Raw genomic sequence first — 44,503 nt, 5'->3', positions numbered from 1 at the left:
GTTCTACACTAAGAACATTCTGCTTAACGAAGGCATTCGTGCTTGGATGGCTCCGACCGACCAACCCCACGAAAACTTCATCTTCCCTGAAGAAGTTCTGCCTCGCGGTAACGCACTTTAAAAAAATCAGGATTTGGATTTCAGCTTAATTTATGTTTTTTAAATTCAAACTAGAAATCCAAATTCCTATTCACCGGGTGGACGCAGTGCTCCTGCGGTCACCCGGAGAACAAAAAAACCGAAATCCAAAAACTAACATCGTTGGAGGTTCTACCGCGTGGTAACGCTCTCTAATTCCTATGCAAGCGGTCGCGACCAAGAATCCTCCGGATTCGCTTGGTGGTCAGGCAACGCTCGTTTGATCAATCTCTCAGGCAAACTGCTGGGCGCCCACGTCGCTCACGCTGGTTTGATCGTGTTCTGGGCTGGAGCAATGACTTTGTTTGAAGTCGCTCACTTTATCCCAGAAAAACCAATGTACGAACAGGGCTTAATCTTGATGCCCCACGTCGCTACTTTGGGTTGGGGCGTCGGCCCCGGCGGTGAAGTTACAGATATCTTCCCGTTCTTCGTAGTCGGCGTTCTGCACTTGATTTCCTCTGCGGTTCTCGGTTTGGGCGGCATTTATCACGCCGTTCGCGGCCCAGAAGTTCTCGAAGAATACTCGAACTTCTTCGGCTACGACTGGAAAGACAAGAACCAGATGACCAACATCATCGGCTATCACCTGATTTTATTGGGTGGCGGTTGCTTGCTGCTGGTTGCTAAGGCCATGTTCTTCGGCGGTGTCTATGACACTTGGGCTCCGGGCGGCGGCGACGTGCGTATTATCACGAACCCAACCCTCAACCCCGCTGTGATTTTTGGGTACTTGGTTCGCGCTCCTTTTGGTGGCGAAGGCTGGCTGCTCAGCGTTAACAACATGGAAGACATCATCGGCGGTCACATCTGGCTTGGCCTGATTTGTATCTCTGGCGGTGTTTGGCACATTTTGACCAAGCCTTTCGGCTGGGCTCGTCGCGCCTTAATCTGGTCTGGCGAAGCTTACCTGTCCTACAGCTTGGGCGCTTTGTCCCTCATGGGCTTCATCGCTTGCTGCTTTGTCTGGTTCAACAATACTGCTTACCCTAGCGAATTCTACGGCCCGACGGGCCCGGAAGCTTCTCAAGCACAAGCTTTGACCTTCCTGATCCGCGACCAACGCTTGGGTGCTAACGTCGGTTCTGCACAAGGCCCTACCGGTCTGGGTAAATACCTGATGCGCTCTCCTACTGGCGAAATCATTTTCGGTGGTGAAACGATGCGTTTCTGGGATTTCCAAGGCCCTTGGTTGGAACCTTTGCGTGGTACTAACGGTTTGGACTTGAACAAAATCAAGAATGATATTCAGCCTTGGCAAGCTCGCCGCGCTGCTGAGTACATGACTCACGCTCCTTTGGGTTCTTTGAACTCTGTGGGCGGCTTGGCAACTGAAGTTAACGCCTTTAACTATACTTCTCCCCGTTCTTGGTTGGCCTGTTTCCACTTTGTGATGGGTTTCTTCTTCTTGATCGGCCACTTGTGGCACGCTGGTCGCGCTCGCGCGGCTGTCGCTGGCTTTGAAAAAGGTATCAATCGCGAAAATGAAGCGGTTCTTTCTATGCCTGATTTGGACTAATCATCGGCCTTGTGCTGATGTGATTGTCTAATCAAAAAAAGCTCCTGCTTAACGGCAGGAGCTTTTTTTTAAGCCAATATCTCGAAAAAGTGGCGTTGCGATCGATGTTAAGCCTTTCTCTGAATTACTCCACAATTCTTGAGACTTGACTATTTTGATGAGTTCGGGTAAAGAACTTGCAGGCCGGCTCTACAAAGTTTATATTTAATTAAGGTACAAAAGTTTTAATCACACAAAATTGACAATAGCAATAGGAAGTTGCAGTTTGAAGGTAGATCCTTAGCTGTGCAAAACTAATCTACTTTTATTAAATGCCTGTGCTTTCAAAAATTGATAACACGCACAAAACTTTTTAGCCAATTACTATTATTGCTGGGAAAGCAAAAAATTAAGAATGGACTCATTAAAGCTCGAAAATGTCCAGGTGATTTACGATCGAGCAAATTTACTCGATCGCATCGCCAACCGCATTCGCCGCTCTCTAGAATTGCCAGAAATTCTCAGCGCCACAGCAGCGGAACTTCAATCGTTCTTGGGAACAGACAGGGTAAAAATCTATAAATTTCATAGCGATGGCAGCGGTGAAGTGATTGCTGAATCAATTAACGGCAAACGCTTGCCATCATTATTGGGGCTGCATTTTCCAGCAGACGATATTCCCCCTCACGCCCGCGAACTGTTCGCCCAAGTACAGGTGCGATCGATCGTCGATATCGATTCCGGGTTGCTAGGCCAAAGTCCCCGCCGCGACGAGGTTTCCGATCAAATGCTGCCCGATGAAGTGCGCTTTCGGGCGATCGACCCCTGCCACGCTGAATACTTAACTGCACTCGGCGTTAAAGCTTCCTTGGTAGTACCAATTTTTCACGACCAAGAATTGTGGGGGTTGTTGGTATCTCACCACTCCCAGTCCCGGAGTGTCGCAGAGGAGGAACTGCAAGACGTTCAGATGGTGGCAGATCACCTCGCCGTCGCGATCGCCCAATCAACCCTCCTCTCCCGAACCAAGGCCAAAGCTGAGCGTGAAGCTGCCGTCAACCGCGTCGCCGCAGCCCTGCACTCCCAGCCCGCGATCGAACTGCAAGCAGCTTTGGCAGAATGTGTAGCTGCACTAGAGGCCGTAGGTGGCAGGCTTTGCATTTTCCACAGCAACAATCTCACGAGTTTACTACCCTACTCGGACAATTCCACAGAGGCACTCAAAGTCTACACTTGTGGCTCAGGCCCGAGAATGCCTATTTCTGCCAAATACCAGCAGATAGAGCTATACAGCGTCTGGCACGAATATTTTAACTCCAGCGAGCAACAGGTTTGGGCAATTCCCGACTTGTACAAAATTAGCAGTTTGAGAAGCCTGCAACCTGCATTTCGATCGACAAAAATCCGCAGCATTTTAATCGCACCACTCAGAACCAGGCAGCAAATATTCGGTTACTTGAGCATTTTTAGAGAAGAATTTGACACCGAAACTCTCTGGGCAGGACAATTAGATGCCGACGGGCGACTCGCTCAATCTCGGATATCTTTTGAAGCGTGGAAAGAGTCAAAAACAGCCCAGATTCGCGAATGGAATGCTGAAGAAATTGAATTATTACAAGCTTTTGCTAGCCATTTTTCTCAGGTAATTAACCAATACCAACTATACCAAGAAATAGAGGCACTTAACGCTAATTTAGAAAATAAAGTTCAAAAACGTACCGATCAAATGCAACAGTTGACCCAACAGCAGCTAGTGCTGTTTGAAGTGGTGGCTAAAATGCGGAAATCTCTCGACTTGAACGATATTTTTACCACGATGTCCCAGGAAGTGCGAGCGGCTTTAAATGCCGATCGCGTTGGGGTTTACCGTTTCGATCCCGCATCGGAATTTAACGACGGGGAATTCGTTGCCGAAGATGTTTTTCCAGATTTTAGATCGGCAATGGCAGTCCGAGTAAACGATCACTGTTTTGGAGAAAACTACGCCAATCTTTACTCTCAGGGGCGAGTACACGCATTGGCAGACATCAGACAAGCCGGATTACAAGATTGCTTTCGGAAAGTATTGGAGCAATTTCAGATCAAAGCGACTTTAGTTGCACCGGTGATGAAAGGCAGCGAGCTTTGGGGGCTGCTATGCGTGCATCAGTGTTCGGATCCCCGCAACTGGGAATCTTCCGAAATTCAGTTTCTCACTCAAGTTTCTGCCCAGTTAAGTATCGCACTAGAACAAGCGGATTTGCTCGCTCAAACTCAGCAGCAAGCTGTTGATTTGCAGCAAGCTACTGAACAGCAGCGGATACTATTTGAAGTGGTAGTAAAGATTCGAGAATCTCTCGATATTAATGCAATTTTTAAGACGGCAACTCAAGAAGTTTGTCAGTTTATACAAGTTGATAGAATTGCTGTATATCGCTTTAATTCTGATTGGAGCGGAAAATATGTTGCCGAGTTTGTGAAAGACGGTTGGATCAGATTGGTAGGGGAAGATATCAATACGGTTTGGGAAAATAGTTATTTGCAGGAACACCGAGGCGGCCGGTATCTCAATAATGAGATTCTAGTCGTTGACGATATCTATCAAGCTTGTCACTCGGAGTGTAACTTCACTATTTTAGAGCATTTTCAGGTGCAGGCATATGCGATAGCGCCGATTTTTGTAGGACAAGAACTTTGGGGTTTGTTGGTAGCCTATGAACATTCTGGGCCGCGCTGTTGGGAAAGTTCAGAAGTTAAGTTTTTAGCTCAGATTGCCAATCAGTTAGGCGTAGCTATCCAACAAGCCGATTTGCTGGAGGAAACGAGAGGTCAATCAGCACAAATAGCTCAAAATTTCAAAGACTTGCAGCAAACTCAAGCTCAATTGATTCAGACTGAAAAAATGTCTGGTTTGGGGCAACTGGTGGCGGGTATTGCTCACGAAATTAACAATCCAGTTAATTTTATTTACGGCAATCTCAATCACGCTACTGATTATACTAAAAATTTGCTGAGTTTGCTGGAACTTTACCAGCAGCAATATCCCGATTCTAGTCCTGAGATTGGCGAGTTGGCAGAAGATATTGACTTGGAATTTCTGCGGTCAGATTTGCCGAAGTTGCTATTGTCTATGCAGGTGGGAGCCGATCGCATTCGTCAAATAGTTTTGTCTTTGAGGACTTTCTCTCGCTTGGATGAAAGTCAAATGAAGGATGTCGATATTCACGAGGGCATTGACAGCACGCTGTTAATTTTGCAGCACAGGCTGAAATCTAATGGGGACAGTGCCAACATTCTGCTAGTTAAGGAGTACGGCAATTTGCCTCTGGTTGAGTGTTATGCTGGACAGTTGAATCAGGTGTTTATGAATGTGATCGGAAATGCGATCGATGCTTTGCAATCGAACCAGTTGAGCGATCGCAATTCAGTGAGTCCTCAAATTAAAATCTCTACTGCTGTCGGTCAACTTAATGGCAATGTTCCGAGCGCGGTGATTCGGATTGCTGACAACGGTTCTGGAATTTCGGAATCGATGAGAGAACGCATATTTGACCCTTTTTTCACGACTAAGCCGGTGGGCAAAGGTACTGGATTGGGACTGTCAATTAGTTACCAAATTGTGGTAGAGAAACACGGCGGTGTTTTAAAGTGCTGTTCAGAATCTGGTAAGGGTACTGAATTTGCGATCGAGATTCCGATCCGACATCAGCCAGCAGTCAGCAGTCAGTAGTCATTAGGATCGGAAATTAAATAATTTACACAAGCTTGTGGAATGGGCGTCCCGCCCGTTCAGAAAGGACGGGCGGGATGTCCATCCCACAATAACAATAAAGATTGTAAGTTATTTAATTCTCATTCCTTAGTTATTGTAGGGTGCGTCAGCGGGCTAAATGTTTTCGTCACCTGCTCAAGGATTCCGGCCCCGTGACGCACCCTAAGGTTAGCTTTGTTGATGTAGAGTCTGCGTTTCAACCGCCGAGTTGAAGAGAGTTCGATCGCCCGCAAGCGTTGCTCGCAGAATAGGTTTGCCCCAAAACATGGTAAATTGAATAGCCAGACAGACTTTTGTCAAAGTACAGAACTGAGCGCTTGCAGTCGATCGCCCGATACGCCATGCCAGATTCCGAATTCTCAGATGATTTAAAATGGACGGCCCAAGCTAAGGCCAAGCTAAAAAATATTCCCTATTTTGTCCGGGGACAAGCCCGCGTGCGGATCGAGCAATTGGCCCGCGAAGCCGAAACAGAAGTCGTCACCATTGACTTAGTTGAGCAAGCTCGCATCGAGTTTGGACAATGAGGGATCGAAATGTACCCTAAAGCTTTAGACTATAAAATGCGTTGTAAGGACAAGGATTTAAAAAAGTAGTGCGGAAAATAGTTATAGCTGGCAACTGGAAAATGTACAAAACTAGGGCAGAATCCCTAGAGTTTCTTCAAGGATTCATGTCCTGCCTGACGGAAACCCCAGAAGAACGGGAAGTCGTGCTTTGCGTTCCCTTCACAGATTTGAGTGTCCTCTCGAAAAACCTGCACGGAAGCCGGATTAGACTCGGTGCTCAGAATGTCCACTGGCAAGAGTCTGGAGCTTATACGGGTGAAATTTCCGGGCAGATGCTGACAGAACTTGGGGTGCGCTACGTCATCATCGGCCACAGCGAGCGCCGTCAATATTTTGGGGAAAGCGACGAAACGGTGAATTGGCGGCTGACAACTGCTCAGAAATCCGGTTTAATTCCGATTCTGTGCGTGGGAGAGACGAAGCAACAACGGGATGCCGGGGAAACGGAAGCTCATATTTTTTCTCAGTTAGCGCAGGATTTGGTTGGTGTTGACCAAGATAACTTAGTAATAGCTTACGAACCGATTTGGGCGATCGGCACTGGCGACACTTGCGAAACGAAGGAAGCTAACCGAGTTATTGGTTTGATTCGCTCTAAATTGACTAATCCTGACGTGCCGATTCAGTACGGCGGCTCTGTGAAAGGAGAGAATATTGATGAAGTTATGGCGATGCCTGAAATTGACGGGGTTTTGGTTGGCGGTGCTAGTTTGGAAGCTGCCAGTTTCGCTAGAATTGTCAATTATCAATAACTGGTAAGTGGAACAAGGGCAGCGGGAAGGAGAAAGCGATCGCCTACAATTGTGATATGCCCTTGAGATACTTTAAGTGTTTGTCCGATCGGGAGAATTGACTTATGATTGCGATGGTTAAACCCAAACCCGCTTTAGAAGATTTCCTCAAACTTCCTGAAACTGAACCGGCCTCAGAATTTATTGACGGAGATATCCTTCAGAAGCCCATGCCTCAAGGCGAACATAGCGTACTTCAATTTGAACTCTGCAAAAATATCGATCGAGTAGCGCAAACTCAAAAAATTGCCAAGGCTTTTCCTGAATTGCGCTGCACTTTTGGCGGTAAGTCGATCGTACCAGATATAGCAGTATTCCGCTGGGAAAGAATTCCTTTTTTGCCTTCGGGTAGAATTGCCAACATCTTTGAAATTAATCCAGACTGGTCGATCGAAATTTTATCCCCAAACCAAAGCCAAACAAAAGTCCTTGGTAAATTGCTGCACTGTTCGCGACACGGTACTGAGTTGGGTTGGTTGCTAGATCCTGAGGAAGAAAGTATTTTAGCAGTATTTCCCGGACAAAAAGTAGAATTTTACCGAGGTACAGATCGGTTGCCAATTATTAATGGAATTGAATTAGAATTGACGGTCGATCGTGTTTTTAGCTGGTTGAGTTTTGGTTGAAGAATCTTGGACGCATCAGACTCTAAGAAACCGGGGCTTTTTAAGATTGGTTTTTAGTGTGGAATGCAAGTCGGCTCTCAGGCTGCGGACTTGCATTCCACACTACAAACCGTTTTTTTCGTAGTGTGCTATGCAAGTCGGCTCTCAGGCTGCTGCGGACTTGCATTCCACACTACGAACCGTTTTTTTCATGGTAATTGACCGGACAGGATATCAAACCTAAAATCTTGAATCTAAAATCTCACTCGCCATGACAGATAACCCAGCCAAAATTATCATTAGAAATAAAACTTTCGAGTGGGGAAAACGCACTTATTTGATGGGTGTTTTGAACGTAACTCCTGACAGTTTTAGCGACGGTGGCGATTTCAATACCATAGAATCAGCTTTAGCGCAAGCTGAAAATATGGTAAAATCGGGGGTAGATATTATTGATATTGGCGGTCAATCTACCCGGCCCGGTGCAGCGGAAATATCCTTAGAAGAAGAGATCGATCGCGTTATACCTGTGATAGAAATGCTGAGGCAAAAAGCCGATATTTTTAGCTCAGTTCCGATTTCTGTCGATACTACCAGAGCGCAGGTTGCTAAAGCTGCGATTGAGGCGGGAGCTGATATTGTCAACGATATTTCGGGAGCAACTTTTGACTCGGAAATGCTGTCAACGGTTGCTCAGTTGCAAGTGCCGATAATTTTGATGCACATTCGGGGAACTCCCCAGACGATGCAAAAACTCACAGATTATCAGGATTTAATTGGGGAAATTCGGGATTTTTTGGAGAGTCGAATTGTGGCCGCTGTGGCTGCGGGAATTGATAAATCTCAGATAATTATCGACCCCGGTATTGGCTTTGCTAAGACTTACAGTCAAAACTTGGAAATTCTGCGACAGTTGACAAAATTCCGGGGTTTGGACTGTCCGATTTTAGTAGGAGTATCGCGGAAAAGCTTCATCGGTCAGATTTTGAATCAGCCGGAAGCTAAACAAAGAATTTGGGGGACAGCGGCGGCTTGTACAAGTGCGATCGCAAATTCGGCAGATATTTTGCGAATTCACGATGTCAGAGAAATGCACGATGTTTGTTTGGTTGCCGACGCTATCTTCAGAAATCAATCTTGAGCGGTTGATTGGTCGATTAGTTTGAGTTCTCGCTCTCCACCGTGAGCGTGCGGCTGGATATCCGGCATGGAACCCATCAACTCGTTGAGGGCTTCTGTCATGTTTCTTGGATCCATAAACAGAATTTTGGCGTTGTCGCTTTCGCCTAGTTTTTGTTGAGCGTCTAAGTATTTTTCAGTTACTAAGTAATTCAAAACTTGCTTGCTGTTCGGATGGGAGTCTAAAGCTTCAACTAAGAGCCTCATGTACTCCTTAGTGCCGATCGCCTTATTGACCATTGCTTGCCATTCGCTCTTGGTGGCGCGCTCCAATTCCATAGCTTCTTGCACCCTTTTCGGAGGTGTAATGCTTTGAATTTCTACGCGAATTACTTTGACGCCCCAAGTTTCGGTAGCTTCGTCCAACTTCTTGAGTAACTTTTTATTCATGTCATCTCGGGAACCCAAGATGTCTTGCATGGGCAATCGACCAATTTCAGCGCGAAACGTCGTTAAAACTAAGTTGGCGATCGCATTTTCAATTTGATCGATTCCATAATAAGCTTTCTGCAAATTCACAACCCGCCAATACACAACGGCATCGACTTCTAGGGCCACATTATCGCCCGTAATTGCTGATTGAGGTTTAATATCTAAAACTCGTTCGCGGCTGGTGTCCACGCAGACGACTTTTTCGATCAGGGGACTGATAAAGTGGAATCCGGGCTTGAGGGTGCGCTTGTATTGGCCCAAACGTTCGACTAAAGCTTCGTCGCCACCGCTGACTATTTTCACGCTTGAGTTAACAGCGTAGCCGAGGATGAGCGCAAACAGCATGGTGAGAATAGACTGCCCCATTTCTACTTTCCTGCTAAGGTTGACTGAGAATCGATCGGGAATATACTCTAATTTAACTCAAAGTCTGCCGCACAGTGCTAAAATATCTCGACTGTTAATAACAGTATCAATGGTGGGCCGCCATGTGTTCGGACTCTGACGAAGCAGTCAGTAACTCAGGGAATCAACGCCACTGAGCTTGTAAGAGAAATCAAGCAAGCTGCACTGACCAGCCTAAGCCTTAACTGGCTACGTTATTTAGGTCATGACACCCACCGGATGCGAAGCTAGTCCCTTGCTCTGTCGCTAGTAGTTAAACAGCCTTAAAGTCACGCTCGACAGTGCTGCTAGCCTGACAAGCCTTTATAACATTGGCGAAGCTAACTTTACCCCGAAAGGGAGATTGAGGACAACCATCCTCGCCAGAGGGGCAACCATACCCCTCTACCCCGCAAGGGGATTCAATGCGATTGAAATCGCCTGGTCGTTTTCCTAGGAAGGACTAAAGTCTCTGAGCTTCCCACTTACCGAGCTTTTTTGTGAAACCCAGGATATCAACAACACATTTCCACAAAAGACATGAAAAACGATCGAGAGTTTCGCCCTTTCAAACCTTTTACCTGGATTGGCCCAAGCATTGTGGTGGCTGGAATGTGGGCATTGGGAGTTGTCCCACCCGTACAAGCTGAATCAACCACGGTGCAAATTGCCCCAAACTTGCAGTCGCAGAACTTGCAGCCACCGCGCCGGGGGCCCGCAGTTCGCGAAGTTCTATCCTACGAGATGAAGGGAGACGAACTTAAGATTTGTAAACAGGAAGGCAACTCTGAGAAAAAGTGCCAAGTTGTAGGCAAAGGTTACACGGTGGGTTTGAGAACGGCCAACGACCTCTACGGTCAAGGAAATATTGTCAATGCCGAAGTTTTGTACCGACAACTAATCGCTCGCTATCCCAAACAAGCCGATGCTTATTATAAGTTGGGAAGTCTGCTGTCGGGGCAAGGTAAAATGAGCGATGCGATCGTCCAATACCAGAAAGCAATTGAAGTCAACCCGCAGCACGCCAAAGCTCACAACGATTTGGGCGTGGCGATGGCAAGTCAAGGAAAGTTGCCCGAGGCGATCGTGCTGTGGAGACAAGCCGTTAAAATTAACAGCCAGTATCCCGATGCTTTAAACAATTTAGGAGTCGGTTTATACCAGCAAGGGGCGAAGGAAGACCAAGCAGAGGCCCTAGCCAGTCTCAAAAAAGCTAAGGAGTTATTTATCAAGCAGGGCAGAACTCAAGCAGCTACGAGAGTAGATAAACTTTTGGAGGAAATCAATTCGCAGTCGAGCGGCTCTTAAAATCATTATGTTCGATATAGCTGAAATAAAAAAGGTTTGATCGTTCGGACTTTAGTCCGCATCTTCTAAGGACTAAAGTCCGAACGATCAAACCAATCTTAATTATGGTCATCCAAGCAGATATGAGATCGATAGTCGATCGCTCGAACATAGAGATAAAAAACAGAGGGGGCGATCGGAATCAATTAGCCTTCAACGGCGGTTAAACACGCCGATAAGCCTCAACCTAAAGCATTTCCTTCAAAACTTGTAAAATTACATCTCCATCCACGCGATCGCTCACAGCGGCCTCACCCAAGCGCACCGGTAGCACAAAGCGCACCTTGCCATCCTGCACCTTCTTATCCAGTTGCAAAGTCTTCAAAATCTCCTCAATATCGACACCTGCGGGCAACTTAGCAGGTAAAGCAGCTTTGGCAATTAAAGCAGATTGGCGGCGATCGCACTCAGCATCCCACATTCCCAACTCCACAGCCAAGCGGCTGGACGCAGCCATACCAATTGCCACACCTTCGCCGTGATTAATTACCTTGTAATTAGTCAAACTTTCTACAGCATGACCGATCGTGTGACCGTAATTCAAAATCGCCCGCAAACCAGACTCCTTCTCATCCTTGCTTACCACCTCAGCCTTAGCTTGGCAAGACCTGCTCAAAATTTCAGCCAACAAATCCGCCTTCACATAGCGCATTTGATCCAAGCGCTTGCAGTTTTCCAACTTCCGGAACAATTCAGCATCCCAAATCACCCCGTACTTAATAACTTCCGCCATCGCCGAACGAAACTCGCGCGCCGGCAGAGTTTTGAGAACATCCGGGTCAATCAAAACCAAACGCGGCTGATGAAAAGCCCCAATTAAATTCTTCCCCGAAGGATGATTGACCCCCGTTTTGCCGCCAATAGAAGCATCAACCATCGCCAGCAGCGAAGTCGGAACCTGCACCACATTAATTCCGCGCAGCCAAGTCGCCGCCGCAAAACCCGTCATATCCCCAACCACTCCGCCGCCCAAAGCCACCATTGTCGAGGAACGTTCCAACCGGTTAGCCAAAGCCGCATTGTAAATCTTCTGGATGGAATTTAAAGTTTTGTACTGTTCGCCCGGTGGTAAAATGCAGGTACTGACTTCTAGACCGGCCGATTCGAGGGCTGCGGTTGCTCTTTCGCCGTAGTGCCGAAAAATCGACTGATTTGAGACCAAAAGAACTTTTTTGCCCAAACTTAGATCGCCCATCAGGGTACCGAGCTCGTCTAAGCCGCCCGTTGGCGTAGCCCCCGTAGGGGATCGCACGCAAATATTGTAAGATTGTGGGCCCAAGTCAACTTTAATTATCGATTGCATATTTATCTAATTTAGATTATAGATTTTAGATTATAGTTCTTAATAGGTCTTTTTATTGATTATTTTGGAGAAATTGCAATGAGTCTTACCGGAGCAATAGCTTATTTTGGAATTTTCGGTGGCATGGTTGGCTTGGCGACAGTGCTGATGTTTGGTCTCCGGGCTGTCAAACTCATCTAGTTTGTTAATTTAGATGTCTGAACCAGAGAATTTTATCTCTGGTAAAAGTAACATCGGGCCGATCGCATTTTTGCAAAAAATCTCTAGTCCGATCTATAGATTTATGTCGTAAGTGCGATCGACCTTATTTAAATAATAAATTTAAAATTTAAATATAATAAATTTAAATCAAACTACACTTCGCAGTCATGAAAGTTATCTCAATCATCAATATGTTGAGGATTTCCTGGAAGCAAAAATCGAAGTTAAATATCAAGCCAGGTTTCAGTTTATTTGCGATCGCCCTTTGCCTCACCTTTCTCACCAATGCCTGTGGCTTTGGATTTAACCGATCGCTCCAACCGCTGCGAATTGGAACTATCAGCTTTCCGGGATATGATATTGCCCGCTATGCCCAAACCTCAGAAATATTCAAGCAACGGGGACTAAAGGTTGAGTTTGTGCTATTTGATAACTCGCAGGATACCAGTCGGGCAGTAATCCGTGGTAGGTTAGATGCCGCATTTACTACCTTTTGGGAAGTGATGCAGGTAGATCCGGGTGATGGCAAACCTGTGGTTTTAATGACTATCGACATTTCTGCCGGGGCAGATGGAATTTTTGCCAAGCCAGAAATTAAATCCGTAGCAGATTTGCGAGGAAAGAAAGTAGCAGCAAAGTTAGGAACCATCAGCCATTTAACTTTGTTAGAAGCTTTAAAACTTCATCATCAAATTAAGCCCTCTGATGTGCCGATTTTGGATTACTCCAATGAAGTAGCAGCCCAGAAAATCAAAGAGGGTGAGATTGATGCTGCGGTGTTATGGGAACCGGTGCTGGGGGAGACAGCGAATAGCATCAAAGGCAATATAATTCACACCACAAAGCAAGTAGACAGTCTGGTAATTGATACCTTAATGTCCAGTGATAAGATAGTGAAAGCAAAAAAAGCCGAACTAAAGCAATTTATGCTGGCATGGTTTGATGTAATGCACGCAGTTAAAACTCAGCCGAAAAAAGTGTTTAAGGCGGTTGGAAAGCAATTGGGACAAAGTGGTGAGTCTTTTGCCAATGATTATGCTGGATTAAAAAAAGGTGATATGACCTTAAATCGGCGAATGTTTGCCCCAGAAGGTAGGCTCAAATCTGCCAAGGCAGAAATTGTCGAATTACTCAAATCCGATCCGCGTCATAATCGAGTAATTCGGCAAGATGTGGAGATTGATTCCACCCTTGTCAATGAAGCAATAGCGGAATGGAAACCATGAGCCAACAAGCTAGAAAGAACTTATCTCGCCAACTATTATTGGGCTTTAGTGTTTCTCTGGCAACTGTTGGCTTAATCACCTTGGGATTCAACTACTTTTTGATGCAATCACAATTACAGAAAGAACTAGAACAACGCGCCCGATCGATTACCCAGGGAGTGGGGTTTTCCACGGAAGGATTAATCGAATTGGGGAATAGGAGCATTGTCAAGCGCGTGGTGCAAAACTATGCTACCTTGCCGACAGTGGTGGAAGTGGCGATCGTCAGTCCCGATGGCCAAACCCTCGCCCGGAGTGGATCGGCACTCAAAAATCCGGCCTATGCTACTATTCATCCAGAATTAGAGCAAATATTAGAGCGATCGGCCGAAACAGGTTTAGAAACAAGTTTCAGAACCAACATAGATGGTGAGTCAGCTTTAGTCGCAATTTTGCCCTTTAGCAGTACCTTGTTTCGTCAGGGAAATCGGCGCGGGTTGGCGATCGCGATTCTGAATGCCGAAGAAATGCGCCAGCAAGTATGGCAAACTTTCTATACTTCCACCGTCACCCTGCTGATTGGGATGACTGCAATTTTAGGACTGATGACGATATTAATTCAGCATATTGTATTACACCCACTCGAACGTTTGAACAAAGCAGTTATCGACAGGAATGGAATTGATAACTTTGTCATACCCAGTGGATTACCAAATAATGAAATCCAATTTCTAGCCCAGACAATTCAATCCGCAGCTATACGAGTAGAAACATATCAACAAGAACTCCGACTGCAAGCCCAAGATTTAGAAAAAGCAATCAGCGAATTGCAAAAGGCTAAAGAAATCGCCGAAATTGCCAACCGCACCAAAAGTGAATTTCTGGCTAATATGAACCACGAACTCCGAACGCCACTCAATGGCATTTTGGGTTATGCCCAAATCCTCCAACACGATCCGACGACTACTCCCAAACAGATGAAAGGATTAGGAGTAATTCACCAGTGTGGTTCCCATTTACTCACTCTGATTAATGATATTTTGGATTTGTCAAAGTTGGAAGTACACAAGATGGAACTTGATCCCCAAGATTTCCATCTAGAAAAATTCCTATCCTCCACTGTGGATATGTGCCGGATCAAGGCAGAACAAAAAGGCGTGGATTTTCGCTATCAGCCGGCTAGCAACCTGCCCATTGCAGTCCATGCTGATGACAAACGACTGCGACAAGTGTTGTTGAATTTGCTCAGCAATGCTATTAAATTTACTGATGTTGGCAGTGTCAGTTTCCGAGTTGAACCTGTGGTAAAATCAAGCGATTTTGGTGCAGCCCAAAGAATTCGATTCAAGATTAAAGATACTGGTATTGGCATTGTTTCGGAAAAATTATCGAAGATTTTTTTACCTTTCGAGCAAGCTGGAAAAGGCGATCGCAACAGCGAAGGAACTGGCTTGGGGCTTGCCATCGGCCAACAAATTATCCTGAAAATGGGCAGCGAAATTCATGTCGAGAGTGTACTTGGTGAGGGTAGTAGCTTCTGGTTTGAGGTAGATTTGTTGCCAGCATCGGATTGGATGACAGAAGATGCGATCGCCGATCGCAAAGTCATCGGCTATCAGGGCGAAAGACGCAAAATTCTGGTGATTGACGATCGCCCTGAAAATCGCCTCATTATCATAAATATGCTGGAACCCCTAGGCTTCCAAGTGGCAGAAGCTGACAACGGACAAACGGGCTTAGACATGGCCATTCAAATGCTACCAGACTCGATCGTTACCGATATCCATATGCCAATAATGGATGGGTTAGAAATGACTCGCCGCCTGCGACAACTGCCAAACTTTGCGACTACGCCGATTATTGCTTCTCCAGCCACTCTGTCTCAGGTAGACATACAGGAAAGTCTGGATGCTGGTTGCAATAGTTTTTTCCCGAAGCCCATCGAGTTTACTGGATTGTTGAACCAATTACAGAAACACCTGGAATTGCAGTGGATTTATGAAGAAATGAAACTAGATGCCATGAAAATTACTGAGAATAAAGTCCATGAGGTTAATATGGTAATGCCACCAGTTAAAGAACTGACAGCCCTCTATACCGCCGCCCAGGGTGGTTTTATGAGTGATATTCACCAGGAAGCCGATCGCCTGAAAAAATTAGCACCCGAATATATAGTCTTTGCTAACCGAGTTTTAGCACTAAGTCAACAGTTTGATGAGGAAGCCATTATTCGCCTAATCGAACCACTACTTTAGCTACTTTATTTTTGAATGTATAAACCTGTTTATTATCAATAAAAAATTTGAATCAAATTACTATATAATTGAAAAAAAACTATTTATTCTGTTTTCCTTCCTTTTAACCTCTTACATCCATCCCTTATATCCGTTACATCCGTTAGACAATCCGTTGCCGAACTTCGTGCTTCCTGCTGTTTATATATTGGAGTTTCTAATGTCAGTCAATTCCATGTCCGCAGACAAGACTATTTTAGTTGTAGACGATACTCCCAGTAATCTGCAAGTATTATTTGATGTATTGAGCGAACATGACTACCGGGTGGCGATCGCCAAAAATGGTGAAACCGCTCTACAACGAATTCAATTATCTCAGCCCGATTTGATTTTGCTAGATGTCATGATGCCTGGAATCGATGGCTTTGAGACCTGCAAACAGCTCAAAGCCAATCCTGATACTCGCGATATTCCGGTTGTTTTTATGACAGCCCTTTCCGACTCAGTAGATAAAATTAAGGGGCTAAGTTTGGGTGCAGTGGACTACATCACAAAGCCGATTCAGTGCGAAGAAGTATTGGCCCGGATTCAGGTGCATTTACAACTACGAAATGCCACACGCATCATGGAACAACGTACCAAGGAACTCAACGAAGCATTAGAAAATCTAAAACAAGCCAAAACTCATTTAGTGCAAGGCGAAAAAATGTCTGCCCTCGGCCACTTGGTGGCGGGAGTAGCCCACGAAATTAACAACCCGGTGAATTTCATTCATGCTAACCTAAACCCCGTCAAAGAATACACTGAATATTTGTTAGACTTTGTGCAACTTTACCAGAAACATTATCCAAATCCGGTTCCAGAAATCCAGACACGGGCAGAAGAAATTGATTTAAAATTTTTGCAATCAGATTTGGTTAAAATACTCAATTCGATGAAAATAGGTACGGATCGCATTCGCGAATTGGTGCTTTCTCTCCGCAATTTCTCCCGCTTGGATGAAGGCTACTGCAAAGCGGTTGATATTCATGTAGGTATTGACAGCACTCTGTTGATTTTGCAACACCGTCTAAAAGGTGGACAAAATTGTCCTGAAATTCAAGTCATCAAAAATTATGGGCAGTTACCACAAGTCCAATGTTATCCTAGTCAACTAAACCAGGTGTTTATGAATATCCTGAGTAATGCGATCGATGCTTTGGAATCATCGGGTGTCAGCAATAACCAAGAACCTAGGATTACGATTCGTACTTTCATTAGTAGTGATGATGCGATCGCAATTAGTATTGCCGATAATGGAGTCGGGATCCCGGAACCCATTCTTTGTCTATTATTCGATCCGTTTTTCACTACCAAACCTCTTGGGAAAGGCACTGGTTTGGGGCTGTCAATCAGTCATCAGATTATTACTGAAAAACATGGTGGTAAGATTGAATGTTCTTCGATTCTGGGGCAGAGTACGGAGTTTGTTGTGAAAATTCCAGTAAAATAACTTCTACTCCGCTTCTCAAAACCATCGATATGTCCCATTCCACCGATATCATTACCCTCGCCCGCTGGATGGCGGCCGACTTCAGCAACCAAGCGCAAGCCTTTGAAAATCCGCCATTCTTCGCGCACATCCGCGTCTGCATGAGACCCCTACCCACAGAACTTCTGGGCGGGATGAGCTTGTACCTAGAACAAGCCTATGATATTGAACTCAAAACTCCGTACCGAGTCCGAGTGTTAAAATTAGTCCCGATGGGCGATCGCATCGACATCGAAAATTACGCGATCGTCAACGAAGAGCAATTTTACGGCGCCTCCCGCGATCTCCAAAAGCTCCAAGAACTCAACAAAGCCGAATTTAAACTAATGCCGGGGTGCACCTTTATTACACACTGGACGGGCAGCAGCTTCAAAGGGTGTGTCGAACCCGGAAAAGGCTGCATGGTGGTCAGAAAGGGCAAAAATACCTATCTAGATAGCGAATTCGAGATCGATGGAGACAAATTCACCAGTCACGATCGCGGACGCGACCCAGAAACCGACGCCCACGTCTGGGGAGCCCAGGCCGGCCCCTTTGAATTTACCCGCTGGGCTAGCTTCGCCGACGAAATTCCGGTTTGATGCCGAAAAACCAAGTCCAGACTTGGCCAACACGCTTGATTAAAGGTTCACAATGCACCAATACCTGGTACATTAACCCAGTATTGGCAAGCAAGATTCACCGTTGATTTATGAAAGTCCTGGTTATTGGTGGCGATGGCTATTGCGGTTGGGCAACCGCACTCTACCTTTCTAACAAAGGTCACGAAGTTGGCATCCTCGACAGCTTCGTGCGGCGGCATTGGGATCTGGAACTGTGCAGCGACACCCTCACTCCCATTGCACCGATTCAGCAACGACTCCAGCGATGGCAAGATTTAACGGGTAAGTCGATCGACTTGTTCGTCGGTGACATCACCAACTACGATTTTCTCAGCAAAAGTATGAGAAAATTTGCACCAGAGGCGATCGTCCATTTCGGCGAACAGCGATCGGCGCCCTTCTCGATGATCGATCGCGAACACGCAGTCCTCACCCAAGTCAATAACGTCGTCGGGACACTGAACCTGCTGTACGCCATCCGCGAAGATTTCCCCGACTGTCACCTAGTGAAATTGGGGACAATGGGCGAATACGGCACGCCGAATATTGACATTGAAGAAGGCTACATTACGATCGAACACAACGGCCGCAAAGATACACTACCCTATCCCAAACAGCCTGGCAGTTTTTATCACTTAAGTAAAGTCCACGATTCCCACAATATCCATTTTGCCTGCAAAATCTGGGGTTTAAGAGCCACCGACTTAAATCAGGGAGTCGTCTACGGCGTACTCACCGAAGAAACTGGCATGGACGAACTGTTAATTAACCGTTTGGACTACGACGGAGTATTCGGAACAGCCTTGAACAGATTTTGCATCCAAGCTGCGATCGGGCATCCTTTGACAGTTTATGGAACTGGCGGACAAACCCGCACCTTCTTAGACATTCGGGATACCGTGCGATGCGTCGAATTGGCGATCGCCAACCCCGCCGCCGCCGGAGAATTCCGCGTCTTCAACCAATTCACCGAACAATTTAGCGTCGGCGACTTAGCCTCATTGGTGCAAAAAGCAGGCATGGCAATGGGATTAAAAGTAGAAATCAACAACCTCGAAAATCCCAGAGTCGAGAAAGAAGAACATTATTTCAATGCCAAAAACACCAGTTTGTTAGGCCTCGGCTTGCAGCCGCACTACCTCTCAGATTCCCTGCTCGATTCTCTGCTGAATTTTGCTACAAAATATCAGCACCGCGTCGATAAAAACCAAATTTTGCCGAAGGTTTCTTGGCGACGGTAAATTCGGGCACAAGCTGCGGGAGAGAGTTTTGGCATTACATAATTCTGGCATGAATCTTGTGGGGTGGGCTTCTAGCCCGCCCCAAAAATAATGATTTTCAGCTTTGATAAAATTCCAAATCATCCCGCAAATATGCAACGCTATTTTTTTAACGAACCGCGAAGGCGCGAAGGGCGCGAAGTAAGAGATGAGAAGGGAAGAGAAGAACTGCTAGCTTGGTTGGGAATAAATATGGCAACCGCGCCCGATGGTTATGACGTTCTTAATTGCTGAAACATCAGGCTCGATTCCTTCTTCCTTCTTCCTTATATACCGTGAAAAGTCGAATTCTCATCTTGTTGCTTTTAGTTGTTCTGCCGGGATTTTCTGCCAGTGCAGTTTGTGCTTATTATTTAATACCGGAATGGGCTGCACTAACGGCGAGTTATCAAAATTACCGCCTCAAAAGCGAATCGCCTTCGGCTACGGAAAAGGAAATCTTAATTGCCAAAACTGCACAGGAAATTCACCGAATTAACTGCTTTGCTGAAGGTGTGGGATTGCTTTTAGGTGGGATAATTTTATCAATTGGCATTCAGGGAATTTGTATCTTGCCGGAACAACCTCTCGATCGCAAATAACTTCAGATGAAGCTGCTGACAGAATCTTACTTAAACCAAAAAATGCGGTGGCCGAATACAGGTCGCCACATTTTAGCACAATTTGACGATGATACTGTTGTTGTCTATCAAGCTTACCGTCCGGCGATCGGTCACTTTGCAGCGGAACGCGGTTATTTCGGCGGCGAGTTCAGTCTTAACCGCATGAGTTGGATTAAGCCAAACTTTCTCTGGATGATGTATCGTTCGGAATGGGGTACAAAACCCGGACAAGAAGTAATTTTGGCGGTTTCGTTAAAGCGATCGGCTTTTGACGAAATTTTAGCATCTGTCGTCCATTCCAATTTCGTTTCAGTAGTGTACGGAAGCGAAAAAGAATGGAAACAAGCTGTTAAAAATTCATCCGTGCGGCTGCAATGGGATCCAGACCACCATCCCAGTGGCGCGAAACTGGAACGGCGGGCAATTCAACTCGGCTTGCGTGGCAGTTATCTTGCCAGTTATGCCCAAGAATGGATTGTTAACATTGAGGATATTTCAGAATTTGTGCAGCAACAGCATCAATATAATACGGGCGATCTTGCCCAATTACTTACTCCTCGCGAGGCAGTGTATCCTGTTACTAACCCCGACATTTGCCAAAGACTGGGAGTATCGATTTCCTAAACAATATATCAAAGAATATAGCCTTTCTCAAAAAGATGAGGTATGTCTGGTAATGGGGAATTGGTAATTGGTAATTGGTAATTGGCAATTGGTAATCGATAGTTTCTCTAAGCTTTCTGAGGTTTCTGGGAGTAAAGACGCTCGCCCGCAGTGTGTGTTCTCTCTACTGAGAGTAGCAGAATTTGGCATACCTCATCTTTATGAAAACCTGTATAACTACAGCTTTCTTCCTTCTTCCCTCTTCCTTCTTCCTTCTTCCCTCTTCCTTCTTCCTTCTTCCCTCTTCCTTCTTCCTTCTTCCCTCTTCCTTCTTCCTTCTTCCCTCTTCCTTCTTCCTTCTTCCTTCGTTTTATGAAAATTGCTCTGTTCACTGAAACATTTTGGCCAAAAATAGACGGCATTGTGACGCGCCTGATTCACACTGTAGATCACTTGCAGCGATCGGGCGAACAAGTTCTGATATTTTCTCCAGATTACGGAATTACAGAATACAAAGGTGCCCGAGTTTACGGTGTTGAGGGTTTGCCTTTACCGATGTACCCGGAACTGAAAATGGCACTGCCCAGTCCGGCGATCGGTCAACAATTACAGAAGTTTCAACCGGATCTTATTCATGTTGTCAATCCCGCTATTTTGGGATTGGGCGGGATCTATTACGGCAAAAAGTTCAATATTCCGATTTTGGCTTCTTACCACACGCATTTACCCAAATACTTGCACCATTACGGTTTTGGAATGCTCGAACCATTGCTGTGGGAATTGCTCAAAGGGGCGCACAATCAAGCTGAATTAAATCTGTGCACTTCTACAGCAATGGTGGATGAGTTGAGAACTCATGGCATTGAGCGAGTAGACTTGTGGCAGCGCGGTGTAGATACGGAAATGTTTGTCCCCGAATTGGCAAGTCGAGAAATGCGATCGCGCCTTTCTGAAAATAACCCAGATAGCCCCTTACTCCTCTACGTCGGCCGCCTCGGTGCCGAAAAAGAAATCGAATCCATCAAACCAGTCCTCGCCGCCATTCCCGGCGCCCGCCTCGCCCTAGTGGGAGACGGCCCGCACCGCCAAACCCTCGAACAATATTTTGCCGGCACCCCCACAAATTTTGTTGGCTACCTCAAGGGGCAAGAATTGGCTTCTGCTTACGCATCTGCTGATGCCTTCATTTTTCCCTCCCGTACCGAAACCCTGGGCTTAGTGCTCCTCGAAGCTATGGCTGCGGGGACTCCCGTAGTGGCGGCTCGCAGTGGCGGAATTCCCGATATTGTCACAGACGGTGTTAACGGCTATTTATTTGACCCCGCCGATGAAGCCGGAGCTCTGACTGCTACCCAGCGCCTGTTTGCGAATCCCGAAGAACGAGAAACCCTCCGCCAAAACGCTCGCTCTGAAGCCGAACGCTGGGGTTGGGCTGCGGCGACTAACCAACTACGAGGCTACTATCGATCGGTGGTATTTTCCCAGTCCATGGCCTCTGCTGCTTAAATTTGACAAGATGTCGCGATGTTAAACATCACCGACAGCTTAGCTTCCATCCCGAGGCAGTTTCTAGCGAGGAGGAATGTCCTCAAAGATCGATCGAACTTTTTTGAGGCTTTGATTGCGGTAGCTATCCTGCTGTTGCGTTTACCATTAAACTATGAATAGCTTTGGAATGCTTCGCGGGCGGCAAAACTGGGGCGCGGCGGCAGCCGACCGGATACGGTCGCCGAGTGCGCTAAAACAGTCACACCGCCCAGCAGCCGAGCACAGAGGGTAAAATATACATCGCCCGCGATCGATCGAACAAAAGCCTAGAAGCTCGTTTTCAGGCTGCCAGCGTTCCGAAGTCAAGTTCAGCTCATGCCTGGCGAACTCTCATCAGTATCGATGTTGTAACAAAAAAAAGATCGAGCATCTCTAACAAGCAAACTGAAGTTTCATCCGCCAAAGAATGAACCCATTATTCATCAAACCGACAATCGAATGCTGAGTTGAAAAGCAAACAACTTAAACAGTTTGCACCGCAGAATCTAGCACCGCGATCGACCAGCCGGTCAATCTACCCCTCTGAGCAAGCAGTTAATCATGACATTCTCCAATGCTGGTAGCGTTCTGGCTACACTGACTCAAGTCAATTTTATGGGGGCATTGACCTCTCGTGTTAAGAGCTTGCCAGTTACTGAATTAGTGTGCCTGCTGGACTTTGTAACGGCTGAATTTCAGCAATTTATCCGGGCAATGGACCTGATTAACAATGAAGCACTCGAAACTCTCTTAGAGCAACTGTTAGATGCCTTCACTGTCAAAATTGGTCAAATTTTGCAAGCAGACCGGACAACAATTTTTTTGGTAGATGCCAACAAAAATCAACTGTGGCACAAAACAGTGGATGGGCTCACGGGCGAAGATATAGAAATTCGCTTGCCGATGGATGCAGGCATTTTAGGCTACGTAGCAACTACTGGAAAATCGCTCAATGTCTTGCATGGTAGAGAACACGAGCATTTTAATGCCGAAGTAGACGAACCGCCGAACTACCGGGTTGAGACTATCCTCTGTATGCCGATTTTTAGCAGTAAGAGCCAGCACGAACCCGTAGCGGTGGTGAGACTGTTAAACAAAGCTGGCAATGCCCCCTTTACCGAGGAAGACGAACAGCAGTTTCAGGCTTTTGCAGATTCGATCGGGATTATTCTCGAAAGCTGTCAATCTTTCTACGTCGTGGCCCGCAACCAGCGAGGGGTGGCCGCACTTTTGAGAGCTACCACGACGTTGGGTCAAAGCCTTGACTTGGAAACAACTTTGCGCTCTGTCATGGATCAAGCTCGGGACTTGATGCAAGCCGATCGCAGCACGCTATTTTTATTAAATCCCGAAACCAACGAACTTTGGACAAAACTCGCCAAGGCCGACGGCAAAACGATGATGGAAGTCCGCATTCCTGCTAACAAAGGAATTGCAGGCTACGTGGCTTCGACCGGTCAAACTCTAAATATTACAGATGCTTACGACGATCCCCGCTTTGACCCATCTACAGACCAGCAAACGGGATATCGCACTCGCACTGTCTTGTGTATGCCGGTTCATAACGCCAAAGGTGAGCTGATTGGGGTGACTCAACTAATTAATAAGACTCAAGGCACTTTCACAACTTCCGACGAAGAGTTTTTGCGAGCATTTAATTCCCAAGCCGGAATGGCGCTGCAAAATTCTCAACTGTTTCAGAACGTGATGGTGGAAAAGCAGTATCAAAAAGATATGCTGCAAAGTCTTTCAGATGCAGTCATTTCCACCGATTTGCAGGGGCGAATTGTCACAATTAACGAAGCCGCGCTGGAATTGTTGGGCTGTCCGGTAAATCAAGATAAAAGCAAACACAATCTCGTGATTTGGGAAGATAAACTGATCGATCGCTATGTTTGGGAAGTTGTGCCGATCGATAATTTGCAATTTCGACTCGAAGACAGTCTCCTGAATGCTGCCAGACATTACGTTCCCGAACAAAGTTTAACTGTGGGACTGTTGGTGGAAACAACACTGGGTAGCGCAGCAGCAGATACAGAAGCAGAAAGTTACATTTTGGCCGTGCCCGATCGCAATGACCCCACCTTATATTACGCTTGGGGCGAAAACAGCGCCTGGACTGAGGAAGTAGCGCAGGCAGAATTAGCTAATTCCCAATCTCTATTTTCGCTGCGGAATGCTGACCTCTATCACCCTTATTGTCCCCTACCCATCTCCGGCTCTCGAATTAAAGTAATTGAACGCAGTTTGAATTTAACTGTCAACCCGCTGATCAATCCAGAAGGTGGCGCGCGCGGCGGTTTAGTGGTACTCGAAGACATCAGCCGCGAAAAGCGGATGAAAACCACAATGTCTCGCTACATGACTCCCGGAGTCGTAGATAAAATCATGGCCTTGGGCGAAGGCTCCCTGATGGTGGGCGAACGCAAAGAAGTTACTATTTTATTTTCCGACATTCGCGGCTACACCACTCTGACCGAAAATTTGGGAGCCTCGGAAGTTGTGGCCCTATTGAACCAGTATTTTGAGACGATGGTGGAGGCCGTTTTCCACTACGAAGGCACTTTAGACAAGTTTATCGGCGATGCTTTAATGGCGGTGTTCGGTGCGCCCCTGCCGCTCAATCCCCCGGAAAGTCACGGTTGGATGGCGGTGCAGTCGGCTTTAGATATGCGCCGGCGCTTGAAAGAGTTTAATGATTCTCGCCCAGGCGCCGATCCGTTTCGCTTCGGAATTGGGATTAGTTCTGGAGAGGTGGTTTCGGGAAATATTGGTTCGGAAAAGCGGATGGATTACACCGTAATCGGGGATGCGGTGAATTTGAGTTCCCGCTTGGAACAGCTTACAAAGGAGTACGGCTGCGATATAATTTTGAGCGAATTTACCTACAATTTGTGCCGCGAACGGATTTGGGTGCGAGAGTTGGACAAGGTGCGGGTTAAGGGCAAAAATCAGCCGGTCGGCATTTACGAGTTGCTGCAAATTAATTCCGATCCCCTCGATGGGGAAACCGAAAGGTTTTTGGAACTTTACAACAACGGCCGCCATGCTTATATTGCTAGAAATTTTCAGCAAGCTATTAATTATTTTGAGGCGGCTTTAGCTATGCGACCGAGCGATCGACCTGTGGAAGTTCAGATCGAGCGATCCCTCAGCTATTTGGAAATACCCCCGCCCGACGAATGGGACGGCGTGCATACTATGACAAAAAAGTAGCATATTTTATCATATCCGAGAGCCTAAATGTAAAAAAATTGGATAAAGTTTTGAGATCTTCCTTATGACAGAGTTAAGAAGTGGAAAAATGTGAAAACATGAATCGGATGCCACATTAAAGTTAGTATTTATTTTCATACCGACAATTAAATGAACTATTTATCTGTTCCGAATGCCACAAAAGCCGATCGCATTCTGGTTGTAGATGACGCACCAGATAATGTTTTGTTGGTGCAGACAATCCTGGAAGAAGAAGGTTACGAAATTAGCACGGCCGAGAACGGCTTTTCGGCCTTAAGCCAAATTGACAAGTCAACCCCCGATTTGGTATTGCTAGACGTAATGATGCCGGGAATGGACGGTTACGAAGTCACCCAGCGAATGCGACAAAATAAGGAATTGCCCTTTATCCCGATTTTGCTGATCACAGCTCACGACAGCGCCAGTGTAGTCCAGGGACTCGACATGGGCGCAGACGATTTTATCCGCAAACCCGTGGAAATGGACGAACTGCTGGCGAGGGTGCGATCGCTCTTGCGGCTCAAACACAGCGTAGACGAACGAAATTCGATCGCCCTCCAGCGCGAAGATTTTGTCTCCCGACTCGCTCACGACTTGCGGACGCCCCTCGTAGCAGCCGATCGAATGCTAACTTTAATGCAGCAGGGAGCTTTGGGAGAAATCTCGCTCCCCATGTGCGACGCTTTCGGGACAATGGTTCGCAGTAACAAAAACCTGATCGCGATGGTAAATATGCTGCTAGAAGTCTACCGCTACGAAGCAGGGCGCAAATCCCTCAGTTTCGCTCCGGTTGACTTGCGCCAGCTTATTACCGAAGTAGCCGAAGAACTCGCTCCCCTAGCCGATGCTAAAAATTTGTCGGTGAATTTAGACTTGAGTGAAAGTGCAGAAAGTGCTCCGATTGCCAAGTATCCGGGCGATCGTCTGGAGTTGCACCGCTTGCTGACTAATTTAATCGGAAATGCGATAAAATTCACCGACAGCGGCTCTATAGATATCCGCTTAAAAGCTGCCAATTCACCTGTTTATACGAGCTTCAAAAACCAACCGCTGGCATGGGTAATTATGGAAATCCAAGACACCGGCGCCGGAATTTCTCCCGCCGAACAAGCGAAGTTATTTGAAAGGTTTGGCTCGGGAACTCACAAGAAATCCAGCACAGGTTTGGGACTGCACCTCTGCCGCCAAATAGTCGAAGCTCACCGCGGCACGATCGTGGTCAAATCCGAGTTGGGTAAAGGCAGCTTGTTTACTATTCGCTTGCCTTGTTAGAGCGATTTAATTAACTGTAGATGACTTATTTCATAAATGTTTGATGGCTAGAGCAACCGCAGATTTAAGGCAGATAAACACAGATAAACGCAGATAAATAAATTCAAGATGATTTGCGAAGAAATGCAGGAAGTAAAATTAGGGTGCATCCGCTCAAGATATTTGCTGGGACAATTGATAATCTCAAAACTGATGCACACCCTGAATAGATGGTGCGTCAGAATGAGATTTTTGGCGATCGTTAAAAATGACTAAACTGACGAACCCTATCGCTGACTTTGGCTCGGACTCGCATTCCGCACTACAAACCAGTCAATCACGAATCAGAAAAATAGCTTCGTAGTCAGGACTTTAGTCCTTCTTTGGCTCGGACTCGCATTCCGCACTACAAACCAGTTCGAGACTGAATGATATCACTCGTGCGATGTCTGGGCCAGCAATACAATCAGAAAATTATTAGGCAGATGTCATATAATTACTTGGCAACTGAATTTACTTCAACTAAAACAACAGGAGTCCCGCACCAAACACGGTACGAACTTGAGTGACGGGAGGAATGCGCGTGAGGCTTGCATAGCTGAACAAATTATTGATAAACGCAGACAGACTTTCTTCAATACATGATAGAATCTTGTCATGAAACAAGTCCTGACAGTATCTTGCAAACTCCAAGTAATGCCTGAGCAGTCCATCAAAATTGATGCAACACTTCAGGCGTTCGCGAATGCTTGCGAATATGTGAATCAAACTGTATCGCCAACTCTGACAAACGAATTGGCGATGCAATCCTTGATATATCACGATGTCAGAGATATGTTTGGACTTTCGGCGCAGTTGGCAATCCATGCTATCAGACGGGTTTCTGGTAACAGAAAAACAGCCAAAAAAGATGGGAAGTCGGTCAATAAATTTACTCCTACTAGCGTCACTTACGATGCTCGTATCTTTTCTTTCAGGGAAAAAGATTGGACGGTAAGTTTGACTACTACTGGTGGTAGGGAACGGTTTGTACTGGCTATCGGAAACTACCAACTTGGATTGTTGAAAGGTCAAAACCCAAAGACTGCTACTTTGTGCAAACGCAATGATGGTAGTTACTATCTTAATATTCAGCTTGAATCTATGCCCGTCGAACCTCCACCAAGCGATCGAGTTTTGGGCTGTGATTTGGGTAGGACTGACATTGCAGTTACTTCCGATGGAGATACATTTAGCGGTAAACAAATTACCCAAGTTAGAAATCATTATGCCAAGTTGAGAGCAAACCTCCAACAAAAAGCCACGAAGGGCACGCGCAGTTCTCGGCGTAGATGTCGAGAATTGTTGAAACGGTTGTCGGGCTCTTGAAAGCGCTTTCAGACATTGGTAAATCACACTATCAGTCACCGTATCGTAACTAAGGCTCAAAACAAAAATCAAGCGATCGCTTTGGAAGATTTGACTGGAATTAGGGAGCGCACAAATCAGCAGCCACGCTCGAAAAAAGAGCGGAGACTTAGCAATAGCTGGGCATTTTTTCAGTTGCGCCAATTCCTAATATACAAAGCCATAAAGCATAGCGTCAAGATTTTGTTTGTCGAGCCTAGATACACTAGCCAAATGTGCCACAAGTGCAACCATATTCATCCTGTAAAGGGTGAGTCTTATAGGAATGGCAAAAAGTTTGCTTGTGGTCATTGTGGATGGAAAGGTGATGCCGACTTAAACGGCAGTAAGAATATTGCTGTTATTGGGGCTTCCGTAAATAAGCCTGAAGGTTCGAGATTATTTTGCAATTTGCAAGATCATTTCAGGGCTATTGAAAGCCCACACTGTACCTGTACTCAGGTCAGTGCTGGGTAATTTACTATGTCTGACTGTCCAGTGTGCGGTGCTGAGTACCTAGAAAAAAAAGCAGAGTTTTGCTCGATTTGTGGCTGGAATTTGACTCCCTACCCGCAGCGTGCTAAACCTTCCAAAATTTATTTAAAACAAGAACAAGTTAGATTGCAGTGGGCAAAACAAATGTGGGAATCGGCCCGCAATCAACAAAATTGGTCAGCCAGATTTGACGAGTTGCAAGAGGAATTACAGCAAGGTGCGATCGCCCGCGCGTACCTGCAATCTCAGTTAGAATGGGTTCTGTACCGCCTCGAACAACTCAATCCCGAATCCATTACCAGCACTTTACTGCGACTGGAAGAGAAAATCGGCGCCTTACCTGACCAAACTCCGGCTATCTCTGAAGTGGGGATGGATTACCGACAACTGACAAAGCTGTTAGAAACTGGAAAATGGCGCAAAGCAGACGAACATACTTGGGAAATTTTGCTGCAAATCTCTGTCAGGGAAGACGAAGGCTGGCTGAGTGCAGCCGATATTGACGGGTTTCCTCTTACAGACCTTCGCACGATCGACAAACTTTGGCAACAACACAGCAGCGGGCGGTTTGGATTCACCGTACAACAACAGATTTGGGAAAGTACCGCCGGAAATTATACCCAATTGTGCGATCGACTCGGCTGGCGAGTCAAAGAAAATTGGAAATATTACAGCGAGCTCTCATTCAGCGAAAATGCTCCCCCCGGACACCTCCCCGTTACCGCCTGGAGACATCGCGCTTGTTACGGTGCTGGTAAACTCACCGCAGCAGAAAACTTTGCCCGCATTGTCGGGAGAGTTGCTACGGGCGATCGCTAATCATCCAAAATAAAAAATTCAAAATCGCCATTACCTGCTATAATCAAAACGGTTCAGCAACTGGGGCTGTGGCTCAGATGGATAGAGCAAGCGCCTCCTGAAGAATCGGGCACCCTGCGAGGAAACTCTGGGAGTGAATGTGGTCAAACTCAAGGAAGCCTAAGTCTGACAGCAGATACGGTAATCTTGAGCCAAGCTTTATCTAAATTTTGTTTAGGTAAGGAAGGTGCAGAGACTGGCTTTAGGAAGTAAACACCATAAAACCTCCTAAACATACGGCCACCACCTAAAGGCCGCAAGCCTACGGTGAAGGAATAGTCCGGAGAGTGGGGAAACTCACACAAATCTGAAGCGCTAGGTCGCCGGTTCGAACCCGGCCAGTCCCGTTAAAAATCAAGAACAATTAAAAGCAGAAGGGTAAACCCTAAGTTTTATCCTTCTGCTTTGCATATGCGTTAACCTGTATATTCAATCCAAAATCTAAAATCTAAAATCTAAAATCCTCTGACCATTGTTTAAATTTTAATTTTTAATTCCTGTTAGTGGGTTGTACGTGCGGTATTTTTTGTTATGGTTCCTGTGTCAGCTAAATAAAGTTTTTATAGGTTTAGATGTGGTTGAGAATAAATTTAAACAGGCGGCGTTACCCGCGTTTGAGGAATTCACCCAATTTTTGGTTCCTACTAGGGCTTTTGATGGCGTTTTGGTTTGGCTATCAGCAGCTTAAGAGCGAATTTCAGAGACCCCAAGCTTTGTTGGTTCTAGGTGGGGCTACGGAGCGAGAGGTGTTTGCCGCCAAATTTGCTCGATCGCACCCTCAATTGCCGATTTGGGTGTCTTCTGGGAGCAATCCTGAGTTCGCCGAATGGGTGTTTTCAGAAGCGGGAATTAAGTCCGATCGCCTGCACTTAGACTACAGAGCAGTGGATACGGTAACAAATTTTACCACCCTGGTAGATGAATTGAAAGCTCAAGGGATTGAGAGCGTGTATCTGATCACTTCTGACGATCATATGCGGCGAGCTCAGATTATTGGCGAAATCGTGCTCGGCAGTCGAGGGATTAGTTTTAAGCCTGTAGCAGTTCCGTCTGGGCGAACCCCCGAACCCGTGCAAAAAGCTCTCCGCGACGGCGCTAGAGCCATTATGTGGCTGACTACGGGTTATACAGGCGCTAACTTCAGCCAAGCCAGAATTGAATAGACAAAGAAAGGACGGCGGTTGAAACCGCTTTTGACCTCTTACTCGTAGGCGAAGCCAGCGCGAAGCGCTTATGTGGCGAAGCGCCCGTCATCAGAGTAAGAGGTCAAACTACAAAAACGAATTCCGCCGGACGCCGAATGAAGAAAATAACGTAACTTTAACCGCCCGTTCTTCAACCCGCTTGGAGTGGGTTTTGTTTGTCTGGCGTGCGAATTCTATTCGCCCGGTTCAGCGACCCAAATCGTGCATCGCATTAATCTCAGTTGCACATCTTTGAGTCAGCGCTTCCAATTCCGCGCGATCCGACGAAGCGGGCGCCTCAATTAGCTTGCCAATTCGCACCGTCAGCGGCACCGGACGCGGCACTATTGAACCTTTGGATGCGATCGCATGAGTTCCCCACAAACTAACGGGTAATAGCGGTGCTTTTGCCTTAGCAGCTATCAGCGCAGCCCCCAATTTCGGGTCAGTAATTCTACCGTCTGGCGTCCGAGTTCCCTGCAAAAATACACCCGTAGCCCATCCATTTTCTAAAGACTGGATAGCCGATCGAATTGCACTGCGATCGGCACTTTCCCGCTTGACTGGATAGGCACCATAAAGCGTAATTGCCTGCTTCAAAATAGGAACTTTAAATAACTCTTCCTTTGCCATAAATGCCACTGGCCGCCTCATGGAACTAGATAAAATCGGCGGATCGAAATCGCTGGCGTGATTGCTGACTACCACAAATGGGCCTTCTGCTGGCACATTTTCTGCACCGTAGATGCGCCCCCGAAAGTAAAGGTGCAGCATCGGGCTGACAATTGACCACTTGAATAAATAGTAAAGAAGTAAACTTTCGACTGGTTCGCGACTTTTGCTCACGGAAAACCTTAGATTTTAAATTACACTGAATTTTAGCCTATCAGTTCCGCTCTGTAAAATTAACTAGGACTTGCAAAAAAACGCAGGACGTAATGATGCGCGGGTGCATCGCGATCGCATAACTTGAAATAGAGGCGAGAATTCCCGCAGCGACGCACCCGCGCGAGTTGATGGCTAACTCAGGCCTGTTAATTTCCGGCTAGCATCGCTTTTTTTCCTTCCTCGGAAGTCGCGTAACCCAAGAAATCCTTAACCGCTTGGCTGGGGGGATTTTTGTAAGCGTAGTACAACTGGCGCTGATAGCGATAATTGGGGGCTTCCGGCGTCGCACCGTCTACGGGTACAACCCTCACCGTTTTCTGATTGACAACTTGAGCGAAAGTGGCATAGCCGATGCCGTTGTTGCCTAAAGCTTGCAGCAGCGGAGTTGTCGCATCTCGATCGAGCGTAGCAAAATTTCGCCCAGTACCAAAACTACCGCCTCCGAGCACTTGTTCTTTAAAAGTTTGGTGAGTTCCGCTAATTTCGGGCCTGTTAATTACCTTAATCGGGCCTGCTGAACCGCCGACTTTTGACCAGTCTTGAGCATTTCCCTTGAAAATGTCTTGAACTTGAGCAGCAGTTAAGCCTCCCTGAAACGGGTTGTTAGTGCCGACTACGATCGCAATTCTATCTAAAGCAACCGGCACAACTGCCAAACCCCTAGCTTGGTCTTGGGCATTCAAAGGGGTCGATATCGCAGCAATATCGGCTGTTCCCGCCACCAAATCCTGAATTCCTTTTGCAGAACCATTTGCTTTGGCATCGACTGTAGTGCTGGGAAACTTGGCTTGAAAGCCATTCTTAAGGTTGAGATTGATTGTCACCATGCTGGTAGAACCGTCAATTCTCACCGCCGTGCCCGCAGGTACGGCAACTGGTAGTGCAAAGGAACTAGCAGCAACAGGCGATGCTAAGCCGGCTGCGGGCGCAACGGGAAGCGGGTTGGAACTGCCACCGCCTGCGGGTGTTGGGGGATTGGAGGAATTGTTAGCATCCTGTGCCGCTGGTTTGTTCAGAAAAAACCAGCCACCGGCTGCGAGGAACAGGAATAAAAAAATAAAAACTATGGGGGGAGGCCCGCTCTTAGCCATAAAATTCTCCTTAGTTCGGAAGTTGTTTATCGTCGGAATCGTCTAACATTTGCAGCCTGCGACTGACTTCATCATCTTCGGTCATGTTTTCTAATTCTGCCTGAAGTCTTTCTTGGGGGTTCTCAGATATTTCTGCTAAAGCTTGCTGTTCGAGGTTATGCTTTTCGACGGCATTTTTGGCTTGTTCAAATTGCGATCGAGCTGAATCAATATTAAGATCGTTGTTGACTTTGGATATGGCGCCGAGAGCTTCGTTAATCTCGACCATATCTTTCATGTTTTGCATATCGGTTTTGTAGGCTTCCAGCTTCGTGCGCTCTCGATTCAGCTTGTCTTTGGAAGCGTTCACAAACTGTTCGGCTTGTTTTACTGCATCTTCGTACTGCGGCAGGATTTTTTCTATCTGAATTACCTTAGATATGGCTAAGCGGGCTGCTTCTTCGTTGCCGTTGCGGTTGGCTGTCTTGGCTTGGCGCTCTAAAGTTTGCATCTCTCTAACTTTTTCTTCATATTTTGTTTTGGTGCGCTGGTAGGCTGCAACTTGTTTAGAAACTGCTTCTGCGAGCTTTTGGACGGATTCTTGCATCGATCGCAGCGACTCTTCGGCTACGGCGACTGAAATTTTACCACCGGATTCTACGGGAAGTCCCCACAGCCAGTTCCACCCGCCTACTATGGTTCTGCCGGCTTTTTCGCCCATCAGCCAGTAAATAGCTTTTTTCATATAAGTACCGGATTAGCTTGATTTTTATTCCTAGTTTAAATCAGAATTTGCCGATCGACCTCAAGCGCGATCGATATCTACATTATATTTAATCGAGATTTTCTAGCTGTCTGAATCGTCCATCGCCAATTTGCACAACAGGTCGTAGTAAAATTTTCCTGTTGTGCTATTTATTTTTCGGCAATTTTCTGACCAATTAACTCAATTTTACCAGAAAGAATTGGTTGAAAGCCGGAACCCCGATCGGGAGAAATTAAAATCAGACTATTCATTACTCCAATCCTCTTCCTTCTAGGTAGAGGTCGCTCTTAAACTGTCAACTGTCAACTGTCAACTGTCAACTGTTGAAAGCCTGCGGCTGAATCATCGGTTAACAATAGATTAAGCGGGCAAATCTGCAAAACTGCTGACATTTACCAGCGATAAATTGGGACAAGTCCGTTTGATCAAACCTGTGAGAACTTTGCCGGGGCCAATTTCCACTACGCGATCGATTCCTTGTTGTGGCAATTGCAGAGAAATTTCTCGCCAGCGCACGCCTTTAGTCATTTGATAATTCAACCGCTGTTTTAGAGTAGCTGCGCTAGTAGTCGCTGTCGGTTCTGAGTTCGAGAGTACCAGCATTTTAGCATCGGAAAACCTTGCCGACTTTAACGCTAGTTGAAACTCTGCCGCCACCCCGGCCATCAGGGGAGAGTGAAACGCGCCGGAAACATTCAATTTAACCGCGCGTTTGACTTTTATTTTGGCTAGCAAATCTTCTACTGCTGTCGGCGTGCCAGAAATCACTACTTGTGCTTCGCTGTTATCGTTGGCGAGCACCACATCTCGGCTGTATTGAATTTGCAGTTCTAATTCCTGCCTGTCGAAGCCGATCAACGCCACCATTTGCCCGCCGGAGGCAGTCTCCATCAGTTCGGCGCGGCGTTTGACTAAGCGCAATCCCGTTTCAAAGTCAAAGACGCCTGCTGCGTACAGGGCAACATATTCTCCTAAACTGTGACCGGCAACTACTGCGGGTCGATCGCTCTTTTCTCGCATTAAGTCTGCCAAAATGCTTTCTACTACGAACAAGCAAGGCTGAGTGTAGAGAGTCCGAGATAGTTTTGCTTCTTCTTTTTGGCAAACTTCAGGGACAGACCAGCCTAAAATTTCTTTAGCCAGCTCAAATTTAGCTTTGGCTGCTGGCAAGTTTAATAAGTCTGCACCCATCCCGATCGCCTGGGAACCTTGTCCGGGAAATACCCATGCTGTTTTAGTCATTTTTCCGGTAATCTGCTAATTGGTGGTTGCTAAGAAAGTGATTGCAAAAATTCTTTGTTTCCCGCTTCTGAGTTCGCTGACTGGTATCCGCTATCTTTCGGTTCACGAACTATCTACTCGCGACTCACAACTATAACATAATAACTGCGCTTTTTTCGAGGTTTATATTTTTTTTGCTACTTTAATTCAGGTCGATCGCCGTAGTAAAATTTTCAACCTTCGACGGGGGGAAAGTCCATCGAAAAATAGAGGATTTTCAATTGCAGCACACTCTTGTCCAGAATTCCTGTCGAAGGATGCACGGCTTGGTGCAGGCTTTACCCTATGCTATGACCTGTGTATGGCGTGTTAAAAGATTTTTCTTTTTTAATGGTCGCACGCCCGATGTCAGCAGGGCAAGTTTAGAGCAAAATATTGTACCAGTTCCCTAAAATCATGAAACTGCTAGCCTGCGCTTCCAACCCATAGTTCATCAGTGATTCCCCAATCTAAAATCTAAAATCTAAAATCTAAAATCGTATTACCTTCCCCATTGAAAAATCGCCGCCCCCCAGCTCAAACCTGCACCGAAACCAGCCGCAGCAATAGTCTCACCAGATTTAACTTTACCCAGACGCACCGATTCGTCTAAAGCAAGGGGAATTGAAGCTGCTGAGGTATTGCCGTAATTTGCTAAATTGCTGATTACTTTTTCCGGGGGAATCTTGAGCCTTTGGGCAACTGCATCGAGAATCCGTTGATTGGCTTGGTGCAACAGCAGCCAGTCAATTTTTTCGGCGCTGATATTTGCCCGAAACATCGCTTTTTCTATGACTTCCGGCACTTTTTTGACGGCAAACCGATAGATTTCTTGACCGTTCATGGCGATCGGCTCAAATCCACCTTGTCCGATATTCACGCCCTCAATTAATGATTTTGACTCGGCTTTGTAGGCTAAATTGAGAGACGAATTTTGCGTGCCGTCGCTGCGAATTTCAAATCCCAAAAATCGATCGACCTCTGAAGCCTGCAATACCACCGCACCTGCACCGTCTCCAAATAAAATGCAAGTACCCCGATCCGACCAATTCACCCAGCGAGATAAAATATCTGCTCCGATCAGCAAAACATTTTGATAAACGCCTGTCCGAATGAACTGCGAGGCTGTAACTAAACCAAACACAAATCCCGAACAAGCTGCTGTCAAATCGAAAGCCACAGCTTTTGTAGCGCCCAACTGATATTGAATTTTGCCCGCAGTGCCGAACAAATCGTCAGGGCTTGATGTGGCCAAAATAATCAAATCGATATCTGTCGGCGAAATTTCTGCCATGGCGATCGCCCTGCGGGATGCCTCCGATGCCAAATCGCACAAAGAAGTGCGATCGTCCGCCAGCCTGCGCGATCGAATGCCCGTTCGCGCCGCAATCCACTCGTCAGACGTTTCTACTATCTGACTCAAGCCGTTATTATCAAGCGAAACCTGCGGTGTACAAGAACCGCTACCCGTAACGGCAATGCCGAACCCTGATTGCTGCAACATTCCTCTCCATTTACTCGCTTTTCGGTCGAGAAATTAAAAATTAAAAACTTCAAATTTAAACTATTTTTTAAACTGCTGAAATTACCTTTTTCAAGCAAAACAGTTGGTTTAATCTGACATTTTTAATTTGACTTTTTTAATTTTTAATTTCTACTTACTAGAAAGAATTGGTTTAAAGCCCCAAGCCCGGGAGAAATTAAAAGAAGACTATTCATTACTCCAATCCTCTTCCTTCCAGGTCGAGGTTGCACTCAACTGTCAACTGTCAACTGCCAACTGTCAACTGTCAACTGCCAACTGTCAACTGTTAACTGTCAACTGCCAACTGTCAACTGTCAACTGTCAACTGTCAACTGTTCAAAGCTTCTTGTTCCACAGCGCTTTCGCGATTGGACGATTTAATTCGCTCCAGCACTTGGTTGTCAATAGCCCCTTTTGCCAAACGAATGGCATTAAAAATCGAGGCAGCTTGAGACGAACCGTGGCTGATAATGCAAACTCCAGCAACGCCCAACAGCAAACCGCCACCATGTTCAACGTGGTCTACTCGCTGCTTGAATCCTTGCAAGCTTTTTTGCAGCATAGGATCGTTAATTTGATGTTGGAGCCCTTTGACCAGCTCTTCCTTGAGCACCTGGACTACGACTTCGCCCACCGCTTCGGCAAACTTCAACAACACGTTGCCGACAAACCCGTCGCAGACAATCACGTCAAAGTTCCCCGACAGCACGTCGCGGCCTTCGGCATTGCCCACAAAAGGAATGTTCGGATTGTCCGCCAATAACTGATGGGTGCGTACCGCAGCGTCGTTGCCTTTAGAAGGTTCTTCGCCAATGTTTAGCAGGCCGATTTTTGGTTCGGCGACGCCGAGCACGCACTGGCTGTAAATAGTTCCCATCAGAGCAAACTGCTCCAAAAATTTTGGGCGGCAGTCCACATTAGCGCCGACATCGAGAATGAGTACAGAGGTACCCGGTACCATTGTCGGCAAAACCGCACCGATCGCGGGGCGATCGATTCCAGGTAGCCGCCCCAACCTCAGTAGGGCAGCCGCCATTGCCGCACCGGAGTGACCGGCGGACACCACAGCATCAGCCTGCTGCTGCTTCACCAAGTTCATGGCTACGTTAATCGAAGCTTTGGGCTTGCGTTTGAGGGCACTTAGAGGTTCTTCGTGCATTTCCACCGTTCCTTCTGAAGGAACGATTTCTAGCTGACCTGTAGAGACGCGGCCGATCGCGTCTTGAAGACGTAGCGAGTCTTCTATTTGCTGCGGGTCGCCCACCAGCAAAATCTCTACGCCTAACTCTTCTTGTGCCTTAAGCGCTCCAGCTACAACTTCGGCGGGGGCGTGATCCCCACCCATAGCGTCTATTGCAATTCTTGCGCGTGTCGATCCCATTGACCAATGTTTGAGAAACACTAAAAATTCTACCAGGAAGTCAGCCGATTTTCGATTTTCGATTTTCGATTTTCGATTGAGTTACAGCCTGAAATCTGGCAGCAGAAACTAGGGTCGAAAATTTTGGGAGCATCCACGAATGGCGTCGGGGCGTTGTACCCGTTTCTTGCGGATCTGGAGTCTGAATCCAGAAGTGCGAATAAATAACTAAAATCTGCTCGCACTCGATCGGACAATTGTCATTTGCGACTACTCTGATAGAGTTTGTGCCTACTTTACTATTTTTGACTGCAAATTGAAAAACTCAATAGAATAATTTACCTGACCCCGCCCAAAAACGGATAAAAGTTTCCGACACTCGTCGTGACTCGGGCCCAAAATTTTAGACCCGAGTTCAAGCCCCCAGATTGATTCTGTGGAGTAAATCTAAAATCTAAAATCTAAAATCGACTGACTGAACTATAGGTGTAAAAAATGCTGGATTTATTATTTAGCTCGGGAATCATGTCTCTGTGGCTCGACATGGCTGGGGTACACAGTGTCGCGCCCAACGCTGTGTCGCTACTGGCTTGGCGGGGAGGGATACCCGGGTTAGTGGTGGCCGAAGAGCTGGCTTTTGGAGGAGTAGATGCAGCAAATCGAGACTTGCCGACATCCGTCGCGGTGGAGGAATATTTAAAAGATTTGAAGGCAAAACATCTGATAGACGGCAATCAGGGAGTTTGGGTACAAGCCGGAATGGTGCCACTGGTAAGTCAGCAGGGAAAGGTACTGATGCCAGGGGCTTCGCTGACTAAGATTGCCACTTCTCTGGCTTCGCTGGAAACTTGGGGCACCGAGCATCAGTTTGAAACACGGTTCCGGGGAACCGGGCCGATTAGGAATGGGGTGTTGCAAGGAGATTTGGTTGTCAGTGGTGGTGGCGATCCGTTGTTTGTGTGGGAAGAGGCGATCGCCGTGGGTAATGCTCTCAATCAAATGGGTATCGATCGCGTGGCCGGCAACTTAGTGGTGACAGGCAATTTCCGCATGAATTACCAGTCCGATCCTTTGGCTGCGGGGGAGGGTCTGCGGCAGGCTCTCAATGGGCGCAGTTGGCCTTCTGACGTGCTGGCAATATATTCTAAGATGGCTCGGGGAACGAGAAAGCCGCAAGTAACGATCGCCGGCACGGTGATTGCTGAAAAATTTGTGAGCTCGGGACATTTGCTGCTGAAGCGCCGATCGCTCCCTTTACCCGAAATTCTCAAGCAGATGAACGTCCACAGCGACAATGACATTGCCCAAATACTGGCAGACAATTTGGGCGGACACAAAATAGTCCAGCAGCAAGCGACTTGGGCGGCGGGGGTGCCGGCGGCGGAACTTCAATTAATTAACGGTTCGGGATTGGGAGTGGAAAATCGGATGTCTCCGAGGGCGGCTTGTGGGATGATGCAGGCGATCGCGCGCAACCTTCAGACTACGGGGCTGACTATTGCTGACTTGTTTCCGGTGTCCGGGCGCGATAAAGGAACTTTGGAACACCGACACATTCCGCCGTCGGCTGTGGTGAAAACCGGTACCTTAGATACGGTGATTGCTTTGGCTGGAGCCATACCCACGCGCGATCGGGGTTTAGTTTGGTTTGCAATTATTAATCGCGGCACCGATTGGGACTCTTTGAGAGCGCAGCAAGATATATTTCTGCAAAAATTGGTGCAGCAGTGGGGCACTGCACCGGCCCTGCCACTAGCAATTACACCGCACATTGACGGCGCTAGACCAGCTTTGGGGGCAGCAAATCGCAGCGATATTTTGCTGGGAGGTTAACGTCAGTTGACAGTTGACAGTTGACAGTTGACAGTTGTCAGTTGGCAGATTAATGCTTTTAGGCTCGATGCCCGATGCCCGATGCCCGATGCCCGATGCCCAATTCCCCACAGCATAATGTGAGATTTCGCGCGTGGAGTATGTCACAATTGATCGAGGACTATTCTGCAAGAAGATGATCAAACTGCGATTGAAGAGATACGGGAAAAAACGCGAGACCAGCTACCGGATTGTAGCTATGAACAGCTCTACCCGCCGCGACGGCCGTCCCCTAGAAGAACTCGGCTTCTACAACCCCAGAAATAATGAAACCAGGCTGGATGTTCCAGCGATTGTCAAGCGCCTGCAAGAAGGCGCTCAGCCAACTGACACCGTGCGTGACATCCTGAGAAAAGCGAATGTATTTGAACAAGTCGGAGCCGGAGCCAACGTTGAATCCAGCACAGCAGCAGTCAGCTAGTCCCAACTATTCTGGACTGGTTAAGTTTTTAATTGGGCCTTTTTTAGAGTCGCCCGCGTCTTTGCGAGTTGATTGCGAACTGCACCCGCGCCAATCCCGGGTCTGGGTTCGGCTCGCTTTTGAAGATCCCGATAAAGGGCGGGTTTACGGTAGGGGCGGACGCAATATTCAGGCAATAAGAACTACCCTCGAAGCGGTGGCGCAAACGGCGGGTCAGTCGCTGTACTTAGATATATACGATGGTGAAGCGGGCGATCGCAACTCCGGGCCACCTAGGGGCGATCGCGATCGTCCGGATCGAGATCGTTCCGATCGCGCTAGGCGCGATGGGGGAGACTTCCGACCCCGGAGTGGGCCTCCGTCGCCGACTCCCTTACCTAGCAGAACCCCGAGAGAACAACCTCGCCGTACTAACACACCTACGTTTAGAACGAGCAGAAATACTCCCGGTTATTAACTGTTCTGCTGAATGAGAGACAATTTTAGATTTTAGATTGCCTGTTGTAGACTTTGTGTTACAAACCCCGTTGGATTTGAGATTGCCAGTTTTGCGATCAAACAAAAATGTAAAATTTTAAATCTAAAATCTCAGCGGGATCGGGTAAATCTAAAATCTAAAATCTAAAGTTGTCTGACTTCATCAAAGCAACACGGGATGCGGGAAACTCAGACACAAAGCGTGCTCAGAGGGAAGCGACCCGAGGGACTTCAGTCAAGAGTGTTCTTGAAAATGTGATATAATTTGAGTTGGGAGTAAGAACAAAAAACATCTACGTGTTGAAGCATCCTAGTATCGGAGAAATCCCGGCTCCTATGAAACAACGGTTAGGTTTAAGTCCTGATGTCAGTATGACAGGAAAGAGCAAATAATGGCAGGTTGTGGAGCGTACCGCGTCTTGGCAAGTGTGATGGATTCTGAAAGCATTGAAACAATAAAAGTAAACGCGATTACAACATTGGCAATGTCGGTAGTTGTTTTGAGTGTTTAGGCGGCGTTTGACGGTCGCAGCGAGAGTTTACTCGCGATCGCAGAATCGAGCGTGTCTTTAGACCTGAGAGTGTCAAAGAAGGGAGATTTGATTTGTGCCTCAAGCACCAAATTTATTTGCGATTTAAACAGAAAAGACGCCTGAGATACTAGGTAAAATCTAGTACCGGGCGTCTTTTTGTTCGTAAAACAAAGCTGATTGTTAACTTTTAATTACTTACTTGGAGGAGCTCATGCTGGCATGACTGAAAAACTAACAATAGAGTTACCGAGCAATCAAAGCGCCATGTCGCTGGCCGGAAATCAAGAAGAAAACTTGAAAATTATCTCTAAGCAAACCGGCGCCAACCTGGTAATGCGAGGCCAAGAACTGCTGATTTCCGGCACAAAAACTCAAGTAGAATTGTGTCATAAATTAGTGCGATCGCTCTCCGACTATTGGAAATCCGGCAAAACCATCACCGGAGTAGAAATCCAAACAGCGCGCTACGCATTGGATACCAACCGCCAAGAAGATTTGCAAGACTTGCAACGAGACGTATTCGCCAAAACCCGCCGCGGCGAAGAAATAAGAGCCAAAACCTTCAAGCAGCGGCAGTACGTCCAAGCAGTACGCACCCACGACCTAACATTTTGCATCGGCCCCGCTGGTACTGGAAAAACATTTCTAGCAGCTATTTTGGCAGTGCAAGCACTGTTAAGCAAGCAGTACGAAAAGCTAATTTTAACCAGGCCCGCCGTAGAAGCAGGCGAAAAATTAGGATTTTTGCCTGGAGATTTGCAGCAAAAAGTCGATCCCTATTTGCGCCCGCTTTACGACGCCCTCCAAGAAATAATCGACCCCGAAAAAATGGCCGATTTAATGGAAAGAGGCTTGATCGAAGTAGCTCCTTTAGCTTATATGCGAGGGCGTACTCTCAGCAATGCTTTCGTCATTTTGGACGAAGCTCAAAATACAACACCTGCTCAGATGAAAATGGTGTTGACTCGTCTGGGCTTTCGATCGAAAATGGTAGTGACGGGCGATATCACTCAAACAGATTTGCCACCAAACCAACAGTCGGGACTGTCAGTTGCTCAAAAAATTCTGGGTAACGTTGAAGGCATTGCTTTTTGCGAATTCAATCAGTCAGATGTGGTGAGACACCCGCTAGTACAGCGGATTGTTGCAGCTTACGAATTGCACGAAAAATAGTCAGTTTACAGTTGACAGTTGACAGTTGACAGTTGACAGTTGTCAGTTGTTATCGGTTATTTGTTATTTGTTATTTGTTGGTTATAATAACTAATAACTAATGCCCAATTCCATAAAAATTGACAGTTGTTATCGGTTATTTGTTATTTGTTGTTTCTAACAACTAATAACTAATGCCCAATGCCCAATTCCCAATTACCTATTCCCAAATTATGCCTAATCTCAAAGAATTCTTAGAAGCTTGCGAAAAATTGGGGACGCTGCGTTTGATCGTGACTAGCAGCGCCGCTGTACTGGAAGTGCGCGGTTCAATTCACAAGCTGTTTTATGCAGAGTTGCCCAAGGGGAAATATGCAAATATGCACGCCGAAATATTTGAGTTTCACCTAAATATGGACAAAATTAAACAAGTGAAATTTGAGACCGGCGAGGCAAAAAGAGGCAACTTTACTACCTATGCAATTCGTTTTCTGGACGAGCAAAATGATGCTGCGTTGAGCGCGTTTTTGCAGTGGGGAAAACCTGGTGAATACGAACCTGGACAGGTGGAAAAATGGCACGAATTAAAAGAACAATACGGGGAGGTTTGGGAACCTGCACCTGTTGAGGCAATTTAAAACTAACAAACAATAAAAAAGGTTGGTAGTGAGGACTTCAGTCCGCAAAAAGAAGGACTTGCATTCCTCATTACCAACTTTTGGTAGTGAGGACTTCAGTCCGCAAAAAGAAGGACTGAAGTCCTCACTACGAACGAATTAGAGCAAAATATAAAGTTAGCTGTTTGAATGTAATTTGGTATGAAGGTAATTTGGGTTTTTTGTCTGGTTTTGGTTGTGTTGCTGTGGGGTGGCGGTGCGAGGGCGGGGGTTTTGGGCGATCGCATTTCCAGTTTTCCCAATTGGGATAGCAAGCCTCCCATCGCCGTAGCTAAGGGAGATTTAGTGTATCCAGACTGGATGGCCGGAAGTTGGAATGTTGCCAGCACTTTAATAGATTTAGCAGCGCCTTTAGCCCCAAATATTGTCACGCCTGGATTTGAAAAAAACCGCCAGTATTTGCAGCAGCCAGTATTGTTTAAAGTTCGATTTCAACCTGAAAAATTTATTGGTTTAATTTCTACTTATACATCTAAAAAAGCTCCTAAAATTGTAGCCGATCGCAATTTTAACGGTTTGAACATCGCCAAAGCCTATTTAGGCAACGGTGGCGTACTTTCCGTGAAAGTCGATCCAAACAATCCCAACCGCCAGATTACCATACTCAAAGGCGATCGCCAACTAATCTCGATTGTCACCAGTCGCGGCACTGAAACGCCGAATCCTCGGGAGTTTGTATCTACAGAAATTTCTCAGCAGGTGTTTCGGGGCGAGACTGATATTTATTTAAACGAAGTGGAAACAACCACAGCTTATCGAGTGATTGGAAGCGGGGAAAATGGATCTTCTGGGAGTAAAAAAATTGTAGCCGATCAGGTGACAGCGATTTATTTATCGCCCCAAGACCCGGATTATTTCGCGGCTGGAGGGCATCCTGTGGCTTTGTACCGATATCGGTTGGAGTTGTCACCGGGAGAATCGAGCTAATTTATTGTGAATTATGGCAACTTTATCAGGGCGAATGGCATGGGAACGCATAACACAAGCTATCTCAACTAGGATTAATCCAAAAGCAAGCGACTTTCAAATGTGGGCTGAGTCACAACAGGGCTGGCATCCTACTCAAACACCTAATGGCCCGTTAAAATATATTGATAAAAACGGAGTAACTAGATTAACACTCAAACAGGGAACTCCAAGAGCTCCCGGAAGCAACCACCCTCATGTAGAGCTAAAAAATGCTAAAGGCAGTAGAATCGATCTACAAGGAAAGCTCGTTAACAGAAAAAGCCCAGCTAATCATACTCCTATTGATTGGGACATTTAAAAATGGAACGCTTAAACTACTGGCAATTTCCGGGATTTGAAAATATTTATCTAGAGGATAGCTATGTACTTAGCATTAATGATAAAACATCTATACAAATCCTCTTGGAAGCTGTTCTCACAGAAAATCACTCTCTCTACACTCAACCCTTACCTGAAGAACAGTATTGTTATCGGCGGATGAGCTTAAATTTTCCCTACCCTCAAACCTACGATTTGGTTCTGAACAACATCAGCCCCATTGCAGATCCAGATGGTAGCGTTGATTACGGGAATATAGACGAATTTTTTAGCGCGGATGGCAAATACTATTTAAGAGGGGAATGGGGAGAACTTACTATAGTTTCCGATCCACCCCTACTTTTTGATGTAGAAAACTACCTAATTGTCAAAAACGGCGATAATTTTATTGAAATTAATAAGGAAAAAATTAGTATTTTTGAATGGAAAAGGGAAAGAAAAGGAGTAATCACCTTAGTTTACGAAAACACTTCAGGAAGTCCTTTATCTGTTCAAATTCAGGCAGAGCAAGATCCCGAAGGCTTTGCAGCCGTTTTGGGGTATATGGGTGAAATTGAAAGAGGTTATACAACTGAGTTAACAGGAGGCGATCTGACTTTTGACAAGCTCAAGCAATATTACGCCGCTAATTTGAATCAGGAAAATGTGCAAGCGTTTTCTGTTAAATATCCCAGCTCAACGGGCGATAAATATTTGATTTCGGCAATTACTTCCTAGAATTAAGGTGAAATCTCGATCCAGGCATTGTGAAGTGAGGATTTGAGACATCTCTGCTAATTGTCTTTGTCTTCAGCAATTTTATCGAGATTAAAAAATTCTTCCAACAGTTTGAAAAACTTATCGAGGGCGTCTTTTTCATCAGCAGAGAAGAAGAGAATTATACTGTCCCATCCGTGACTTGACGTAATTTGATATCTTTCTTGGTAATTGCTCAACCCCCTTGACAAGAAGACAAGATAGACATTAGATAAAGGAATGGAAAAACTCCCCGACTTAAAACAACTATCGAACGAGGCAAAAGA

Annotated in this window: 40 protein-coding genes and 2 pseudogenes; 32 read left to right on the top strand and 10 right to left on the bottom strand. The window is 46.3% G+C overall.

All coding sequences use genetic code 11. From position 1 onward, the window contains the following. The 7 genes and pseudogenes from JGK36_RS11480 to folP form a co-directional block, all read left to right on the top strand. Positions 1-121 (top strand): annotated as a pseudogene (locus JGK36_RS11480) (photosystem II protein D2); the annotation flags it as partial. 156 nt (positions 122-277) lie between these two features. Beyond that, complete coding sequence (gene psbC / locus JGK36_RS11475; protein ID WP_293151178.1) at positions 278-1,657, top strand: photosystem II reaction center protein CP43; 1,380 nt, start codon at positions 278-280, stop codon at positions 1,655-1,657. Between the two features lie 394 nt (positions 1,658-2,051). Beyond that, positions 2,052-5,345, top strand: coding sequence for a GAF domain-containing protein (locus tag JGK36_RS11470; protein ID WP_293197015.1), 3,294 nt, complete (start codon positions 2,052-2,054; stop codon positions 5,343-5,345). A gap of 383 nt (positions 5,346-5,728) precedes the next feature. Continuing rightward, a complete protein-coding gene (locus JGK36_RS11465) occupies positions 5,729-5,914 on the top strand; it encodes a PCP reductase family protein (RefSeq protein WP_293183127.1) in 186 nt (61 codons plus the stop codon). Between the two features lie 68 nt (positions 5,915-5,982). Beyond that, positions 5,983-6,708 carry a triose-phosphate isomerase gene (gene tpiA, locus JGK36_RS11460; protein ID WP_293183121.1) on the top strand — a complete coding sequence of 242 codons (726 nt, stop codon included), beginning with the start codon at positions 5,983-5,985 and terminating at the stop codon, positions 6,706-6,708. Between the two features lie 104 nt (positions 6,709-6,812). Next, positions 6,813-7,373 carry a Uma2 family endonuclease gene (locus JGK36_RS11455; protein ID WP_293197014.1) on the top strand — a complete coding sequence of 187 codons (561 nt, stop codon included), beginning with the start codon at positions 6,813-6,815 and terminating at the stop codon, positions 7,371-7,373. Between the two features lie 250 nt (positions 7,374-7,623). After that, on the top strand, positions 7,624-8,493 hold the full coding sequence (gene folP / locus JGK36_RS11450; RefSeq protein WP_293197013.1) for a dihydropteroate synthase: 870 nt from the start codon (positions 7,624-7,626) through the stop codon (positions 8,491-8,493). On the opposite strand, the gene JGK36_RS11445 is transcribed toward folP, so the two are convergent. After that, positions 8,484-9,329, bottom strand: a complete 846-nt coding sequence (locus tag JGK36_RS11445) for a stomatin-like protein (protein WP_293157580.1) — start codon at positions 9,327-9,329, stop codon at positions 8,484-8,486. The genes folP and JGK36_RS11445 overlap by 10 nt on opposite strands. A 558-nt stretch (positions 9,330-9,887) precedes the next feature. Between JGK36_RS11445 and JGK36_RS11440 the strand changes: the two genes are divergently transcribed. Further along, a complete protein-coding gene (locus JGK36_RS11440) occupies positions 9,888-10,655 on the top strand; it encodes a tetratricopeptide repeat protein (RefSeq protein ID WP_293197012.1) in 768 nt (255 codons plus the stop codon). A 226-nt stretch (positions 10,656-10,881) separates the two neighbouring features. Here JGK36_RS11440 and aroB read toward each other — a convergent pair whose 3' ends face one another. Beyond that, complete coding sequence (gene aroB / locus JGK36_RS11435; protein ID WP_293183113.1) at positions 10,882-11,997, bottom strand: 3-dehydroquinate synthase; 1,116 nt, start codon at positions 11,995-11,997, stop codon at positions 10,882-10,884. Positions 11,998-12,075: 78 nt separating this feature from the next. On the opposite strand from aroB, the gene JGK36_RS11430 reads away from it, so the two are divergent. From JGK36_RS11430 to JGK36_RS11395, 8 genes are all read left to right on the top strand, one after another. Then, complete coding sequence (locus tag JGK36_RS11430; RefSeq protein WP_194010188.1) at positions 12,076-12,177, top strand: cytochrome b6-f complex subunit PetL; 102 nt, start codon at positions 12,076-12,078, stop codon at positions 12,175-12,177. 188 nt (positions 12,178-12,365) lie between these two features. Then, complete coding sequence (locus JGK36_RS11425) at positions 12,366-13,424, top strand: ABC transporter substrate-binding protein (RefSeq protein WP_293192156.1); 1,059 nt, start codon at positions 12,366-12,368, stop codon at positions 13,422-13,424. Further along, the gene (locus JGK36_RS11420) at positions 13,421-15,658 is read left to right on the top strand and encodes an ATP-binding protein (RefSeq protein ID WP_293192154.1); all 2,238 of its coding nucleotides are present in this window, start codon (positions 13,421-13,423) and stop codon (positions 15,656-15,658) included. The genes JGK36_RS11425 and JGK36_RS11420 overlap by 4 nt, the downstream gene beginning before the upstream one ends. Before the next feature lie 199 nt (positions 15,659-15,857). Further along, a complete protein-coding gene (locus JGK36_RS11415) occupies positions 15,858-17,129 on the top strand; it encodes a response regulator (RefSeq protein WP_293183107.1) in 1,272 nt (423 codons plus the stop codon). Positions 17,130-17,158: 29 nt separating this feature from the next. Next, positions 17,159-17,749 (top strand): chromophore lyase CpcT/CpeT, encoded by a 591-nt coding sequence (locus JGK36_RS11410; RefSeq protein WP_293183105.1) that lies wholly within the window; start codon positions 17,159-17,161, stop codon positions 17,747-17,749. A gap of 110 nt (positions 17,750-17,859) precedes the next feature. Then, positions 17,860-19,011 (top strand): NAD-dependent epimerase/dehydratase family protein, encoded by a 1,152-nt coding sequence (locus JGK36_RS11405; RefSeq protein WP_293183103.1) that lies wholly within the window; start codon positions 17,860-17,862, stop codon positions 19,009-19,011. A 335-nt stretch (positions 19,012-19,346) separates the two neighbouring features. Continuing rightward, positions 19,347-19,631, top strand: coding sequence for a hypothetical protein (locus tag JGK36_RS11400; RefSeq protein WP_293183101.1), 285 nt, complete (start codon positions 19,347-19,349; stop codon positions 19,629-19,631). A gap of 6 nt (positions 19,632-19,637) precedes the next feature. Continuing rightward, on the top strand, positions 19,638-20,276 hold the full coding sequence (locus JGK36_RS11395; RefSeq protein WP_293197011.1) for a DUF4291 domain-containing protein: 639 nt from the start codon (positions 19,638-19,640) through the stop codon (positions 20,274-20,276). Between the two features lie 107 nt (positions 20,277-20,383). Here JGK36_RS11395 and JGK36_RS11390 read toward each other — a convergent pair whose 3' ends face one another. Further along, a complete protein-coding gene (locus JGK36_RS11390; protein ID WP_293197010.1) occupies positions 20,384-20,647 on the bottom strand; it encodes a hypothetical protein in 264 nt (87 codons plus the stop codon). On the opposite strand from JGK36_RS11390, the gene JGK36_RS11385 reads away from it, so the two are divergent. The 8 genes from JGK36_RS11385 (at position 20,628) to JGK36_RS11350 (ending at position 30,172) form a co-directional block, all read left to right on the top strand. After that, positions 20,628-21,761 carry a glycosyltransferase gene (locus JGK36_RS11385; protein ID WP_293197009.1) on the top strand — a complete coding sequence of 378 codons (1,134 nt, stop codon included), beginning with the start codon at positions 20,628-20,630 and terminating at the stop codon, positions 21,759-21,761. The two genes, JGK36_RS11390 and JGK36_RS11385, sit on opposite strands and share 20 nt — an antisense overlap. 18 nt (positions 21,762-21,779) lie before the next feature. Further along, complete coding sequence (locus JGK36_RS11380; protein WP_293183093.1) at positions 21,780-21,923, top strand: hypothetical protein; 144 nt, start codon at positions 21,780-21,782, stop codon at positions 21,921-21,923. Between the two features lie 420 nt (positions 21,924-22,343). Beyond that, a complete protein-coding gene (locus tag JGK36_RS11375) occupies positions 22,344-24,998 on the top strand; it encodes a GAF domain-containing protein (protein WP_293183091.1) in 2,655 nt (884 codons plus the stop codon). 150 nt (positions 24,999-25,148) lie between these two features. Beyond that, the gene (locus JGK36_RS11370; RefSeq protein ID WP_293183089.1) at positions 25,149-26,291 is read left to right on the top strand and encodes a hybrid sensor histidine kinase/response regulator; all 1,143 of its coding nucleotides are present in this window, start codon (positions 25,149-25,151) and stop codon (positions 26,289-26,291) included. A gap of 636 nt (positions 26,292-26,927) precedes the next feature. Further along, positions 26,928-27,638 carry a transposase gene (locus tag JGK36_RS11365; RefSeq protein ID WP_293197008.1) on the top strand — a complete coding sequence of 237 codons (711 nt, stop codon included), beginning with the start codon at positions 26,928-26,930 and terminating at the stop codon, positions 27,636-27,638. A 15-nt stretch (positions 27,639-27,653) separates the two neighbouring features. After that, the gene (locus tag JGK36_RS11360) at positions 27,654-28,133 is read left to right on the top strand and encodes a transposase (RefSeq protein ID WP_293192147.1); all 480 of its coding nucleotides are present in this window, start codon (positions 27,654-27,656) and stop codon (positions 28,131-28,133) included. Between the two features lie 6 nt (positions 28,134-28,139). Next, complete coding sequence (locus tag JGK36_RS11355) at positions 28,140-28,970, top strand: GUN4 domain-containing protein (protein ID WP_293197007.1); 831 nt, start codon at positions 28,140-28,142, stop codon at positions 28,968-28,970. Positions 28,971-29,581: 611 nt separating this feature from the next. Next, on the top strand, positions 29,582-30,172 hold the full coding sequence (locus JGK36_RS11350) for a YdcF family protein (RefSeq protein ID WP_293183081.1): 591 nt from the start codon (positions 29,582-29,584) through the stop codon (positions 30,170-30,172). A gap of 228 nt (positions 30,173-30,400) precedes the next feature. On the opposite strand, the gene JGK36_RS11345 is transcribed toward JGK36_RS11350, so the two are convergent. The 6 genes from JGK36_RS11345 to plsX form a co-directional block, all read right to left on the bottom strand. Then, complete coding sequence (locus tag JGK36_RS11345) at positions 30,401-31,039, bottom strand: 1-acyl-sn-glycerol-3-phosphate acyltransferase (protein ID WP_293183079.1); 639 nt, start codon at positions 31,037-31,039, stop codon at positions 30,401-30,403. Between the two features lie 188 nt (positions 31,040-31,227). Further along, positions 31,228-32,172 carry a phosphate ABC transporter substrate-binding protein gene (locus tag JGK36_RS11340; RefSeq protein WP_293197006.1) on the bottom strand — a complete coding sequence of 315 codons (945 nt, stop codon included), beginning with the start codon at positions 32,170-32,172 and terminating at the stop codon, positions 31,228-31,230. Between the two features lie 10 nt (positions 32,173-32,182). Continuing rightward, positions 32,183-32,896, bottom strand: coding sequence for a PspA/IM30 family protein (locus JGK36_RS11335; RefSeq protein ID WP_293183075.1), 714 nt, complete (start codon positions 32,894-32,896; stop codon positions 32,183-32,185). Between the two features lie 381 nt (positions 32,897-33,277). Further along, complete coding sequence (gene fabD / locus JGK36_RS11330) at positions 33,278-34,159, bottom strand: ACP S-malonyltransferase (RefSeq protein ID WP_293183073.1); 882 nt, start codon at positions 34,157-34,159, stop codon at positions 33,278-33,280. A 520-nt stretch (positions 34,160-34,679) separates the two neighbouring features. After that, positions 34,680-35,681 carry a beta-ketoacyl-ACP synthase III gene (locus JGK36_RS11325; RefSeq protein ID WP_293157417.1) on the bottom strand — a complete coding sequence of 334 codons (1,002 nt, stop codon included), beginning with the start codon at positions 35,679-35,681 and terminating at the stop codon, positions 34,680-34,682. Positions 35,682-36,030: 349 nt separating this feature from the next. After that, positions 36,031-37,083 carry a phosphate acyltransferase PlsX gene (gene plsX / locus JGK36_RS11320; protein WP_293183071.1) on the bottom strand — a complete coding sequence of 351 codons (1,053 nt, stop codon included), beginning with the start codon at positions 37,081-37,083 and terminating at the stop codon, positions 36,031-36,033. A 474-nt stretch (positions 37,084-37,557) separates the two neighbouring features. On the opposite strand from plsX, the gene JGK36_RS11315 reads away from it, so the two are divergent. From JGK36_RS11315 to JGK36_RS11280, 8 genes are all read left to right on the top strand, one after another. Further along, positions 37,558-38,895: a D-alanyl-D-alanine carboxypeptidase gene (locus JGK36_RS11315; RefSeq protein ID WP_293183069.1), complete on the top strand. Its 1,338-nt coding sequence runs from the start codon at positions 37,558-37,560 to the stop codon at positions 38,893-38,895. Between the two features lie 175 nt (positions 38,896-39,070). Next, positions 39,071-39,355, top strand: coding sequence for a 30S ribosomal protein S16 (gene rpsP / locus JGK36_RS11310; protein ID WP_293157400.1), 285 nt, complete (start codon positions 39,071-39,073; stop codon positions 39,353-39,355). Then, positions 39,327-39,812, top strand: coding sequence for a KH domain-containing protein (locus JGK36_RS11305; RefSeq protein WP_293197005.1), 486 nt, complete (start codon positions 39,327-39,329; stop codon positions 39,810-39,812). Before rpsP ends, JGK36_RS11305 begins: the two co-directional genes overlap by 29 nt. Before the next feature lie 772 nt (positions 39,813-40,584). Beyond that, a complete protein-coding gene (locus JGK36_RS11300) occupies positions 40,585-41,538 on the top strand; it encodes a PhoH family protein (protein ID WP_293197004.1) in 954 nt (317 codons plus the stop codon). Positions 41,539-41,750: 212 nt separating this feature from the next. Continuing rightward, on the top strand, positions 41,751-42,155 hold the full coding sequence (locus JGK36_RS11295; RefSeq protein WP_293183125.1) for a ChuX/HutX family heme-like substrate-binding protein: 405 nt from the start codon (positions 41,751-41,753) through the stop codon (positions 42,153-42,155). 180 nt (positions 42,156-42,335) lie between these two features. Next, positions 42,336-43,121, top strand: a complete 786-nt coding sequence (locus JGK36_RS11290; RefSeq protein WP_293183063.1) for a DUF6816 family protein — start codon at positions 42,336-42,338, stop codon at positions 43,119-43,121. 13 nt (positions 43,122-43,134) lie between these two features. Beyond that, positions 43,135-43,461 carry a hypothetical protein gene (locus JGK36_RS11285; protein ID WP_293183061.1) on the top strand — a complete coding sequence of 109 codons (327 nt, stop codon included), beginning with the start codon at positions 43,135-43,137 and terminating at the stop codon, positions 43,459-43,461. 2 nt (positions 43,462-43,463) lie between these two features. Next, positions 43,464-44,198, top strand: a complete 735-nt coding sequence (locus JGK36_RS11280) for a hypothetical protein (RefSeq protein WP_293183059.1) — start codon at positions 43,464-43,466, stop codon at positions 44,196-44,198. Between the two features lie 56 nt (positions 44,199-44,254). On the opposite strand, the pseudogene JGK36_RS11275 reads toward JGK36_RS11280, so the two are convergent. Further along, positions 44,255-44,503, bottom strand: a pseudogene (locus JGK36_RS11275) (hypothetical protein); the annotation flags it as partial.

The organism is Microcoleus sp. PH2017_35_SFW_U_B (assembly GCF_020737865.1).
In the GTDB taxonomy this organism is placed as follows: Bacteria; Cyanobacteriota; Cyanobacteriia; order Cyanobacteriales; family Microcoleaceae; genus Microcoleus.
This window is presented reverse-complemented; position numbering and strand designations above follow the sequence as displayed.

Excerpts from the sequence above, each read along its gene's own strand:
- JGK36_RS11295 (WP_293183125.1), top strand. The coding sequence starts at position 41,751 with ATGCCTAATCTCAAAGAATTCTTAGAAGCTTGCGAAAAATTGGGGACG.
- JGK36_RS11445 (WP_293157580.1), bottom strand. The coding sequence starts at position 9,329 with ATGGGGCAGTCTATTCTCACCATGCTGTTTGCGCTCATCCTCGGCTAC.
- JGK36_RS11375 (WP_293183091.1), top strand. The coding sequence starts at position 22,344 with ATGACATTCTCCAATGCTGGTAGCGTTCTGGCTACACTGACTCAAGTC.
- JGK36_RS11315 (WP_293183069.1), top strand. The coding sequence starts at position 37,558 with ATGCTGGATTTATTATTTAGCTCGGGAATCATGTCTCTGTGGCTCGAC.
- JGK36_RS11405 (WP_293183103.1), top strand. The coding sequence starts at position 17,860 with ATGAAAGTCCTGGTTATTGGTGGCGATGGCTATTGCGGTTGGGCAACC.
- folP (WP_293197013.1), top strand. The coding sequence starts at position 7,624 with ATGACAGATAACCCAGCCAAAATTATCATTAGAAATAAAACTTTCGAG.
- plsX (WP_293183071.1), bottom strand. The coding sequence starts at position 37,083 with ATGGGATCGACACGCGCAAGAATTGCAATAGACGCTATGGGTGGGGAT.
- JGK36_RS11395 (WP_293197011.1), top strand. The coding sequence starts at position 19,638 with ATGAAGCTGCTGACAGAATCTTACTTAAACCAAAAAATGCGGTGGCCG.
- JGK36_RS11425 (WP_293192156.1), top strand. The coding sequence starts at position 12,366 with ATGAAAGTTATCTCAATCATCAATATGTTGAGGATTTCCTGGAAGCAA.
- JGK36_RS11370 (WP_293183089.1), top strand. The coding sequence starts at position 25,149 with ATGAACTATTTATCTGTTCCGAATGCCACAAAAGCCGATCGCATTCTG.
- JGK36_RS11440 (WP_293197012.1), top strand. The coding sequence starts at position 9,888 with ATGAAAAACGATCGAGAGTTTCGCCCTTTCAAACCTTTTACCTGGATT.
- JGK36_RS11430 (WP_194010188.1), top strand. The coding sequence starts at position 12,076 with ATGAGTCTTACCGGAGCAATAGCTTATTTTGGAATTTTCGGTGGCATG.
- JGK36_RS11415 (WP_293183107.1), top strand. The coding sequence starts at position 15,858 with ATGTCAGTCAATTCCATGTCCGCAGACAAGACTATTTTAGTTGTAGAC.
- JGK36_RS11340 (WP_293197006.1), bottom strand. The coding sequence starts at position 32,172 with ATGGCTAAGAGCGGGCCTCCCCCCATAGTTTTTATTTTTTTATTCCTG.
- aroB (WP_293183113.1), bottom strand. The coding sequence starts at position 11,997 with ATGCAATCGATAATTAAAGTTGACTTGGGCCCACAATCTTACAATATT.
- JGK36_RS11350 (WP_293183081.1), top strand. The coding sequence starts at position 29,582 with ATGTGGTTGAGAATAAATTTAAACAGGCGGCGTTACCCGCGTTTGAGG.
- rpsP (WP_293157400.1), top strand. The coding sequence starts at position 39,071 with ATGATCAAACTGCGATTGAAGAGATACGGGAAAAAACGCGAGACCAGC.
- JGK36_RS11420 (WP_293192154.1), top strand. The coding sequence starts at position 13,421 with ATGAGCCAACAAGCTAGAAAGAACTTATCTCGCCAACTATTATTGGGC.
- JGK36_RS11285 (WP_293183061.1), top strand. The coding sequence starts at position 43,135 with ATGGCAACTTTATCAGGGCGAATGGCATGGGAACGCATAACACAAGCT.
- JGK36_RS11410 (WP_293183105.1), top strand. The coding sequence starts at position 17,159 with ATGTCCCATTCCACCGATATCATTACCCTCGCCCGCTGGATGGCGGCC.
- JGK36_RS11325 (WP_293157417.1), bottom strand. The coding sequence starts at position 35,681 with ATGTTGCAGCAATCAGGGTTCGGCATTGCCGTTACGGGTAGCGGTTCT.
- JGK36_RS11455 (WP_293197014.1), top strand. The coding sequence starts at position 6,813 with ATGATTGCGATGGTTAAACCCAAACCCGCTTTAGAAGATTTCCTCAAA.
- JGK36_RS11280 (WP_293183059.1), top strand. The coding sequence starts at position 43,464 with ATGGAACGCTTAAACTACTGGCAATTTCCGGGATTTGAAAATATTTAT.
- JGK36_RS11300 (WP_293197004.1), top strand. The coding sequence starts at position 40,585 with ATGACTGAAAAACTAACAATAGAGTTACCGAGCAATCAAAGCGCCATG.
- JGK36_RS11355 (WP_293197007.1), top strand. The coding sequence starts at position 28,140 with ATGTCTGACTGTCCAGTGTGCGGTGCTGAGTACCTAGAAAAAAAAGCA.
- JGK36_RS11465 (WP_293183127.1), top strand. The coding sequence starts at position 5,729 with ATGCCAGATTCCGAATTCTCAGATGATTTAAAATGGACGGCCCAAGCT.
- JGK36_RS11290 (WP_293183063.1), top strand. The coding sequence starts at position 42,336 with ATGAAGGTAATTTGGGTTTTTTGTCTGGTTTTGGTTGTGTTGCTGTGG.
- JGK36_RS11385 (WP_293197009.1), top strand. The coding sequence starts at position 20,628 with ATGAAAATTGCTCTGTTCACTGAAACATTTTGGCCAAAAATAGACGGC.
- fabD (WP_293183073.1), bottom strand. The coding sequence starts at position 34,159 with ATGACTAAAACAGCATGGGTATTTCCCGGACAAGGTTCCCAGGCGATC.
- JGK36_RS11365 (WP_293197008.1), top strand. The coding sequence starts at position 26,928 with ATGAAACAAGTCCTGACAGTATCTTGCAAACTCCAAGTAATGCCTGAG.
- JGK36_RS11380 (WP_293183093.1), top strand. The coding sequence starts at position 21,780 with ATGTTAAACATCACCGACAGCTTAGCTTCCATCCCGAGGCAGTTTCTA.
- JGK36_RS11335 (WP_293183075.1), bottom strand. The coding sequence starts at position 32,896 with ATGAAAAAAGCTATTTACTGGCTGATGGGCGAAAAAGCCGGCAGAACC.
- JGK36_RS11470 (WP_293197015.1), top strand. The coding sequence starts at position 2,052 with ATGGACTCATTAAAGCTCGAAAATGTCCAGGTGATTTACGATCGAGCA.